Below are 57671 nucleotides of genomic sequence, written 5' to 3' on the forward strand. Positions count from 1 at the left end.
CTTGACGCGCAGGCCGCCGCGGTCGTAGCAGCCGGGCAGCAACGGGACGGGACGGTTTCATGACGGGCAAGCGCGCGCTGATCACGGGGGTTACGGGCCAGGACGGCGCGTATCTGGCGCAGCTGCTGCTGCAGAAGGGCTACACGGTCACCGGCATCGTGCGCCGCTCCAGCCATGCCGGGGTGTTCGACCACAGGTTGAAGTGGCTCGGCATCCTCGACGATGTCGAGCTGGTCGACGGCAACCTGCTGGACCAGTCCGCCCTGCTGCGCATCGTCCAGACCGCCAAGCCGGACGAGATCTACAACCTCGCCGCCCAGTCCTTCGTCACCTCCTCCTGGCAGCAGCCGCTGCTCACCGGCCAGGTGACGGGCCTCGGCGCCGTGCACATGCTCGAATGCCTGCGCTCGGTCGCCCCCCAGGCCCGGTACTACCAGGCCTCGACCTCCGAGATGTTCGGCCTGATCCAGGACGCGCAGCAGAGCGAGACGACGCCGTTCTACCCGCGCTCGCCCTACGGCGTGGCCAAGCTCTACGCGCACTGGATGACGATCAACTACCGGGAGAGCTTCGGGCTGCACGCCTCGAACGGCATCCTGTTCAACCACGAGAGCCCGCTGCGGGGCGTCGAGTTCGTCACCCGCAAGGTCACGGACGCGGTGGCGCGGATCAAGCTCGGCAAGCAGAAGGAGCTGCGGCTGGGCAATATCGACGCCAAGCGCGACTGGGGCCACGCCCGGGACTACGTCCAGGCGATGTGGCTGATGCTGCAGCAGGACAAGCCGGACGATTACGTGATCGCCACCGGCCGCACGACGACGGTGCGGGACATGTGCGTGATCGCGTTCAAGCATGTCGGGCTGAACATCGACGACCACCTGGTGATCGACCCGGCCTTCTTCCGGCCGGCGGAGGTGGAGGTGCTGCTCGGCAACCCGGCCAAGGCCAAGGCGACCTTCGGCTGGGAGGCGCAGACCAGCCTCGAGTCGCTGATCACCGAGATGGTCGACGCCGACATCAAGCGCCTCAGCGCCAACGCCTGAGCCGCCCTGCACCGGCCGGTCTCGTCACCGGCCGGATTTCGGCTCATACCGCGCGCGTCATTCGCGAGAGAGGCGCGCCGTGAAAACCTATCAGCTCTACATCGACGGCCAGGACGTCGATCCGGTCGAGGGTTCGTGGTTCGAGTCCATCGACCCCTACCGGGGCGAGCCCTGGGCCAGGATCCCGCGCGCCTCCAAGGCCGATGTCGACAAGGCGGTCGCCGCCGCAAAGCGCGCCATGTGGGACGGCCCCTGGGCCACCATGACCGCCTCGGCCCGCGGCAAGGTTCTGCGCCGGATCGGCGACCTCGTGGAACGCGAGGCGAAGGCCCTCGCAGAGGTCGAGGTCCGCGACAACGGCAAGTTGTTCGCCGAGATGTACGGCCAGACCCGCTACCAGCCGGAATGGTGGTGGTACTATGCCGGTCTCGCCGACAAGGTCGAGGGCGCCCAGGTGCCGATCGACAAGCCGGAGACCTTCGCGTTCACCCGGCACGAGCCGGTGGGCGTGGTCGGGGCGCTCACCGCCTGGAACTCGCCGCTGCTGTTCGTGGCCTGGAAATGCGCCCCCGCGCTCGCGGCCGGCTGTGCCGTGGTGGTCAAGCCGTCGGAATTCGCCTCCGCCAGCACCCTGGAATTCGCCCGTCTGACCAAGGAAGCCGGGCTCCCGGACGGGATGTTCAACGTCATCACCGGCTACGGCGGCGAGGCGGGCAGCGCCATCGTCGAGCACCCGGACGTCGCCAAGATCACCTTCACGGGCTCGGATGTCACCGGCGCGAAGGTCTACGAGGCGGCCGCGCGCCAGATCAAGCGCGTGTCGCTCGAGCTCGGCGGCAAGTCGCCCAACATCGTGTTCGCCGATGCCGACCTGAAGGCGGCCGCCGCGGGCGCGATCTCGGGCATCTTCGCGGCGACCGGCCAGACCTGCATCGCCGGGTCCCGCCTGCTCGTGCAGAACAGCATCCGCGAGGAATTCGTCGCCCGGTTGATCGAGCTGGCCCGCACGGCCAAGCTCGGTGACCCGATGCAGGCGGACACCAATATCGGGCCGATCACCACGCCGCCGCAATACACCAAGGTGCTGGACTACATCGCGCTCGCCAAGAGCGAGGGCGCGCGCTGCGTGCTCGGCGGCAATCCCGCCTCCGGTCCCGGCGTGATCGGCGGCCAGTTCGTCGAGCCGACGATCTTCACCGGGGTCACCAACGACATGCGCATCGCGCAGGAGGAGGTGTTCGGCCCGGTCCTGTCGATCATCGGGTTCGAGGACGAGGCCGAGGCGCTCAAGCTCGGCAACGACGTGATCTACGGGCTCGCGGCCGGCGTCTGGACCCAGGATATCGGCCGGGCTCTGCGCATGTCGAAGGGCCTGCGCGCCGGCACGGTCTGGGTGAACACCTACCGGGCCGTCAGCTACATGATGCCGTTCGGCGGCATGAAGCGGTCCGGCATCGGCCGCGAGAGCGGCATCGAGTCGATCCGCGAGTATCTGGAGACCAAGAGCGTCTGGATCTCCACCAGCCGCGACACGCCCGAGAACCCGTTCGTGATGCGGTAGGGCTCTTAAGCCGCTTCGGCGGCGGCAATCTCGGCGCAGCGGTTTTTGGTCCCTGCGCCGGGGAAGCGCCTATTTCGAGAAATGCGTGGTCGACATCCGGTCGGTGACGAGTTCGAACGGCACCCAGTCGTATTGCTGCACCGGCTCCCGCCGGATCAGCTTGAGGGCGTCGTCCACCGCCCGGCGGGCCTGCAGGCCGGCATCCTGATAGACGGTCACGGCCATGCGCTTGCGCTGCATCGCCGCCAGGCCGTCGGGGGTCGCATCGATGCCGCCGATGAGGATCCGATCGGGCGGGATCCCGGCAGCCTCGATCGCGTCGGCGGCCCCGATGGCCATCTCGTCGTTGCTGGCGACGATCGCGTCGAGCGCGTTGCCCTTCGCCAGCCATCCGGCGACGAGCGTCGCAGCCATCCGCCGATCCCAATCCGCCGCCCCCTCTTCGACGATGCGCAGTCCTGGGAACTCGGCGGCCACTTCCTTGGCGCCCTGCGCGCGCAGGGCGGTTCCCGAATGCGTCGGGGGGCCCTTGATGATCGCGACGCGGCCCTTGCCGTCCAGCATCTGCGCGAGCTTCCGCATCTGCAGCCGGCCGGCGACGAGATCGTTGGACAGGACGAACGCGACACGGCCGGCAAACCAATCCTCGCGGGGGGCCATATTGGCGTAGACGAGGGGGATGTCGGCTTCCTGCGCGAGCCGCGTGATCGTCGCGTTCGAGGCCGTATCGACCGGCAGGACCAACAGGGCGTCGACCTTCGCGGCGATGAAACTCCGGACCTGCTCGACCTGCCGCTCGCCCGCTCCCTGCGGGGCATAGGCGAAGGTCACCGAAAGGTCGGGTTTCGTCTTGGCGTAAGTCTCGATACCGTCGCGGAGCAATGCGGTGAACCCGCTCGGCTCGATCATCGTGACGCCGATCGTGGTCGCCGAGGCCGGCATTGTGAGGCTCGCGAGCACCACGGCCCACACCGCAGGCTTCGGCCCCCTGACCCCAACGGAAGCCCGACAGAGGCCGCGGAGATCGATGCGCGAGCGGAGCGCCCGGGCGAGCGTTCGGGCCAGGGCCCGCATGCGGAGCGTTCGGATCATGGCGCTTGCACATCCTTGGACTGCGCGAGGCCTCGGCGACCGGTCCGGTCCAGAGATACGCGCAGGATCAACACGTCTGAGCTGGGTTCGCCGGCGCCGAACGTCGGAACGGTCCGCGTCGGGGACGATGTCGGAGCGGGTGGGTTGCCTGTTCCCGCATCGCGCGCGCGCCGCATCAGGCCGCCCGGATGCTGCTCAGGAACCGCTGGACTTCGTCGCCCAGCCGCTCGGCGTCGCGCGACAGGGCGCTGGCCGAGGTGAGCATCCGGTCCGCGGCCGCGCCGGTATGCTCCGCCGTTCCGGCGACCGTGGTGATGTTCGCCGTCACCTCGCCGGTGCCGTTGGCGGCCTGCGAGATGTTGAGGACGATCTCCTGGGTGGCAGCGCCCTGTTCCTCCACGGCCGCGGCGATCGAGGCGGCGGCCCCGCTCATGTCCTGCACCCGGGCCGCGATCCCCTCGATCGCCGCGACGGCGTCGGACGTCGATGCCTTGATCACCGAGACATGGCTGGCGATGTCGTCGGTCGCGCGCTTCGCCTCGCCCGCCAGCTGCTTGACCTCGGCGGCCACCACCGCGAAGCCACGGCCGGCATCGCCGGCCCGCGCGGCCTCGATGGCGGCATTGAGGGCCAGCAGGTTGGTCTGCGCCGCGATCTTCGCGATCAGCCGGACGACGTCACCGATCCGGTCCGCCGCCCCGCTGAGCACCTGCACGAACGCGATGGTCTGGGCGGCTTCCGCGGCGGCGCCAGTGGCCATCGCGGCGGAGCGTTCGGCCTGTCGCCCGACCTCCTGGACCGAGGCGCCGAGCTCGTCGGCGGCGGCGGCGATCATCCGCACGTTCGACTCGGCCTGCTCAGCCGCCGCCGCGACCGTCGTCGACTGGGTCGCCGTCTGACCGGCGACCTCGCTCATCTGGTGCGCCGTTCCCTGGAGCTGCGTCACGGCCGAGGCGACGGTGCCGACGATCCCGCCGACGGTCTCCTCGAAGCGCTCGGCCATGTCGCGCAGGACGACCTTGCGCTGCTGCTCCGCCTCCTGGCGAACCCGGGCCGCCTCCTCTTCCAGGGATTTGGCATGCAGCATGTTCTCCTTGAACACCTGCACCGCCCCGGCGATGGCGCCGATCTCGTCGCCCCGCTCGCCCCCGGGGATCACTACGGCAAGGTCGTTCTCGGCGAGACGCGCCATCACCCGCGTGATCATCGCGATCGGCGCGGCCACCCGGCGAACGATGAACCAGCTGATCCCCAGCGTGAGAATGGCCGCGATGGCCAAGGCCGCGATCACCGCCAGCCGCGAGGAGGCGCCGACCGCATCGGCGGCCGCCGTCTGCTCGAAGGCTCGCGCCTGCCGGTGGACCAGGACCGTATCCACCGCCTGGGTGAAGGCGACGGCGTCGGTCTGGAACGGCACGGCGAACACCGTATCGGCCAGTTCCCGCTCGCCGGCCCGATCCAGAGCGGTCGCCTCGGCCTCCACCGCCAGAAAGTGCTGCCAGGCCTCGCGCAGCCGGTGCGCCAGTTGCTGCTCATCGGTTCCGGCGACGGTCGGCGCATAGGCACTCCAGGCGGCGGAGAAGGCCTCCTGGGCTCGGACGGCATCGGCGAGATAGCGGCGGCGCTCATCGTCGGAGTGCGCGTTGTGTGCCAGCACGTCCAGGGCCCGCAATTCCTGGCTCAGTTCCTTCATCCGCCCGAGGATCGTGACGGCCTTGATCTCCCCGGCAATCGTTCGGCTGACCTCGTTCATCATACCGATGCGAAAAACAGAAAACAATCCTATTGCCGCGGATACAACAAACAGCGCGACCGAAGATCCGATGATGATGGAACGCAGGTTTAAAGACGAGGTTTTTCGCGGCTGTGAAGAATCGGCGTCCATATGCCATATCCGAGAATACTGATATTATTTTCCTATCATACTCTCACAAACAAATCAATAACTTAACGCTACGTATTTGATGTTATCTAGATTAAATACTCGGATGATCCGAAAGCTTGCTGTCTGTATCGATTAAAATATACAGGCCGTCAGAGCATTCGAAGTCCCGTCCGACACAGAACATCGACTTCCATCGATGACTCCAATAGACGGTCGTCCGTCGATCCGGCTCGACGGGGTCAAGTCCCGCCCCCGACGCGGCTCAGGCCTGGACATTCATCTCGGATTGCTGGCGCCGGATCAGGTGGTCCGAACGGGAATCACCGAGCCGCGATACCGGTCGCGCATGAACCGGGCCACCTCGGCGGAGGTCAGCAGGTCGGCGAGGCGCAGGATCCGCTCGTCCTTCGCCAGGGCTTGCGTGGTCACCAGGACATTCGCGTAGGGATTGCCCTCGGCGCGCTCCAGGGCGAGCGCGTCACGAGCCGGGACGAGCCCGGTTTCGAGGGCGTAATTGCCGTTGATGACGGCCAGGCTGACGTCGTCGAGGGAACGCGGGAGCTGCGCCGCGGCGACTTCGACGAAGCGGAGGCTCTTCGGATTCTCGGCGACCTCCCCTGCGGTCGCGAAGGCCCCGTCGCCACCGGGGCGGAGCCGGATCAGCCCGCTTTCCTGCAAGAGCTTCAGGCCGCGGCTGAAATTCGTGACGTTGTTCGGCAGCGCGACGCTCGCCCCCTGCGGCACCGCGGCGAGCGTCGTCACGCGCCGGGAATAGATCCCCAGGGGTTCGATATGCACCGCAGCCACCACGGCGAAGGTCACGCCGAGCTGGGCCTCCTCCGCATGCAGGAACGGCGCGTGCTGGAAGAAATTCGCGTCGGCATCCCCGTCCCTCAGGAGGGCGTTCGGGCGGATATCCCCGCTGGTCTCGATGAGCTTCAGCGGAAAGCCCGGCGCGAGCGTCCGCGTCACGAATTCGAGGATCTCCGAATGCGGCACCGAGGACGCGACCACCCGCAAGGGGGCGGCCGCTCGTGCGCGATGCGCCGTCAGGATCAAAGCCCCGGTGAGGACGGTGCGGCGGGTCGGTGAGGGCATCGGCATCTCGCGAGCCTGCATGTGACGGGGAGGGGAGGGCCGATCGGTCTGCGAGGGCCGCGCCGCTCACGGACGATCGGCTGCGGCGGCCATCAACGGACAGCCGCGCTGGCGATGGTCGCCGGCGGATCGCCCAGCAGGATCGCCCGCAGGGACCCTGCCGCGCCGGGCCGTGATTGCGCGAGGGCACGGCGGAGCGCCGCGATCGGCTTCGCGCAGGCGGGTTGCGCCGCGCGATGAACCAGCGACGCGGCGCGGCTCGGCATATCGTCGCCAGGGCTCACGACCTGCATGTCGGACGAACGCCGCGCGAGGAGCGACGCCAGGCCGGGGGCGCCGGCCCGAACGCGCCTGAGGGCCTCGTCGAGCGCGACGAGGTCGCCCTGCGCCAGGGCATAACAAATCTCGGCCTCCGCCATATTGGCGAGGACGAGGCGCCCGAGGGCACGGATGCTGGCGTCATCGACAGCGCGCAACCGCTGCCGCAGGGCCGCCGATGCCCGCTCGCGCAGACCCGCAAGGGCCTGCGCCTCCGTACGGCCGGCCAGATACCCGTGGCGATACCAGATGGCGATCGCATCGACCGCCCCGGGATCCAGACCGGACAGGATCGGGAGATTGCGGAGCATTTCCGCCCGGGCCGCTTGCGGACTGGGATCGGCGTCGAGGGTCGAGTCGGGGAACCGGTCGCTTCCGACCATCTCGGTCACGACGCCCGCCTCGCGCAGCCGGGACGGCTCCGGGATCCAGATATCCGCCGGCGCCACCGACAGGGTCCGGGCCACGAAATCCGAGGCCAGGCCCGCCGCGAGATACGCCGCGCGCTCGGCGGCTGGGTCGACCGTCTCGATCCGGCCATCCGGTCCCAATTCGTAGGGGGCGTGAAATCCGAGTTGCGCCCCCGTCGCCAGGTAGCGCGCCCGGCCGCGGACGAACACAAGCGTGCAGGCCGAGGCGCAGGCATCGGGCACGTAGGTCGCGAGCCGCCGTTCCGCGACCAGCGCTCCGAGCGCCACAGCCTCATCGACCAGGCCGCCATCGCTGGTCAGATGGATGCGCTCCACGCCCGGATTCGCGGCCAGCAGCGCCGCCACCCGCGCCGCGACGCCCTCGATCAGGTCGCCGGCCAACCGGATATCCCGCGCCCCCGGGCCGAGCGCCACGCGCGCTGCCACTTCGGGCGATCCGTCATCGAGCCGTTCGGCTTGGACGGCGCGCGCCGGCACGGCGGCGGACACCGCCCCGTCTTCCAGCGGCGCGATCGCAGCGAAACAGGCGGCGCCCATCAAGGCGACGCGCAGAAGCGCCTTCGCCGGGTGAGCCCACCCGGACGTCAGCATCGTGTTCATGGCGGATACTCCAGCCCGGGTCGTCGCGCGTGGGACCGGTCGCGGGGACGCTCTGGAGCGGTCGCTGCGCTGTCGGGCGTTCGAAGGCGGGGAGCCGGCAGAGCCTATTGCAGGTAGGCGACGAACATCTCGGCGACCGCTCGCGCCGCGTAATCCGACGGCGTCTCGCCGCGCCAGACCGGGAACGCGTCGACGATCTCTCGGCCATCGAGGATCTGGGCGACCTCGTCGGCCATCAGCCCTTCGTCGAGGGCATTCGCCAGGGCGGCGCGCCCATGCGCGTGATAGGGCGGCAGATCGCCGGGCCGGGCGGGCTGATCCGCGGATCCGAAGATGAAGAGCCCCCGAGGGGCCGTGTTGTTACGGAACGTCGTGGAATTCAGGGTGCCGTGCGTGCGCATCGTCAGTCGTCTCCAAAATCAGGTTGCGTGTCGGTCTCTCGAACCGACAACACCGCGCCTGAGACGACTGTGCAGCCAGGGTTTTCCGTCCGTCGATACTCACACGAATCTCCATCCGGCGGGTCTATCGTCCGCTTCCGGGACAAGAGAAGATTAGTATGTGGGGGCGGAAATGTGCTTCTAATTAAGACGCACGCGGCAGACGAACCTTTCGTCTACTCGGGTCTCCGGAGTAGAGACCCGTTTTAAGCCGCAAACGTTCTCATCGCTCTGGTATGAGCAAAACATCCGGGCGAAGCATAGAATATGCTCCGAACCGCTTGCGTGAGTGCGGTCGTCTTTATCGCAACGCTATTGAAATTAGCACTACTTTGGCAGATTGATGTCAGGGCGGCAGATCGAGTGCAGCGTCACAGTGTGGACATCGGCGCGGTGATGGCCGGCTGAGGTAGTTGAGGATGGCCTGCCGGATCGCCGGCATCGAGGGCTGAGGCGGTGGGCAGCCGATTCTTTTTTTTCCGCCCTGTTGCTGCCAGGCGCCGGGATTGCAGAAAGGCGTAGGCCATCATCGTCATCAGCGCGTGCCGATTCAGCCCGGTCCAGGATCGGCCCTCGAAGTGGTCGAGGCCGAGTTCCCCCTTCATCTGCTGGTGGGCCTGCTCGCAGATCCAGCGCGCCTTGATCGTTGCGGCGAGCTGCTTGAGGGTCGCGTCGGCGGGCAGGTTCGAGAGGTAGTACTTGCGCTCGCCCGAGCCGCGCTCCTCGCGCACCAGCCAGACCTCGTCGCCGGGCAGGTGCTGGTTGCCTTGCGTGCCGATCCGCTGGGTCGGGCCATCGGCCATCCGGACGCGCAGCGCGCAGAAGCGAGCCCGCAGCCGACCTTTGGTGCCGCGCCGCCAAGTCACCGATCGGCCGCTCATGTCCGTCAGGATCGTCTCCGCTGCGACCGAGACTTGATCCGGGACGTGACGCTTGCGCGGTCGCCCACGCCCCGCGACGGGGAAGATCATCGTCACGTCGGCCGGGTAGACCTTGCTGCGTCCCGAGATCCCGACGGCCCAGCTCAGGCCACGCGCGCTCAGGGCCTGCCGGAACGGGGCGGACCCATACCCGGCATCGGCCAGCACGCAGCCGAAGCGCACGCCACCCTCCCGGACCCGGTCGATCTCCGCGACCGCGATCTCCAGCTTGGTACGGGCCGCGCGCAGGCCCTCGGGTACGCCGGCCGATACCATCCGATCCGGGTCGCCCGTCCAGCTCTCGGGCAGGAACAGCGCCAAGCCGACCGCTACGGGCACTTCGCCACGCGCCAGCGTGAGCGACACCAGCGTCTGGCAGTTGGCGGTCTTACCCAGCGTCGTCGCGTATTGCGGTACGACCCCAACCGAGCGGTTACCCTTCTTCGGCAAGGCGGTGTCGTCGACGACCAGGATCGCATCCGCACCTCCGACGAGGCGATGGGCCTCGCCGAGAAGCGCCCGTTGAAGCGGGGCTTTATCCCAGATCCCGGCCGCGATGAAGTGGTGCAGCCGATCGTAGGGCACCCCCTCGGCCCGCGCCGCCATCGGCTGGATGCTTTTGCGATCACCCAGGCCGATCAGCCCCGCCACGTACAGCGGGCACATCGCTCGGCGCGCCGGATGCGACAGACCCGCGAGGAACGGCTGTAGCCACCGCTCCAGATCCTCACGCCATCCGCCAGCACCGGACATCGTGATCCCCCATGACCATCGCCATGGCACGCGAATCCGCGAGGATCCCACCTCGTTCCCTCAGTCTGCCAAAGTAGTGTTAGGCGACAACCACAGATAATTATGAAGTTTGCCAAATAAATAAATGAATGAATAACTTTTGTATTGCAACATATAAGTATTCGTGCGAGACGAATAAACTGTGACGCCACATCAAAAAACCAAGTCGAATCAGTGTTTTGTATCCTTGACGGCCAAAATGGTCAGCAGCAGCTACTTGGATCGCCTCACAAAATGCGCGCGGCATTGTAGCGTGGCCAGGGCGGCGTTGTAAGAACTGGGGTTTTCGGAGGCTCATATACCAATAAGTTCAGCGCCTGCATCGTCTGCCACATGATGGGTCCAAGAAAGTTATAAACAATCATGGCTCAATTACATTGACACCCGACCATTCATATTCCACATAAATGCAGCAAGCAGTAGCCATCGAATTTCACGATCTCATTTTTGAAAATTTTCTGGTCAAGGGCACAAATATCAGCCTCATAACCATATCAGACAAGCCAGTTTCCACAACTCGGGCGCTGGCGCTGCGCGGCGTGTAATGCGCAAGCAGTCCCAAGCGAGTTCAAATGTCCCATACCACCTTGCGATTCAGAATGGCCAGACACAAGATACAAAAATACTTCCAAAAACTTACCAACTTGGGCTGTAGACAGAAATATAAGACGATTGATTTGCACCCCATGCCGGATCAACCATTTGGGCAAGCGCTTTACGCGCAAGATCGACGCGTTGCGGCCGATCATCGGCAGGAAATTCCGGGCGGCTAAGCATGGCAAGACAAGCCGAGATACAGACCCTGGGCTGACTTGTGTTGAAGGCGTTCACTGCAATTTTATCCTGCATACCGTAATTATACATCCAGGGCTGAAGAAAAAGCCCGTCCGCCGGAAACGTTAGTTTAACCCCAGCAGCAGCATAATGGTATCCTTCGACAAAGCGCCCCTTGCTCTGACAATACCGACTGGCGTGGTAGCGCGCTTCGACACGCCTCGGATTCAGGTCAATGGCCGCGTCAAAAGTAGCAATTACTTTATCGAAAGTCTCGTCGAGTGACTCCATCAACAAGGCGGCACTTAGGTAACTGATATAAATTTCCTCATCCCAAAACCCAAGCTTGGTGCGCTTTAGATAGGCATCGAGGGCCTTCCGTTTCTCCGAACAATCTCGATAGCTTTGAGCGAGATAAAACGTGTAGCGGGAAATCAGGAAAGGATCCTTTTCTTCCTTGATGGCTCGCTCTAGAATTTCAGCATCCCGCACATAGGTTGCATCGTCGCGACGACGTGCGCCATCATGGCCTCGCCTCATAGCAAGTGGTAGCGGTGCAGTCCAAGCCAGCTCCCTGCAGTCCGCAAATTCATGCAGAACGCCCCGGTAGCACCACGGCATCGCGTTCTTGAATAATTGCGTGCGCGGATATCGTGTCGTTATGTCATGTATCTGAACGCTATACCCAGGCGCATCGAGATTTGGCATTACGAAGCCTGCCGGGATGAGTAGCTCGTCGTCCGCATCGATGACGAGCGTATAGTCGCCATGCGGCCGGGCAAGATCCAGGGCCTCGGTGCGGTTGTAGGCGAAATCGACCCAGGGGCGCTCCACCAGGGTGCCCGGAATATCGGCCATGGCGGCCCGGATGATGTCCTGCGTTCCGTCGGTCGAGCCGGTGTCGACGATGATCCAATGATCAATAACCGGCTTCACAGAATCGAGGCAGCGTCGAATAACCGGCGCCTCGTTCTTTACGATCATCGACAAGCATATCTTTTGACCGGACGGAGTCATCTTCGAAACATTTCCTGACGCAAGGACAAGCAGGGCCCGGTGACGTGATTCAAGCTTGTACCGTGGAGCCGGGACTTTCGCAAAGCGCGCGAACGTCGATGGACTGAGAATGTTCCGCTTTACGCTGGGCGCTGTGCCGAGATTTGAGGCTATTGTCTCCGCAATCCATGCATCAAGACGCGATAATGCATTATTTTAACCGAAATAAATTAAATTATACCGGGGCATGACGCCTGACGTGCGATGAATTGAAGGCCCGGAAATGTCGAAACAGTCGATCGGCACAGCAGTCCGGTCTGGCCTGCCCGGCAATCGCGCTCATTCGACGATGTGCTTCAGGAAGCGGCTCGCGGGCGGGGCTGGACGTCCCGGCAGCGCTCGCCGAAACGCCGGCCGGCTCCGCTGTAATGGTGACGGCGTTCCGTAGAGAGTTAGATCCAGCCGTTCCGCGTGGGTTCAGGGTGATCGTGAACCGCCGATTCAACCGGATCTTTTCCGGGGAACATGCCGTCCGTGCCGCGGCGACGCCTCGCCGCCACCCGTCGAATCGCCGGCGCTTCGGATCCATCCCTCCCGAAACGCCGGCGCTTGCTGGACCGGTCATCTCACCCCACGGCGCGTGAGGCTTCCCGGACCTGTCGGGTCGCGCGATCGACCTGCTCGGTGGCCCGGGCGATCGTGTCCATGCCGGCCGCGATGCTGGAAACGCCGTGCGAGGCCGTCTGCATGCTGCCGGACATCTCGCGGGTCACCGCCGACTGCTCCTCGACCGCGGCCGCGATGGTCGAGGACACCTCGTTCAGCGTCCGGATCGTGCCCTGGATCGTATCGATCGCGCCCACAGCCTCCCGCGTGGCCGATTGGGTCGCGGCGATCTGGCCGCGGATCTGGTCCGTAGCCCGGCCCGTCTGCTCGGCGAGGGCCTTGACCTCCGAGGCGACCACCGCGAAGCCGCGGCCGGCCTCTCCGGCGCGGGCGGCTTCGATGGTCGCGTTGAGCGCCAGCAGGTTGGTCTGCGCCGCGATGCCGGCGATCAGGCCGACCACGTCGCCGATCTGGGTGGCTTGATCGCTCAGGCCGGCCACGATGCTGCCGGTGTGCTGCGCCTGGGTCACCGCTTGCCCGGCAATCGAGGCCGCGTGGCTCACCTGGCGGCTGATCTCGTTCACCGAGATCGAGAGCTGCTCCGCACCCGAGGCGACCGCCTGGATGTCGTCGGACACCCGACCGACGGTATCGGCGGCCGTCCCGGTCTGCCGCGTCACATCCGTGACGGCCTGCCCGATCGCGTCGAGATCCGTGTCGATCGCTTCCCGGGCCTCGGCCCTGCGCTGGCGTTCGCGGACCTGCGCGGTGATGTCGGTTGCGAACTTGACCACCTTGATGGGCCGACCATTGCCGTCGCTGATCGGGTTGTAGGTCGCCTGGATCCAGATTTCCCGCCCGCCTTTCCCGATCCGCCGATACTCGGCGGACTGGAATTCGCCGCGTGCCAGCGCCGCCCAGAACGCGCGATAGGCCTCGCTGGACCGCTCCGCATCCGTGACGAACACGCCATGGTGGCGGCCGACGATCTCGTCCGCGCTGTAGCCGACCGCGTCGAGGAAGTTCTGGTTGGCGCTCAGGATCGTCCCATCGAGCGCGAAGGCGATCACCGCCTGCGAGCGGTGAAGGGCGGCAATCTGACCGTCGAGGTCGAGGGCGCGCAACTTCTGCGCCGTTATGTCGGTGGCGATCTTGACGATCGTGGTCGGCTTCCCGGCCCGGTCGAGAACCGGGACATAGGACGCCTGGATCCAGACTTCCCGTCCGTCCTTGCCGATGCGCTTGTACTCCGCATTCTGGAAGGTCCCGGCCCGCAGCTTGTCCCAGAATTGCCGGTAGGCGTCGCTCTCGCGCTCGACCGGGTCGACGAACAGGCTGTGGGGGCGCCCCCGGATCTCGCCGAGCGTGTAGCCCATGACCGCCAGGAAATTCGCGTTGGCGTCCAGGATCGTGCCGTCCAGGGCGAACTCGATCGTGGCCAACGACCGATCCAAGGCCGCCCATTTGTCCCGTTGGCTCCGTCCACCCGTCAGGTGATCGAACATCGTTTCCTCCAGATGCGCAGGCCCGTCGCACGGCACAGACCGGCATCGCCATGCGGGATGCCGGCGGCTGGCCCGCCCCAGCATCGGCAGTCTTGGGATGCCAGTAACCGAGGCGCCTTGATCGCAGGTTAAATCGCCGAACCCGTCATAAACTATGACAAATCCGATTCCGTTCGAGCATTTCCAAGAAAAAAATCGCAACCGCACGCAGCGGTTGCAGGCTCGAACTTTGACTTTTGTCTCAACCCGGCAGCCGATGGATGCCTCGGTGGGGCGGAACGACTACCAAGACACCGGATTTTCTAACGTGTGATGGTTTATGCCATGCTCTGGCTGCACGCGATCCGCTGTTGTGGCGGCGTGCCATACGAATGGCGTGGTTGGCCCGGACGGGACGCCGCTCATGCGTGCGCGACGATTGCAGCCCCGCCCGACCGGTGATGCCGCACCATGCGCCGCTGCACAGGGGACTGCGAAGGCTTGCAACGTGTCCGTGCAGGGGCGCTGGCAGGCCGCGCACGGCATCTCAGCACGCGTCACGGGAATGTGAGGCGGACGGCTCCGAATCCCGCACCTGTGGGGTCGGCTCAGCCATCCCGGCGGCTGCGTCGGCGCGGAACCTTAGGCTCCGCGATCTCGGAGGCGCAGCACCGATACAGCCCGCGTTGCAGTCGGACCGGTCTCGTGCGGCCAAGCGATGCTCGTCCGCATCTGCCCCTACGAACCCAGGCACGCGTCGCGCGATAGCGCCGACCCCGCCGGAGCCATACCCGACCGCTTGTCAGGCGGCTCGGCCGATCGTCGCCTCGATCCGGCCATGGGGCTCGTCGGTGGGCAGGAACACCGTACCGGGATTCCCCAGCCCGAAGGGTTTCAGGTCGATCGGCACGTAGTGCTTGTTCGGCATGACGAAGGCGATCTCGGCCACCTCGGGGACGGTCGCGAGCGCGGCCTCACCCATCCGGTACATGCTGTCCTGAACGCCCCGGCTGTAAGTCGTGCCGAAGACTGTGAGCAACGTCGCGAGAATCCGAGCATTGGCGGCCTCATAATCCGCCGGGGCGGCCGACCAGGTCCAGGTCGCGTCCATGCTGGTGGCGGCGATGCGATCGGTGGCGTCCGGGAGCGTCCGGTAGCCGTCCGCGACGAAGCCGGCCCAACCCGATTGGGTGGTCTTCATGAAGGTGTAGCCACGGATCCCGGATCTCAGGATCGATCCGGACCGGGTGGCCTCGAGACCCACATAGCCGGACCCATTGCCGTCCCGGGTGAAGGTGTGGCCGTGCGGAGCACCGTCCACGGCGTGGCGCTGCCAGCGGGTCTCCTCGGCCTCGATCGTCACGGTCTCCACCTGCGGATAGGTCTCGAGCAGCACTTGCGCCACCGCTACTGCAAAGCCTTCCGCGTCGAGGGAGAGGTTTCTGGCGGCCGTCACGTTGACGATGTTCTTCACGCTGTCGGTGGCGATGCAGGCGCGGTTGTCGCCCTCGGTCCAGGCCGCGTCGAAACGCCCGGTCAGGAGCACGGAGAGCGTCAGCTCCCGCGGGACGTGGTGGTCGCCCGAGCGGGTCAGCCGCATCACCCGGACCCGGTCCTTGCCGTATCGCGATGCCGTCAGAGCCATCATGATCCCCGAGTGGACGCCCCGAGCGGGGCCGTGCGGAGCGGGAGCTTAGGGTGGGAGCGGGCGCTTCTCCAATGCGGGGCGGCGCATCGGCAGACATATTGCTAGCCTGACCGGCATCCTGCCGGGAGGATTCCAGGGAGCGGCCGTGGACCTCAACACGATCGAGACCGTCATCCGGCCCCGCGCCCGGGCCGACCTGCCGGACTGGCGCGCCGGCGATGCCTGCCTGGCCGGCGGAACCTGGCTGTTCTCGGAGCCGCAGCCCGAGATGCGGCGTCTCATCGACCTGACGGCGCTCGGCTGGCCGTCCCACACCGTCGCGGCCGAAGGTTTGACCCTGGCCGCGACCTGTACCATCGCCCAGCTCGATCGCTTGGAGCTCCCGCCGGACTGGATCGCCGCCTCGCTGTTCGGGCAATGCTGTCGGGCCCTGCTCGGATCGTTCAAGATCTGGAACGTCGCCACCGTGGGCGGCAACCTGTGCATGGCCCTGCCGGCCGGGCCGATGATTGCTCTGGCCGCGGCCCTGGAGGCGACCTGCACGATCTGGGCGCCGGACGGGACCGAGCGGCACCTGCAGGCGACGGATTTCGTGGTCGGGCCGCAGCGGAATGCGCTCCGCCCGGGGGAGATCTTGCGCAGCCTGTTCCTGCCCGCGGCCGCTCTGGCCCGCCGTGCCGCGTTTCGGCGCATCAGCCTGAGCCCGAACGGCCGGTCCGGCGCGCTTCTGATCGGCACGCGCGGCCCAGGCGGCGCCTTCGCGCTCACCGTCACCGCCTCGACCCGACGGCCCCTGCGCCTCGCCTTCGCCACTCTTCCGGATCCGGACACCCTCCGTCAGGCGCTCGCCGACGCGATTCCGGACGACCTCTGGTACGACGACGTGCACGGAACGCCGGACTGGCGCTGCCACATGACCGTGCACCTCGCGCAGGAGATCCGCGCGGCGCTGGCCGACGAGGTTTCGGCATGAGGCTCACGATCAACGGCCACGCCCATGCCGGCGCGCCGCGCCCCGGACAATGCCTGCGCACCTACCTGCGCGAGGCCGGCTGGTTCGGGGTGAAGAAGGGGTGCGACGCCGGCGATTGCGGTGCCTGCACGGTCCATCTCGATGGCGAGCCCGTCCATAGCTGCCTGCTCCCGGCGTTCCGGGCCGAGGGACGCAGCATCACCACCATCGAAGGCCTGGCCGGGCCCTGCCGGCCGGAGGATCCCGTCCCCGACGCCGTGCACCCGATGCAGGCGGCCTTTCTGGCGGCGCAGGGTTTCCAGTGCGGGTTCTGCACGCCGGGCATGATCATGACCGCCGCCACCCTCGATCAGGGCCAGAAGCGGGATCTCGGCGCCGCCCTGAAGGGCAATCTCTGCCGCTGCACCGGATACCGCGCCATCCGGGACGCCATCGCCGGGATCGCGCATCGCGACACGGCCATGAGCGGCGATCCGGTCGGCCGGAGCCTGCCCGCCCCGGCCGCCCCCGAGGTGGTGACCGGGCGCGCCCGCTTCACCCTCGACGCGCCGCTGGCCGACGCGCTCCATCTCAAGGTCCTGCGCTCCCCCCATGCCCATGCCCGGATCGTGGCGATCGACACCGCGGAGGCGGTCGCCATCCCGGGCGTCGTCGCGGTCCTGACCCATGCGGATTCACCGCAGCGCCGGTTCTCCACCGGCCGCCACCAGGACCCGCGCGACGACGCGGCCGACACGATGGTGCTGGATCCCGTCCTGCGCTTCGTCGGCCAGCGGGTCGCCGCGGTGGTGGCCGAATCCGTGGCGGCCGCGGAGGCCGGATGCCGGGCGCTGCGGGTCACCTACGCGCTGCGTCCCGCGCTCCGCGACCCGGACCTGGCGCTGAATCCGGACGCACCGAAGGTCCACGATCCGGTGGACCGGCCGGGCCACGATGCGCCGCCTCTGATGCGCCACCCGAACCTTGCGGCCGAAGTCCATGGCGCGATCGGCAATGTCGCGGCGGGCTTCGCCGAGGCCGACGTGGTGTACGAAGAAACCTTTCGCGCGCAGCGGGTCCAGCACGGTGCCCTCGAAACCCATGGCTGCGTCGGCTGGCGCGATCCGGACGGACGCCTCACGCTTCGGACCAGCAGCCAGGTGCCGTTCCTGACGCGCGACGCCCTGTGCAACCTGTTCGGCCTGTCGCGGGATTCCGTGCGGGTGGTCTGCGGCCGGGTCGGGGGCGGGTTCGGCGGCAAGCAGGAGATGCTGACCGAGGATCTGGTGGCGCTGGCGGTCCTGCGCACGGGCCGGCCGGTGCTCTGGGAGCTGACCCGCCAGGAGCAGTTCACCGCCACCACCACCCGCCATCCGATGCGGGTCGCCGTGAAGGTCGGCGCGCGCCGCGACGGCCGCCTGACCGCGATCAGCCTCGACGTGCTCTCGGATACGGGGGCCTACGGCAACCATGCCGGCGGCGTGATCCACCATGGCTGCAACGAGGTGCTGGCCGTCTATGCCTGCGCGAACAAGCGGGTCGACGGCTACGCGGTCTACACCAACACGGTGCCGGCCGGCGCCTTCCGGGGCTACGGCCTCAGCCAGACGATCTTCGCGCTGGAATCGGCCCTGGACGAGGTTGCCCGCGCGCTGGCGATCGACCCGTTCGAGCTGCGCCGGATCAACGCCGTGCGGCCGGGCGATCCGATGGTGTCGAACAGCCTCGAGCCGCACGATGTCGTCTACGGCAGCTACGGCCTCGACCAGTGCCTCGACCGCGTCCAGCAAGCCCTGCAGGCCGATCCCGGACCGGAGCCGGAAACCGGCTGGCGCGCGGGCACCGGCATGGCGATGGCCATGATCGACACGATCCCGCCGCGCGGCCACCACGCCGACGCGCAGGTCAGCCTGGAGGCGGATGGTGGCGTCACCCTGCGCGTCGGCACCGCCGAGTTCGGAAACGGCACCGCCACGGTGCACCGCCAGATCGCCGCCTCGGCGCTCGGCATCGCGGCCGACCGCGTCCGCGTCGCGGGCGCCGACACCGATGCGGTCGGCCACGATACCGGCGCCTATGGCAGCACCGGGACCGTCGTTGCCGGCCTCGCGGTGCTGCGCGCGGCCGAGGCGCTGGCGATGCTGATCCGTCGGCGCGCCGCCGCGCTGACCGGTGCCGAGCCGGATGCGTGCCGGCTCACCGGCGGCGCGGTGGAGACACCGGGCGGCCCGCTGGCACTCGCAGAACTCGGCCCGCTCGCCGCGGGCGGCCGGGCGGATGGCAGCCCCCGCTCGGTGGCATTCAACGTCCAGGCCTTCCGGGTTGCGGTCCATCCGGTGAGCGGGGCGGTCCGCATCCTCCGCAGCATCCACGCCGCGGATGCCGGCACGGTGATCAACCCGATGCAGTGCCGCGGCCAGGTCGAGGGCGGGGTCGCGCAGGCGATCGGCGCCGCGCTCTACGAGGATTTTGCGATCGACGCCGCCGGCCGGGTCGTCACGCAGGCGCTGCGCGACTATCACATCCCGGCCTGCGCCGATGTGCCGGACACCGAGGTGCTGTTCGCGCACACCCATGACAGCGTCGGGCCGCTCGGGGCGAAGTCGATGAGCGAGTCGCCGTACAATCCGGTGGCGGCGGCACTCGGCAACGCGATCCGGGACGCTACCGGGGCCCGGCTCACCGCCACGCCGTTCGCGCCCGACAGGATCTTCCGCGCCGTGATGGCCGGCGTGAGCGGGGACGGGTGATGGACATCAAGCGCGACGCTGCGATCCCGGGGCCGGATCGGGCAGGCTTCCTGGAACGTCGGTTCCGGCTCGCCGAGCACGGCACCACCGTGCGCACGGAGCTGCTCGCCGGCCTCACCACCTTCCTGACGATGGCCTACATCGTCTTCATCAACCCGAGCATCCTGGCCGATGCCGGCATGCCCAAGGGCGCAGTGTTCGTGGCGACCTGCCTGGTCGCGGCGCTCGGCTCCCTGGTGATGGCGCTCTACGCCAACTACCCGATCGCCCTGGCCCCCGGGATGGGTCTCAACGCCTATTTCGCCTACGTGGTGGTGCTCGGCATGGGCTTCACCTGGCAGGCGGCGCTCGGGGCGGTGTTCATCTCCGGCCTGTGCTTCCTGGCCGTCACCCTCACGGGCCTGCGCGCGATCATCGTCGAGGGCATCCCGCGCTCGATGCGGATCGCGCTCACGGTTGGGATCGGCCTGTTCCTGGCCGTGATCGCGCTCAAGAACGCCGGCATCATCGCGGCCAGCCCCGCGACCTTCGTGACGCTCGGCGACCTGCACAAGCCGGGGACGGTTCTGGCGGTAATCGGATTCCTGATGGTCGCCGCGCTCTCCGCCCGAAAGGTGAAGGCGGCGCTCCTCAGCAGCATCCTGACCGTGACGGTCCTGAGCTTCTTCTGGGCCGGCAACGCCTTCCAGGGCTTCGTCTCCCTGCCGCCCGCGATCACCCCGACCCTGTTCGCCCTCGACCTCTCCGGCGCGCTCTCGGGCGGCCTGCTCCACGTCGTGCTGGTGCTGTTCTTGGTCGAGCTGTTCGACGCCACCGGCACGCTGATGGGGGTTGCGAGCCGGGCAGGCCTGCTCACCGACGGCCGGATGCAGCGGCTCGACCGGGCGCTGATGGCCGATTCCGCCGCGATCTTCGTGGGCTCGCTGCTCGGCACGTCGAGCACCACCGCGTATCTGGAGAGCGCCTCCGGGGTCGCGGAGGGCGGCCGCACCGGCCTCACCGCCGCCACCGTCGCGGTGCTGTTCCTGGGCTGCCTGTTCTTCGCGCCGCTCGCGGGCGCCGTCCCGCCCTACGCGACCGCGCCGGCCCTGTTCTACGTCGCCTGCCTGATGCTGCGCGAGCTCGTCGACCTCGCCTGGGACGACCCCACCGAGGTGATCCCGGCCTGCGTGACGGCCCTGCTGATGCCGTTCACCTACTCGATCGCCACCGGCGTCGCGTTCGGCTTCATCACCTACGCGGCGCTGAAGCTGCTGACCGGCCGGGCGCGCGAGGTGAAGCCGGTCGTCTGGGTGATCGCTGCCCTGTTCCTGTTCAAGTTCGTCGAGACCGGCAGCGGGCATTGACGGCGTGGAGGGCTCCTATGCAGCTCATGACAAGGACCGCCGAGCCATCATCGAAGGCTTTTGCTCAAATCCTAAAATAATTCCCCGGTTCGTGGCCCAGAGGCATCGCATCGACCGCTATCTCGGAGCGCGGAACCGTCCGTGAGTCAGCCAGGGCTCGGCGTCTTACAGGCATTGACCGAGCGCGCTCGACCATGGTGCGGCCGCGTCTGAGGGCGACGATGCCGTGACGCATCTGACGCGGTTTCTCGGCGCGGTGAAGCGCTCCTGATGCGGGAAGCCTAAGACCGCAATCCCGAATCCGAGGCTTGAGATCCCCCCGCTCGACAGCCGCGATCGCGACCCGTCCGACTTTGCCAGCTCCTCAACGCCGGTGGCGCGCGTAGAGCCTTGCGGCGAAAGTCCGCGCTCGGACGTTGGGGCGGACAGCTGCGGCCAACGGTTTGGCGATCGAAGCCATCGTGAGCGAGCCCGATGATGCGTCCAGCGCGGGTCCGGACCCGGCCCCTCCGCTTCCGTCGTAGCGTCGTGCGTGATCTGCGGAACCGGATCCGGTTCGCCCTCGTCGGCCTGCTGGTCCTCATCGGGCTGCACGTGGCCGCGATGATCGCCTTCGAGGGGCTGAGCCTCGGCGAGGCGGTGTGGCTGACGTTCACCACCATCACCACCACCGGCTACGGCGATCTCTCCGCCAAGACCCCCACCGGGCGGGCCGCCACCATTGTCCTGATCTACCTGTCCGGAATCTTCCTGCTGACCCAGGCCGGCGGTGCCTTCTTCGAATTCCGGATCCTGCGGCGTGAGCGCAAGCGTCGAGGCGAGTGGAGGTGGGACATGCGCGACCACATCGTCTTCGTGAACGCCCCGGCCGACGAGCCCGGCGACTATCTGCGCCGCCTCCTCGACCAGTTGCACCGGTCGCATGCCAACTTCGCCGGCGTGCCGTCCCTGATCCTCACCGAGGCTTTTCCGGACGGCCTGCCGCCCGATCTCGAGGACGATCCGCTCATCGTCCAGCTCAAGGGGCGCTTCGACGATCCCGCTGCGCTGGAAGCGGCCGGTGTCGACCATGCGCGGGTGCTGGTCATCCTGGCCGAGCAGGAGGGCGAGCGGTTATCCGACAGCCGAACCTTCGACATCATCCATCGCCTGCGCGAGCGGGGCATCAAGGTGCGCATCGTCGCCGAGTGCGTCGATGACCTGAACCGTGCGCGCCTGAAGCGGGCCGGGGCGTCGGCGATCGTCAGGCCCCTGCGCGGTTACCCGGAGATGATCGTCCGGGCGATCGTGGCACCCGGCACCGAATGGATCATCGAGCGCCTGTTCTCAAGCGAGGGTGACGAGTGCCTTCGCTTCGACGTCACGGTCGCCGATATCGTCTGGGCGGATGTCGTCTCCGCCATCCTCGCCGGAAACTTCGGCACCCCGGTCGGCTACGCCGATGAGGAGGGCCTGCCCCACAGCAATCCGCCGCCCCACAGCGTCGTGACGGCTCAGGCGCTGTTCGTGCTCGTGGGCGAGACGCAGCGATCGACCGACGCCGCGCTTCAGGGGCTGCTCGACACGCTTGCCAGCCGCCGGAAGGCCTGAGCGCGACGAGCGGGCGCAGGAAAAAGCCCGCCCGATGGCAGATCCATCGGGCGGGCATTCAGCCGCGAACAGAGGTGTCACCGGCAGGCGTGAAGCCGCCGCCACCGTTCCAGGCAGCGGTGACGGCGGCAAGCCACGACCGGACCGATCCAGCCGTCGACGCGGCCCGGCGCGTTACCCTACTTGCTGCTTCCCCCGCCGCCGCCGCCCTGAGGCGCGGCGCGCTCAGGCTGGTTCGCGTTCCCGGCCGCGGACGAGCTGTTGGACCGCGTATCCGCCGGCTGTCCCGTCGGCGACGCCGTCACGGCACCATCGCTGCCGGTGGTGCTGTTTTGCGGGGTGACCACGCCCGAGGCGCCCGGATTTGCCGGCGTGGGAGCCGTGGTGGGCGCCTGTGCAGAGGCCTGCCCGGCGAGCAGAAGGCTGGAAACGGCGGCTACCGTGAGAACGCGAATGAGCATGGGGACCTCAGCGTGATCTGGAGGGTAAGGGACGCATGGACGAGTGCCTTTGCTAGTGCCGGGCCCTTCGCCGTTGGACCCAGGTCATCGCGGGGCGTCGCATAGGGTGGCGCCGCATCCGAACGTCGGTGCGCATGGCGGACGGTGACGAGGCGCCCGCCCCCGGTCCGGCGGGAACAGCGGCAGCGGGAAGGCTCAAGCCGGCCAGGCCGGCACCGGCGAGCGCGGCGAGAATGAACAGACGCATGGCGGTCCTCCTGGCCTCGGCGCAGCAGGACGGCGTCGGCTTATGGGGAAGCCCCGACACGCGGTTCCGGTTCAATGAGCTTCCGTTGCCGCGGCCATCGTCCATCCCCAGGCACAAAGCATCACGTCGCTGCGGCGTGCGCAGCCGCGCGAATGCCCCCGGTCCGACGAGCGAGCCGCGTGATCGGCCGGCCCTGATCGCACGCATCGTCAGGCATCGGGGACCAGGGCCCAACTCGCGCGTTGGCCGCCTCATACAGTCCCGCCTGGAGCGTCCGATGCTCGTCCGATCCGCACTCCTTCTGACAGCCTTGACGTCGGGCGCTCACGCGGCCGCGTTCGACGACGTGAAGGGATATCTGGCGTCCTGCCTCCGGTTCGAGATGAACGGCGCCGATGCGCAACGGGGGGCGACGCCGGCATCCCGGGTGCGCTTCGCGCTGGAGCGGTGCGGGCCCGAATTCGATCGCCTCGAGCGGGCGGACGGACGGCGCCTCCGCAGCGATGGCGGGATCAGCCCCTCGACCAAGGCTGTGATCGAGAGCGTCATGGGCCTGAGCGGGAACGGCTTCTCCGCCGTCCGGTACTGACGATCCGGCCGCTCCGACGGTGGCCGGTGGGTTCGATCCGGCCACCGCAGATGGGGCCTCTCGGCCGTTCACTCCGGCTGCTGCGTTTCCGCCGGCGCCTTCTCGTCGGCCGGCACGTGTGTGCCGCCGTGCTCGATCGTCCGCTTCGCCTCATCGTTGCGCGGCGCGCCGATATCACCGGGCTCCGACGCCCCGAGCGAGCGCGGGCCCTGTGAGGTCCCACGGACCGGTGCGTCCTCGTAGCCGCGCTCGCCCGGTGGCGTCTCGGCGGGGTCGGTTTCGGAGCGCTTCGGGTCGATCATGGTGGCGTCCCCCTTCGTGTCGGTCTTCGGGCAGCGGGCAAGCGGCCCGGCTCACGTCGGCTGCACCTCGGTGTCCTCGACGGCGGGATCGTCCTCTTCCGGCACGGTCGGCTTGGGGGGCGGCTCGATCTCGTCGAGGCGGGACGGATCCTCGATCAATGCGCCCGGATCCTCGCCCGGCATCGGGGTGTCAGCCTGAATCATGATGTGCGCCTCCGTGGTATCAGCGCTACGCTCCGTGAGCCCGGGCGTTCCCGTTCGATGCAGCTGTTCCCACTCTGTCGAGCGACGAGGCCTCGGGGGCATGACCGGTGCTGCGCTGGCGCGCCCCGGGTTCGCGCGCTCCTATGAGGGGCCAACGGTGTCGGCGGCAAACGCCTGCCGGGATCCGAGAGGCTTCGGATGGCCGGTCGTGCTGTCGCGCGCCGTTTGTCGCTCCATCTCGGCGTTCAGCTCAGCGCCGAGCAGGACGATGACCACCGACAGCCAAATCCAGGTCATGAGCCCAACGCCGGCGCCCAGCGAGCCGTAGATCCGGTTGTAGCTGTCGAAGCTGGCGACGTACCAGGAAAACAGGGCTGAGGCGCAGACCCAGCCGAGCGCTGCGACGAAGCTGCCCCAGCTGACCCAACGCCACTTGGCCTCCCGCCGGCTCGGCCCATACCGATAGACCAGCGACAGGCCGAGACTCACGAGGATGAGGAGGGCCGGCCAGCGCAGGATCCGCAGGAAGGTGTCTGTCCGCGCGCCCAGGCCGATCTGGTTCAGCAGGAGGGGCAGGCCGACCAACATGCCGGTGGCGGCGACGACAATGAGGATCCCGCTGAGCGTGAACAGGAAGGTCGTCGCGTAGAGGTGCACCAGGGTCCGCTTCTCACGCTCCCTGTAGATCACGTTGAGCGCGTCGAAGAGCGCGCCCACGCCTGAATTCGCGCTCCAGAACGCGATCACAAGGCTGACCACCGACGCGGCGCTGAGCGTTCCGGTGCTTTGCTTGGTTATGCGCAGGAGCTGGTCGGCCAGGAGTTCGAGCACCCCGTTGGGGAGAACGCCCGTGAGCAGGCTCAGATGTTGGCTCAGGACGCTCGGGTCCGAGAAGAGGCTGTAGAGCGAAACGATCGTCGCGAGACCCGGGAAGGTCGACAGCAGGGTGAAGAAGGCGACGCCCCCGGCCGTGGAGAGGACACGGTCCCGGGGCACGGCCCAGAAGACGCGGTAGAGAATATCGCGCCACCCCGGAACCGGGATCTGCGTGGGTCGATCCGCCATGCGGCCGTGGCCCGGTTCGCGCGCCCGAGCGTGAGCCGCCTGGATCGCCGCGTCGTCAGGCGTGCGCGTGCTGACCGAGCGCCAGTCCTCACCGTCTGTCTCGTCTGGAGTCATGAGGCCCGCCGCGCAGGATAGCGCGGATCCTGTAAGCCGATTGCCGGTCTGTCCAGTGCGGCCGCGGGCCCGCTGCCTGTCCGGGCATCGCGCCGGTGAGCTCCGTTTCCCGAGCGGCATCGACCACGACACGCCATGCGGCACGCCCGGATGAAATCGTTCCGCAATGCAGCGTGTTCGATCGCACCGCACAGGACGGGCCGATCAGGCATCGTCATTGCAGATGGTTTCGACGGGCCTCGCTGAGGCCCCCGCACGAGGAATGGAGCGCACGCTATGGTCTTGAAGGGCTTCTCCTACGCGATGATCGGCGCCTTCGCGGGCGGCCTGGCGATGACGGTGGCCGGTTCGGCCGGGGTGCTGTTCGGCATTTGAGCCGCCGGCCCCTGGCGGGCGACCGATCGAAAACTGACGGATCTGCGGCGGGGTGCGAGCCCCGCCGTTTTCGTGTGCGGGCCTGGGCCTAAGACTATGGGCGCCAGGCGGGCAGATCCGTCCAGGCCTCGCGGACGTATTCGAGACGCTGCGCGGCGCGGGCGGGGTCGATCTGTGCGATCTGCTCCAGGACATCACGCATGGCCTCGGATCCACCCAGCGCGGCAGCCGCCTCGCCCTGGCGACGCATCGCGGAGCGGTGGGCTCGCATGGCGGGTCCAGCCTTCGGTCCGGCTTCGATTGCCTCGAGCGTCCTGATCAGGGCGGCCACGATGGGGGCAGCCTCGCGCCAGGAGGGTGCCGGCGACGGGTCGAGCTCGGGCGCAGAGCTCGGGGCCGGCGCCGCGAAGTTGGTGGTCAGCGGGCGCTTCATGAAAAGGCTCCTCAGACGCTGGAAGAGGGACTGATAAGCGCTCTCAGGCGCTGGCACAGGGGGGCGCGCGTATGGCCCGGAGGCTTTGACCGCGCAGGTCCGGCGCGGGGAAGGTCTCACGCCCCATCCTGCCGGGTCCAGGCGCTCCGCCCGGCGCGCGCACGACGCCGGCCGGGCCTGTGGGGATCGGCGAGGATCCTGTCCGGCCCAGGCGCGCCGAAAAGGCTGCCGCCCTCCTGTTCCGGGTCGAGCCGCCTGACGGCCGGGACCGTCCACTCCGTCCGCCCACCGCTGATCGCCATCCCGTCCGGCCAGGAGACCATCTGCGAAGCGGGTGCCGAAGCCCTCCGGATGGCCCGAAACGGCATCCGCCTCAGGCGTGTTCCGGAACACGTCGGCCCGGAAAGCCTGGGCCTACATCGGATTCACACCGCGACGGCAGTCGCGAACCCGATGGAGACGACGATGACCTGGACGAACCGCATCACCATAGCCGCGGCCCTGATCGGCGGCGCTGTCGCGCTGATGACCTACGCGCAGGCGCTGGGCCTGCCCGCTCACTTCGCCTGAGTGGGATGGAAAAGCTCCGACCCGGTTCGAGCAAGGCGTCGGCGGGCCTCGAACGCGGCCATCGCCTTGTCGGCGACGGCACCGCCGGCCGTCCGTCGCCTGTCCCATCGCACCCGCAGGGCCCGATCCGGCGTGAGGGCGCGAAGGGCGCGGCGGGATCGCGGCGCCCCGAGATCGGGCCTGGTGGCGTATCAAGCGATAGCCTGAACGAGCCTGAACGAGCGAAACAACGCCCCTGTGACGACCTAAAGTATAGTACTACAAATGCCATCCTGTTCGGAACAATACATATATTCGATGCCTAACTTGTGGCGTGTATTAGAGTTCATTAACCGCCACTGGCCATAGACCTCTGTCGTAGCTCTGCTGTGAGGTGCGGACGGCCATATCGCGCGTTAAGGCGCCGGGCCGGGCGCGACGCGCCATGGCACGCTCACGCATGCGCGGCCTCGGCGCAGCTCGCGGTAGGATCTTATGGCACTTCGCATCGGCACGCGCATACAAGCCATGACGCTGACCGCCCTGGGCGGCATGGCGGTCCTGATCGGGCTGTCGACCTGGGATATGTCCCAAACGGTCACGGATGCCCGCGAGCTGAAGACCCGCGACCTCGTCGAGACCGCGCAGGGGGTTCTCACCTATTTCGAGGGCGAGGAGCGCGCCGGCCGGATGAGCCGCGATGCGGCGCAGCACGCAGCCGTGGCGGCGGTTCAAGGCCTGCACTACGCCGGAAGCGAGTACTTCTGGATCCAGGACATGCAACCGCGCATGGTATCGCATCCGAAGACCGAGCTGATCGGCAAAGACATCGGCGGGATCGTCGACCCGGCCGGCAAGCACGTGTTCCTGGATGTCGTCGAGCTGGTGAAGCAATCGGGCGCGGGCTTCGTCCCATACCTGTGGCCCAAGCCGGGCCTCGACCAGCCGGTTGCGAAGATCTCCTACGTCAGGGGCTTCGCGCCCTGGGGGTGGATCATCGGCTCCGGCATCTATGCGGACGACACGGCTGCCCAGATGCGCCCGACCCTGATGCGTCTGCTCGGCGGGGCGGCTATCGTCGCGGCCCTGATCGGCATCCTGGCCACGCTCATCGGCCGCAGCGTCGTGCGGCCGTTGCGGGCCATGACGGAGTTCATGACCGGTCTCGCCGCCGGGGATCTCAGCCGCAAGGTGCTGGGCGCCGAGCGCCGCGACGAGATCGGCACGATGGCGGCGGCCGCGCAGGTGTTCAAGGACAACCTGATCCGCACCCAGGCGCTGGAAGCCGAGACGGCCCAGGCGCGTCTGGCCGCCGAGGCACAGCGCAAGGCCGGCATGCGCCAGATGGCCGATGGCTTCGAGGCGGCCGTCGGCAGCATCATCGGCCTGGTATCCGCGTCGGCCGCGAAACTGCAGAGCACCGCTCAAACGATGACCGCGACCGCGACCGAGACCGCCAGCCAGTCGATGACGGTGGCGGCGGCCGCGGAGGAGGCGTCCTCGAACGTGAACACCGTGGCAGCCGCCGCCGAGGAGCTGGGCTCGTCCGTGCAGGAGATCGGCCGGCAGGTCAGCGGCTCGGCCGAATTGGCGCGGCTCGCCGTCAGCGAAGCGGATCAGACCGGCGCGCTGGTTCAGGAGCTGAGCACAGCGGTCGGCCGGATCGGCGATGTCGTCGGGCTGATCTCGTCGATCGCCGGCCAGACCAACCTGCTGGCGCTCAACGCCACGATCGAGGCGGCCCGCGCCGGCACCGCCGGGAAGGGCTTCGCGGTGGTCGCCTCAGAGGTGAAGGCGCTGGCCGAGCAGACCGCGAAAGCGACCAACGACATATCCGGCCAGATCGCGCGGATCCAGGCCTCGACCGGCGGCGCCGTGACGGCGATCGGCTCGATCACGGCGCGCATCCAGGAGATCAGCGGCGTGGCGACCTCGATCGCCGCGGCGGTCGAGCAGCAGGGTGCGGCCACCCAGGAGATCGTGCGCAATGTCGGCCAGGCAGCGGCGGGCACCGGCGAGGTGACCAGCAACATTTCCGGCGTCGCCAGGGCGGCCGAGGAGACCAGCGCGGCAGCGAGCCAGGTGCTGGGGTCGGCCTCGGAGCTCTCGCGGCAATCTGAGCACCTCGCGGCCGAGGTCGGGGGCTTCCTCGCCACCGTGCGCGCTGCCTGAGACGGTCGGGTTTTCCCGGGCCGCACCGGCCCGGGTCACCGCGGGGCGGCCCCTCCACCGAGTGAAGAGGTAGCCCGCTCGGCCTTGATCGGCCGGCCTCCGCCTCAACGGCCCGCGGCCGCCTATTCGTGGGGCTCGGTCGGCTCGACGCTTTGGCTCAATTGGCCGCCCTGGGGTGTCCCCATCGGGCTGTGCTTGTCGCCACCGGTGGGACCCGATCCGTCGTTAGTCCCGGCGTTGTAACGGCTGGTCTCACGGCGCTGGTTCCGGGGCGGATCCTTATGCTTTGTGAGCGGCCGCCATGGAGCTGCTGGCGCGCCCAGACGGAGGAGCTGCGGAGAGCGCGTCAGCCATATGGCCATCACCACCCACGGGACGACGAAAACCACGAAAGCAGTCAAACCCATGGCGCAAATCCAGATTTTCGCTAATGGATCTTGGAGAAACGCGCCGAAAACTGTTTTTGATCCTTCATGAAATCTGTATCCGTGCCGGGCGCGGTTGCCGACGGCGCACGCTGTCCGGCCGAAGGCCATGGACGAGCTGCTCGGCGGCCGAACGCGAAAGAGGGCTGCAGCAGCGCGTCCGTTTCACAAGGCCCTGGATAAACAGGGCCACGGTGCAACTCTGGGTGTTGAATGGCAGCAGCCACACTCGTAACACCCCAGCGAGGGTTCGTAGGCCCTCGTGAGAGTGGGCGCTTCTCATGGATGAGGTCGAGGAGCGGCGGCACGTCGTACTGCGCAACCTCGCCGTGCATGCCGGCGCGGCGCGAGGCCGGCTGCGTCTGTCCTTGGACGCCGCCGCGCGCCTGGCCTGCCTCGCGCCGGAGGTCATTGCGGCGATCGAGAACGGCAGCGGCTGCGCGTCCTCCCTCACGGTCGCGACACATCTCGCCCTGTTCCTCGGGCTGACCGAGCTCGGCCTGCCGCGCCCTCGGCCCGCCGGGATGGAGTAGCCTGTCGTCAAAAAACGCGGCGGGGGAAACTTCGGCCAGGCCGCTCACGTACCGGTCGCCCATGAGCGACATACACGACAAGCCGACCTCTCTGGATGCCGCGTTGGCGACGCAGATTCATGCTGCTCGCCTACGCGGCGCCTACTCGGTCGAGACGTTGGCCGCGCTCGCTCGGGTCGATGCCGAGCTGATCACCGCGCTGGAGAATGGCGCGCAGATCGCCGACGTCGGGGCCCGGGACCGGATCATGGACGTTCTCGGTCTACGTCCGGATGGCCATCGCTACCCTGCCAGGTCGGTCGATCCCAATCTGCGCTCCCAGGGTTGAGCCTGCGGCCCGGGCTGCCTGTCTGCCGCGAGGTTTTGGTCCCGCCCCGCGTCGCGCTCGCCCTGAAACACTTCGATGCGGGCGTCTCGTTCCCTGGCGTCGATCACGGTTTCAACGAGGCTGTCCCGGATAACAGCCGGCTGCTCGCTTAGCTCGCCATGCTGGGTCGCCAGGGCGAGGGGCCGAACGGCCCCTGACGCGACGGCCTCAGCTTCACCAGCGAGACGCCGGGAACCGGCCCATGATCGCCTGCCGGACCGTACCGGTCCGCCGCAAGAACTGCGATATTGCAAAGTTCTCGACCACGCTTGGGAATAAGCGGGCTTTCAACAACCCATCATCGCCCGGCCAGAGACTAGGCCGTGTTCAGACGAATTCCGACAGCATCAGTTCCAGCTGAACATCGGCCAAGTAGTTCATGAGCCGATCAGCCATGCCGGGGCTCGCGCACTCGACCGAGACCGGGATGGGGAGGTCGGCCCGTGGAACGCCGGCGATCACGGATTCGGCCTTGAGCGCAGCCTCACGCGCGGAAGACGCGGCGACGAGGCGTGCGCCCTGAGGAGTCTCGATCAGGATTGCGATGCTGGCCATGGCGCCTTCAACGAATGCATCGTCAGGATCGTTTCGTCCTTTCCACATCTTCTTCGGCCATCGTATTGCACCGCCGCTTGAGGCCACGGCATAGCGCGAGCCACCGTCCGCCTCGCTCGATGCCCGCCGGCGGTACCGCTACGAAAAACCGGTGCCGCGACATGATCGTGCGGTCGGACAGTTGCGCATGAGCGGTCGGCCGAGCGGCATCGTTTTGGTCAATGCGAAGGGGGCTGTGTGGCATGGCGCATGAGGGGCGACGTCCTCAATCTCGCATGGGCTTGGCCGTGGCGGTGGCCTTGGGGGTCGCGCTGGCCGGCGCCGGCACGATCGGATGGCGCTGGTACAGCTACGTGACGGCCGGCGCGTCGCCCTACGATGAGGTCGGGATCGAGGTGAACCGGCGCTTGCCCGAGCCCCTTCGGGCATGGGGCTGCGCACGGATCAAGGAGCGGTTCCCCCGCGCCGTGCCGCCCTACGGATGCCAGCCGGGCCAAATCTGATTGGCTTGGCCCACTTCATCAGCGCGAGCGTGCCGCGCCCGGCGAGCCATTGAAAGGCCCGGGTCGATCGAGCCAGCGCGGCGCACGTTAACCCTTCGGCAGCGGGAAGGCTGACGCACCTGTGGGGTTCGGCCGCTCCCGGTCCGCGGACCGCAGCGGCGACGGAGGCGCGGGGCAATTGCGGGGTCCGCCGATCATCCCCCTTCGCTAAGCTTGAAAACACTCACGCCTGCGCGTCGCTCGGCGGCCTTGTTCTGGTCCTGTCGGCGCAGCCGCACCACGCGCGAGATCCCGATCCGGCCGTGCGGAGAGGGCTGCCGGTCAACCCATCGCCGACAGCCAGGTCTGAGACAAACGCCCGATCCAGGGGCCGGACCGACGCGATCCGGTCCCCCCGCGCAACCCGGATGCAAACCGGTCCACGCGCCTGCCCCAAAAGCCGGATGGATAAAATGCCCGCCCGGTTCGTTAGCGCGTGGACGAACGTCTCCGGTCAGGGCCCAACATGCGCAAACTCACTCTCCTCCTCGGTTTCATCGCCGTCGCGTCGCCCGCTCTCGCGGCGCCGACCGCGACGCGCGGTAACGAGGATCTGCAAACCTATTGTGCGGGCGACGCCATCACGTTCTGTGCCGGCATCGACCCGAACAGCCCGCAAATGGACGCCTGCTTCAAGAAGAACATGAGCCAGATGTCCCCGAACTGCCGCCGCGCGATCGACGCCTACAAGAGCGGGGGCGGGAAGTAAAAATACGTCCTGCAGTCTCAATGACTTACGATAGCGGAGATCCTTTGTGTTCAGCCACGTAATGGTCGGCAGCAACGACATAGCCCGGTCGAAGGCGTTCTATGACGCGCTCTTCGCGGCGACGGGCGGCGCCCCTGGCGTCGAGGACGCGCGAGGACGCCTGGTCTACGCGCATCGGGGCGGACGCTTGCTCATCGGCAAGCCGATCGATGGAAAGGCTGCGGTCGGCGCGAACGGCGGCACCATCGGGTTCACCATGGACAGCCCGGAGGAGGCCAAGGCCTGGCACGATGCCGGCGTTGCCAATGGCGGGATCTCCATCGAAGACCCGCCGGGCGAGCGCAGCGGCGCGTCGGGTCCGATCTACCTCGCTTACCTTCGCGACCCTGACGGCAACAAGCTCTGTGCCCTGCATCGGATCGCCGGCTGACATCCGACCGTCTGGACGGGTGCCGACTTCCCCCGCCGACCCGGGATTGGTCCGGGCGGCGGGACCGACGCGATGAGGAGGCTGCCCAGCCGGATGGACCGCGTGTCACGTGGCGGTTTGTCTCATCGGCCGGGCGGGAAACGAAGGTCGAGCCGCTCGGTTCGCGGGATGGCACCCAAGCGACGTTGGACGCCTCGGTGCACCGCTCACGACCCGGAGCTATCCAGGATGCACCGTCGCGAAATCCTCACCACGATGCTGGGCGCTACCGCTGCCCTCGCGATCACCCGCACCGCCATCGCCCAGGTCACCCCAGCCGGCGCGATCCCGTCGGGCGTCTATCTTCAGATGGCCACGACCGGCGGGATGTTCCTGGAGAATACCGCCCGCGACGCGCACGAGAAGACCAGAAACCCGGCGGTCAAGAAGTTCTCCCGCGCCGAGGTGATCGAGCAGGTCAACCTCTCCCGCAAGCTCGGGGCCTATACGGGCGGCGTCGCCCCGTCCGCGGCCGCTCCCGCCGGCCCGGGCGGCCTGATCGGCGGCCTCGTCGCGGCCCCGGTCGCCGTGGCAGGAGCTGCGGTCGGCACGGCCGTCGGCGTGGCGGGTGGCGTCACCGGTGGCCTGCTCGGAGTTGCACCGCCGCCCGGCGGGATGACGACGGACACGCAGAAGGCGCAGATTCTCGCCCAGCTCAGCGCGATGCAGCCGGGCCCGCAATACGATGCTACGTTCGTGGCGCAGGCGCTGCAGGGCCATCAGGAGGCGATCACCATCCACGGGTCCTACGCCCAGTCCGGCGAGGATTCGGGCCTGCGCCGCATCGCCCGAGGGGCGCTGCCGTTGATCAACCTCCACATCGCGCAGCTGTCGCAGATGCAGGCCAGGATGGGCGGTCAGCCGGGCTGACGGACCAGAGATCCGGGTCCGGTCCCGCCTTTTGATCGCAGGCCTCCGGCCACCGGCTCGGCTGTTAAAAGGGGCGGGCCCGGTCCATGAGCCTCTCGGCGTCGTCCCGACGAAGGGCGGAAGCCGAGAGCGCCGGCAGGCGCCGGAACCACGCGAGGAGCCCCCGGATGCGCTCGAAGACGGCGGGAATCCTGTCCAGAAGGCAGGGATACGCGTCCGGTCGACCGCCGGACCCGTCAGCCGGTCCCGAGCCTCAGCCGCTACCGACTGCAGTCATCCGGCCGTGGGGCAGAGCGGGGACATGCGATCCTGCGCAGCGCTCTTGCGCCGGATGACGCGGATCAGCCGTTGCGGCGCCCGTCCCTCGCAGCGTCGCGACGCTGATCCTGCATCGCCCGGCACTGCACAAACTCGGGCGTTCCGGGCTCGGCGCCGTAGCCCCGGCAGATCGATTCGTCCTTCGCCGCGATATCCGCGTCGCTCATGAAGAGTTCGCCGCGTCCCGGGCGGTTGGCCGAGTTGCAGGCGGACAGGACGGCGGACACCGCCAGAAGAAGGACGACGCGTTTCATGATGCTCCTCACGTCGGATGAGCACCATGCCACCGCGCCGTTGTCGATGACGCGGCCGCAACACACGCAGTCAGCTTGGCCCAAGCAGCACCGGCTGCCCTGTCAACGCGAAATCCGGTCAAGAAAGACTTAAAGGCCATTTGGTCCCTCGGCTCAGCAAACCGATCCGAATGCTCCTGAGTCGGGGTCGTGACCTGAAGTCCGGCCGTGGTGCTGCGGGGCATGACCGACCGCAAACGTCACACCGCGAGGTCGGCACGGCGAGCGGGCGCGTTCAACGGGCCGGCGGCGGTGTTCCGGTCTGCGGATGCGACTGTGGCAAGCCGAGCTGCAGCTTCGGCCCAGCTTCGCGCGCCGGTTGAGAGAGGGGCCGGAATAAGCCGTTATCGAGAACGTCAACCTCTGGCTGCGCCAAGCTTCGCCTCGCCATCAACCTCGCTTGGCCTATGAGGAAATTCATGCGTTCAACCGTTTTCGGCGCCGTCGTCGCGTTCCTGATCCCGGTCTCAGCACTGGCCCAGGAGGCCGGTGATGCGGCGGCCGGCGAGAAGGCGTTCGCCCCTTGCAAGGCGTGCCACAACTTCCAGAAGAATGGTGTTGGCCCGGACTTGAAGGGCGTCGTCGGGCGCAAGGCCGGCACCCACGAAGGCTACAATTTCTCCGCCGCCCTCAAGAATTCTGGCATCACCTGGGACGAGGCCAACCTCCACGAATGGCTGAAGAACCCGAAGGCGAAGGTGCCGGGCAACAAAATGATCTTCCAGGGCATCGCGGACGACAAGAAGATCAACGACGTGATCGCCTACCTCAAGACGCAGTCCTAAACGGGCCGCGTTCCTGAGAGCTGCGAGCACATGAACCGGTTCCGACAGCATTGATCTTAGACCCGCCCGGCATCGCTGGCGCGGGTCTTCGTTGCGCATCGGGCAATCGAACGACGATATTAGACCGACGTTTTGAGGATCGAATTGTCTTGCTGCAACCCGTTTTGCGGGTCGAAGACGGTCGCCGGCGCAGCGGACTCGGCGTCGATTTCCTCGGTCCCCGCCGGCCCCGCCAGGCGGGGCGTTTCGTGACTTGGTCCGCCTCGACCGACAAGCTCAGGAATAGGAGGCGGCGGCGGAGACGATGCGGATACCATGCTTCTGCCGCGGGTTATCCAGGATCGACTGAACTGGAGATCCGCCGTGAAGAAGCTCCTCCTTGGTGCGTGCGCCCTAGCCCTGTCATCCTTCGTTGTGACGCAGACGACCACTCCCGCCGACGCGCGCTCACGTCACATGAAATCGGCCAAACGGACCGGCATCCCGATCACGAACAACACCGGCGGACGCGGTTCATCTGGTTCTGCTGCGGGTGGTAATGCCGGCCAGCCCTCCCGTGGGTCGCGCTCGATCGGCGGCAGCGGCGGTGGTGCCGGCAACGGCGGCGGCGGCTGATCTCGATACGGCGAGGCGCTGACCGCGAGCCGCCGGGACGGGCCGGCCCAGGAGGGGCCTGCCGATCCGGAAGTTCGTCGCGGCATGCGGCTGAAGCCCCGCCGCCTCGGCCGTCAGGCCGGCAGGATATGGAGCATCCCGCCGATCGCGCCGAACAGGCCCATGCCGATCAGCCCCGCGGCGATGTAGATCCGCATGCGGCTTCGATCCGCGGACAGGCGGCGGGTTTCTTCGAGGTAGTCAGACCAATCGACCACGGAGCCCCGTCGGGTTGCACCAGTTGAAGGGCGCGTCCCCTATGCCCCTGCCATGACGGTGCGGTGACCTCGGCAGTTCATCGCGCCAGATGCTGATCGCGTTGGGCATCCTTGCGCCGGTCCTTCCTCCGGCGGGTGACCGGGATCGGCGTCCCGCCCTCTCCGGCGGCACCCTCGGTCGGCGTGACATCACGGAGGCGCTGCGCTGGGCCTGCATTGCCGTCCACGGCCTGCGTCAGGGCATAGAAGGCCGCCCGCGCGATGTCCGTCTCGGATGCCTCGGGGTGCTTCTCGCGGACGGACGCGAGCAATTCCTTTCGTTTGATCCCCGGCGCAACCAGCCCGCGACGCCATCATCATTCCTTCCGTCGCGGGACGATGGCCCAGCTTGCCTGCATCGCAGGCCTCAATTCGCAGCCCCTGCCGAGAGGAGCGACACGGCCTGCTCGAAGCATGAAGGCGTCGTCTCATCCATATTACAATTGCATGACACGGCCACACCTTGGGCTTATCGGCCCTCGCGCCTTGTTCGCTCGAGGATCAACCCATATTCAGCCGACGTTCCTTCCCGAGACCGGAACCAACTCAGGGCGCGCCTTGCGGATAGGCGCGCCTTTTTCGTCCCGCCACCAGCAGGCGCTTGCTCCGTCGATCCCCGGGCTCGCCCAACCCCATTGCAGCTCGCAGCTCTTGAGCGGCCGGCACCCGGAGTTACGCCTCCCGCGGCCTGCACGCGCATCTGCCGTCCTCGACGAAGCCAAGACCGAGCACGCGAGCCACCCGCAGGACGGCGGATTGCGCGCCGCACCGCACCCGGCGGGCAGCCCGGAGGGCGCTGAGCGTGAGACCGCCACTCCGGGGCAGCGGTCGGGCAGATTACGGTGCGCCCAGGAGGGCCGCCTGGCGATACGCGCGGGGCGCCAACCCGTGGCGCTCCTTGAACCGGCGGGAGAAATGGGCCTGGTTGGCGAAGCCGCATCCATAGGCCAGGGTGCCGATCGGCACATGTACGAAGCCGCGATCGGATAAGCGATTGGCTGCGGCCGCGAGCCTGCGGTCCCAGATCCAATCCGAGATGTGCTGGCCGCGCTCGTGAAACAGCTCCTGCAAACGGCGCAGCGAAACGCCCATTGCGACGGCGAGTTGCGGGGGATCGAGGCTCGGGTCGCCCAGATGCGCCTCGACATAGGCCTTGGCGCGCTGGACGACGAGCGTGCCGTGGACGGGCCGGGGCGCCTCGTGGGCGAGCCGCTCGGCCAGGCAGGCCACGATCAGATCGATACCGATCTCCGACATACGGATGGCTGTATCCGGGGCGAGCTGACGACGGATCTTGATCAGATCGAGGAAGAACGTCCGCGCCAGGGACAGCGCCCCGACATCCGCCCCGACGGTCATGCTCGTAAACAGCCGAGCCGACCCGAGCACGCTTTCGAGCCGCTCGCGGGGAAGCTCCAGATACAGCGACTGATGGCCGGCGCTGGTTGTGAGAACACCCGGTCGGTGGTCGAGCACGACGAGATCGCCGGCGCGCTGCACCGAGGACCGATCATCCTGAAGGCTCGTCAGGACACCGGCGAGCTGGAAGGTCACGATCAGGGTCCCATCCTGACCTCTACGCTGAATCATGTCGCGCGATGTATTTGCGCGCACGGCGCCTTGCGTAAGGCGGGTCAGATCAAGGGACCCCACAGTCGCAGTCTCGATCGTGGCCTGGAACGGCACATCATCGAGCCGCTCCAACTCGATCGGTAGGCTGCGGTCAGATAGCGTTTCGCGCCAGATCTTGAAACTGTTCTCCCTATGCATTCCTTCCGTCGAAAACAGTGTCTGCATCGTTCTTGTCTGGCACGGCATCAGCAGATCGGGGTTTTAAAAACCCCGTTGCGATGACGGCGTCAAGTATCCGCACCGAATCCCCAGGGCTTCCGCGCGGGACCGAGGGCGACGACTGACGACAAAAATGACCGATGCCCGAGGCAGGTGGGTTCCGCTCGGTGTTCATTGCGCGACGTATGAGCTGCAGGATTGAAGCCTTGTCGCAGCGGCACGAGGTCTTCCGCTTCGCCGGGGCCTGGACCGTGCCGGGGCAGACGGCGAACACAACGGGATCGCACTGTCGGCTCGCGGTGCAACGGCGCGCAACGGGCGCGATCGGACCGAGCAGGCCAGCGTCCGCCCGATTCCGCGTGGGGTTTCGGACCGGCCTGCCCCTGTCTTGCCCTACGCTCAGGCGTGTTTTCGCCCGATCGGGTCCAGCGCTACGGTTTGGGCTTCTGGCTCGGCGGAGCCGCCTGGTCGGTCTGCGGCTCCATCTTGGAGGAATCCGCCTTGGTGGGCGTGTTGTTCTCGGCCTTCTTGTCATCGCAGCCGGTCACGCCGATGGCGAGCAGGGCGATGAGGGCGAGGGGCTTGAGGGCGTTCATGGCGGTCTCCAACACGGTCCCGTGACGGGCGCAGAGAACGCCGGGTGGATCCGGACCGTTCCGGATGCGCTGCTCCGTGCGTAAGCCAGTCAGTGAAGCCGCGCCGCCGCGCTCAAGCCGATGCCGCGTGGCGCAAGGCCCAAGGCGATCCGCCGGCGCTCGGTCGGGCGGCAATGGTCGTCCCGGAACGCAAAGACGACCATGCCGGTGCGTTCGCAGATCACGCTCACGGATGTCGCACCGTTCCGGGTGTGCTGGCGAGGGTACTGCGCCAGGGCATGTGCGGTCGCGGCTTCGAGGCTGCGCGGCCAAAGCTTGGCGGCGACAACCCGGTGATCCTTCAAGAACTCAATCCTGTAGGCCACTGGCGTCCTCCATTTTTGATCACCATAGACCCATCGTCAGGCCGCGACATGCAGTCGAACCGCATATCTTCGCACCGACACATGCAGCCGGCACACCCCGCGCGCGCGGGGTTCGGATGGGCGACGCCGCCTGTTTCGCCGACAGCGGACCAATATTCAGATGATATCCCGCAATAATACTTGAATAATTTAGACGGATGGGCGCGTCTCAATATCTACGGCAGATTGTCGGTCATCGGACGCATATGAGTTCAAGCAGGGCCCGCGAACCCTCATCTCCCGAAGCAATACTTAGCGGTGGTCAACCGGGGCCGGTCGTCGCTCGTGACCGCGCCGGCAACACCGAAGCAGCTTGTCGCCACGAGACTATGCGGACTGAGATGGAGACCGAGGCGGCAGCACGCCACTCGATCGGCTGCCCGGCCAGACGCGGTCCGGGCTTATTCCGGATTGGCCATCGCGTCGGCCAAGTCGCAGGCCATCCTGGCGAGCGGTCAGAATGTGGATCTGGAGGCCCCAGGCCATCGCTCCAGGTCGCCGTCGGCCGGGGGCTCACCAAGCTGGCCGTCAGGCTGCGAGGCCTCTCAGGATCACGCCGACCGCGACGAACGCCCCTGCCGAGTAGGCGACCGTGAAGGCGAGGTCGAACATGATCTGCGGTCGCTCTTTACGAAGGCACGGCCGGCCGGGGCCGGTGCTCCGCCACAGGGACGGAACCAGACCGACAACCCAGAGCTGAACAATTAGTTTCTTGCACGCCTCTGGATTTAAGCCCCCGACGCAACCGCAGGACGATAAGAGCTCCAGGAGCGTCGTGCCGGTGTCGTGAATATCGGCCCGTCGCCCATAGCGATGGCGTGACCGCGGGAGCGAGCGAACCAAGCCCGCTTCATCCAGAGCTCGCCGACGGATCGAGTGCCCGCCCGTGCCGGCCCAGGCTTGGCTGCTCCCGATCGCGCGGCGGGCGATGCGGCGCCCGCGATGGCCGCGCTGTCGCGTGAGGCTTGGCCGCAGACCTTCATGAAGGACCGGTTCCGCCCCCCCTCGACGCGCCGCAATCGGCTTTGTCAGCCGTTCTCAGTACCCATATTCTCCACGCGCGGGACGCTGGGGCGCACCATATCCAGGGCCGCGCGGCTGGACGCGAGAGCCGTAATCGATCTCGCGTTGCGCCCGTCGATTGGCCAAGGCGCGCCCTGCCAGACACCCGGCAACGGCCCCGACGACGCCACGCTCGGCCAGGTAATGACCCGCGAGCCCGCCGATAATGGCACCCTTGATACAGCCCTTCGCCTCGGCCGAGCCAATGCCGACCAGTGTGATGAGCGCGACCGCTGCCGCTTTAGCTATGACCCGCACGATACCTCTCCTAACCTGTGCCGGACCAACAGCGCCGTTTGAAAGACGTTCCTCGGACGCGGAGCCGTTCCGTACCTCAGGCAGGGCTCAACGCTAGCCAGGCTGAGGCCGTGCTCAAGTCGGGCAGTCGGATGGGCGGAACGCAGCCGGGCTCAAATCCGCGCGGAGGGTTTGCGGCCATCAGCTCAAAATAGCTGTTGAAAAGCCAGCGATGCGCCTGCTGATATAAGGTGAACCAGGGCGCCGAATTGTCCCGTATAAACCGCGAGAGACCACCGGTTCCGACCACTTAGCCGAGGCCAGTGAACACCTTGTACAGGGCATACGCGCATTGGCCTGCGGCGACTGCCAACGCGTCAGGTGAAAAAGGCGTGCGTCCTATCGTCATCAGAACCGTTGGGCGGATACGGTTTGCGAACATGGTTCGTCACAGACTATCGGAGCATAAGTCTCACGCACGTCGATAACAAAATTGACGTTCCCGCTCCTGTGCGCTCCCGTTCCAACAGAGTTGGAGCGGGACCTATGAGCGGCAAGACGCAAAGTCCCGACACGTCGCGAGGCCTGGACCGCGACCTGCCCTTCGCATGGCCATCGACTGGACGGTGCCGTCTCGCTCGCGGCCACGGCCGGCTGAGCGAATATGCGATCTCAGCGCGCCGCACATTCGACGGGAACGGCGAAGACGTATCCGACGCCGCGCTCGGTCAGGATCACGGCGGGTTGGCTCGGTTCCGTCTCGATCTTCCGGCGTAGCCGCAGGATCTGCACGTCGATGCTGCGATCAAAGACGTCCTCGTGGATATGGGTTGCCTGCAGGAGGTACTCGCGGCTGAGCGGGCGCTGCGGCGCGTCGAGAAAGGCCGCGAGCAAGGCGTATTCCCCCTTGCTGAGGTCGACATCGACGCCGGCGGGATTGGTCAGGCGCCGCCGTCGCCGGTTGAGGACCCAACCCTCGAATCGTCGGCACGGCGCGTCGCGCGAACGATGCCGGGCGTGTCCCGCGGCGCGGCGGTGCACGACGCGCACACGGGCCAGGAATTCGCGCAGGCCGTAAGGTTTGACGAGGTAATCATCCGCGCCGAGCTCGAGACCGAGCACACGATCGAGCTCGTCACGGCGGTGCGCCGTCGTGAGGATGACGGGGATGTCGCTCCGCGCCCGCAATTCGCGCAACAGCTCCAGCCCGTTCTCCGATCCCGGCCGCAGGTTGAGCACCACGAGGTCGAACTCCGTGGGGTCGGCCAGCAGCGCTTGGGCCTGCAGCCGGGTCGCCGCCGGCATGACGGACACGCCATGCTCAGAGAAGTAGTCCGAGACGGTCCGCTGCACGTCCGCGTCATCGTCGAGCAGCAGGATGCGGATACCGGGTGCGGGCACGGCGCGTGCTCCTGTCGGCTCATGGGTGCGGAGACGTCTTCGGGAAGGGCGCGCTGCCGCTTGGGTCGGCCCCACGCCCTTCGGGGGACGGAAGCGCTTCGTCTTCCGTCCACCGGCTCGTCGAACCGCCCGGCGGTCCGTCAAGGTCGGTTCAGCGGCAGGCGCGGACGTAGCTTCCCCAGGCGGGGCTGAAGACCAGGCGACAGCCGCCGTAATAGGAGCTCCGGTAATAGCCGCCCGCGGGATACCCCCAGCCATAGCCGCCGAAGCGGTGATGGAAGCCGCCATGGAAGCCACCGTGATGGAAACCACCATGGTGCCCGAAACCGCCATAGCCGAACCCGCCGTGCCCGAAACCGCGGGCCTCGGCGCCTCCGGCCCCGCCGGCCAGGGCTGCCAGCGCAAGGCCGGCTAGAATCACAGTCTTGGTTGAAGTCTTCGTCATGGTGGATCTCCCTGTTGCAGTACAGGCACCATGCACCGGACGAAACCGGAGAACTGTGATCCGCATCACAGTTCCGGATCGAGGCCTCCGGTGAGAGCGGAAAGCCGGCCGGCACCCCCGGACATCGGCCATCCCGGTGCCGGGGCTACGAATGGGTCTCGCGCCGGTGCCGCAGCCACACCTCGAGGGTCTGGGTCCGCCCGCGGATCGACGTCGTCCGCCGCTCGAAGGTCCCCTGGGACAAGGCGAGGCCGGCCGCCTCCGTCAGCTCGGCGCTGAGCGCCAACCGGGCATTGGCCTGCGCGGCGACGGCGAGCAGGCGGCTCGCGACGTTGACCGTGTCGCCCGTGGCCGTGATGTGCTGGTTGGTGTCGCTGCCGAGCCGGGAGAGGATCACCGGCCCGTAATGCGCCCCGATGCGCACATCGAGGGCCGGTCCGGCCTCCGACAGAGCCGGATTGCGCGCGATCCAGAGCCGCGTGCGCGATATCAGGTCTTCGGCCGCTTCGACGGCGTTCGATGCCTGATCGGGATCCGGGTCGAGCGCGCCGAACAGGATCATGGCGCCGTCGCCCATGAAATTGACCACGAGGCCCCCGTGCCCCGTCACGGTCTCGTCGACGAGATCGTGGAACGCCTTGAGCATCCCGCGGGTGCGGACCGGGCCCAGATGCTCGCTGCGGCGGGTGAAGCCGGTGAGATCAACGAACAGAACCGGGATGTCCCGCGCGACCGGCTCCGCCAGGTAGGCCGGATCCAGGGCGAGCCGGTCGGCCAAGGCGGCGGGCTGGAGCCGCCGCAGGACCTCCTCGGACCGCGCCACCCGCGCACTCTGGCGACGCTCCAGCGTCTGGCGGCCGGCCGCACAGAGCAGGGTCGGAAGCCCGGCGGCGGCGAGCGGCAGGGCAGCACTCAGCCAGAGGCCGTGAGCGAACGCGAAGGCGCCCGCGATCAGCCACCCTGCGGTCAGGAGGAGCACGAGCATCATGCCCGGGCCCGGCGGCAGGAGCGCGATGAGCAGCGCGGCGCCGACGGACAGGACAAGGGCCGCCGCTGCATCGAGCCGGCGCACAGCCGCATCGCGGACGAGACCGTGCCCGGTCGTGAGATGGGCGATGCCGGTCGCGAGGAGTTCGACGCCGGGCATGACGGGGTCGAACGCCGTGACGAAGGTGTCGCCGCCTCCGAGTGCCGTGGCACCGATCACCACGATGCGATCGGCCAAGGCTGCGGCCGGCGCCGTGCCGTCGAGGAGGGACGCCGCGCTCACCGTGGCGATGGTGCGGCGCGGACCGTAGGGGCGCAGCGGAAGGTGATAGCCGAGGTCCAGGGGAATCGCGGCGGTCCCGATCTGGACGCGGCCCTTGGTCAGGACCGGATCGCTGCGGGCCGCCAGGGCCGCGGCACGCAGGACGAAGGCCGCCGACGCGCCCTCGCTCGTCCGCACGATCAGCGGAAGGTGGCGTGGAACGCCCGCAGCATCCTCGGTCACGTTGACGAGGCCCGAGGCAACCCTCTCGCCGATCTCCGGCGTCGGCCGGTGTACGGCGGTGGCGACCGGGATACCGTCCTCGCTCGCGCTGCCGTCGAAGACCGCCGCCGAAGCCAGGACGGCGCTCGTCTTGCCGAGAGCCGCGGCGAGCGCGCGATCCGCTTCCGGCTGGCGGCCCGCATCGAGGAAGAGCACGTCCACGGCGATCACCCGCGGGTTTGCGTCCGCGATCGTCTCGATGAGCCGCGCCATCGTGGCACGCGAAACCGGGAAGCCTCCTTCGCGCCGGACGGTTTCGTCATCGATCGCGACCACCGCGAGGTCGGCGGGTGGCGTGCGCGGACCCGCAAGGCGCAGGCGCAGGTCGGTGAGCGCCGATTCGACGCGATCGAGCGGCGTCGCGCGACCAGCAAGGTGCAAATGGCCGAGCCAGGCCCCCCATCCCAGCGCGCCAAGGAACGCGGCGCATACGAACCAGCGCTTGGTTCGGCGGAAACCTTGATCGGTCCTCGGGACGGGATTTCGGTCGGCGGCGCTCAACGCCCGAAACGCTCGAGCAAGCTCCTGACGCGCTCCTGCGGCCAGCGCCGCACCTCCAGGGCGTCGCGGCCGTCATCGACATCCACGCCCTCGCCCGGCCCCAGCGTGACGGAGATCTGGGGGGCGTCGCGCCGGGCCACGTCGACATGGCCCTGCTCGACGAAAACGGAGGTGCGCGCGCGGGTCACGTCGACGGCGTAGACCGTGCCCCGCACCGAGGCGATCGCATGCGGGGTGAGGATCTGAAAGCCTTCGCGGCGGACGCGGCGGCTCGCCGGGATGGTGACGAAGACCGCGTGGCCGCCGATCTCGGCCCCTTCGAGGTGCCCGTCGCCGTCCCGATCCACCGGCCGCAGGGTGCCCGCCGTCTCGGTTTCGAGCACCAAACCGTCGGCGCACCGCAGAACCCGCAGCGGTGGGTCGAAGCGCGTCGTCTCCGTACAGCGCGTCTGGGCGCCGACGGGGCCCGCGACGACGGTGAGGACGGCCACCACCGCAAGACGCGCTCCGGTTCTCATTCCATCAAACTCCCTGGCCAAGTCATGTCTGCGCCCGGTCCCCGAGCGCGACGAGACGCTGCGCAACCCGCACCGTGACACGCGAGCGGCCCAGATCGATGATGCCCGCCCCCCGCCAATCCTGAAGGATCCGGTTGACGCTCTCCCGGGCCGCGCCGACGAAGGCTGCCAGTTCCTGCTGCGTCACCGGGATCTCGGCACCGTAATCCTGCGACAGCATGATCAGACGCCGCGCCAGGCGCGCGTCGAGCGGCAGCAACGTCGCCTCCTCCATGCGGTCGCTCATCCAGCGCAGACGCTGGCACAGCAGGCCGATGATCTGCGCCGCCAGGGTCGCGTCGCGGGCCAGCAGCTTGAGGAAGTCCCGCCGCTCGACGACGAAGAGATCGGTCGGCTCGAGGGCCACCGCCTCCGCGGTCCGCAGATGGCCGTCCAGGAACGCGATCTCGCCGAAGACGTCGCCCGACCCCAGCAGGTTGAGCGTGACGGCACGCCCGGCGTCGGTGCCGGCCCCAATGCGAATTTGGCCGCGGCGTACCGCGTAGAGCGCGTCGCCCGGGTCGCCCTTCTGAAACAGGATCTCGTGCCGCGCGAGACTGCGCGTCGTGCAGAGGCCGGCGATGGTCTCGATGGCGTCCGAACCGAGTCCGGCGAAGAAGGCATTCGCTGTGAGCAGCCGGATGAGCGTGTGCGACGTGCTCACGACTTCGTCTCTCTGGCCCGCGAAGGCCGGCTTATGCGCGCTTCCTGGACCGGTCGGCAAGGCTTCCAATTCGCTTCTCTGGGCAGGAACCCGCACCAATACGCCGGGTGCCCCTATCATGGAGCGGCCAATACCCGACATCTCGGAGTCCGGGCGGCAGCATCTGCGTAGCGCGCCGACGACGCAAGGGCGCGCTCGGAGCGGCGCAGGCACAGGCGCGATCCGAACCTTCGACGCCGCGGACGTTCCCCGAACCACGGTTTCGGGAGCGGCGCGCCCCGTGCGACGGCGAGCCAGCACGGGGTCGCATGGAAGCCGGAGCTACGCCTGCGTCTGAGAAAATGATGACGGCCTCGTTCGGGGACGGGGATGCCCCTTCAGGATGGAAGTCGGCTCAGAAAGCCGAGCACGGCCTTGAAGTAGTTCGCTTGGTCGTCCCACATGGCGAGGTGACTGCCGGTGTCGCTCAGGAACAGCTCGGCATTCGGAATGAGCCGCGCCTCGCGGCGGGCACTCTCCGGATCCATCTCGTCGTACCGCGCGCCGATCACGAGCGTCGGCGTCGCGATCCGGTGCAGATCCGCCCACCGGTCCCACGCTTTCAGCTCACCCGTCGGCGTGAACTCGTTCGGTCCCTGCAACTGCCCGTAGATGTCCGTGTTGAGGCCGGAAAGGCTGCGCTGGACGGGGCTCGGCCACGGGTCGAGCCGGCAGATGTAGCGGCTGTAGAGTTCGCGCTGCACGAGGTCGGCGTACGCCTCGCTGTCGCCCAGCCCAGCCGCCTCCAACGCCGTAAGACGCATCCGCACGTCCTCCGGAAGCGTATCGCGCAGGTGACGCCAGTAGGCGCCGTAATCGGCGAAGCTGGCGCTCATATTGGACAGCACGAAGCCGCCCAGCCGCTCCGGGTGACGCAACGCGTATTCGATCCCCAGGATCGCACCCCAGCTGTGCCCGATCAGCACGAACCGTTCGAGGCCGAGCCCGGCACGCACGGTTTCCAGCTCGTCGAGGTATCGCGGCAGCGTCCACAGGCTCCGGTCATCCGGACGATCGGAGGCGCCGGTGCCGAGCTGGTCGTAGAAGTACAGCGCATAGCCCGCTTGCGGCAGGAAGCTGGCGAAGCACTGCATGTAGTCATGCGACAATCCCGGGCCGCCGTTGACGAGCAGAACCTTCTTTTCTCCGGAGCCGAGGCGCTGCGTCCAGACCTTGTTCCCGTTCGGGAGCACGATCCATGTCACAGCACCCGGATCATCGGTCGATACGGGCGCAGCCGATGCCGCCCTCGACCGCAGCATTGCACCCGCGCCGACGGCCGCTGACCCGAGTAATACGTGTCGCCTGTCCGGCTGCATCATGCTGTGACCCGATCGCAATGCCATAAAGCGTCGTCATCTGCCTGGACCCGATCCTCGAGAACAAGGTCGCCGAGTGTCCGCGAGGAACAGCGTGTCATCCTGAGTGCTGATGCCTCGACCGGCCGCGATGCATACCCACCGATCACCTTCGCGATTTCGAACCGACGCGGGCCTTCACGCTGATTTCCTTGAGCATTCCTGAACTGTAACATGACGGACGAGCATCAGATGCATGCATTACGTGACTGCTACAGAAACAGAAATTCTGGTTACAGCTGTCATCTATCGGGCAGATCCTGGGCCGGGGGAGGCCTCATGTCTAAGAGCACCCAGCAGGACCGCTCGATCTGATTGAGTGTGATGAAGTTGGCAGCAAGGCTGGTGACGGCCTGGTCGATGTCGGCGCGTCGCTCTTAGCGGTCTGGCAAGCGGCGGAAGCAATTGAACTAGGCGTGCGCTCCACCACCCACCGGTGACGGCCCAGGCTCGCGCTGCTGTCGATACCGCGGCGCGCGATGCGCGGCACAATCCCACGCGCCCGGCACTCGTGTCGGCGCGGTCGGGCGCCGTAGGCCTTGTCGGCGCGCAGCTTGTCGTACCGCCGTCGCGGCTGGCGCCGCCGACCGTTGCGCACGGGTGGGATGGCATCGAGGGCGGGGGCCATCATCGCGCTGTCGTGCTGGTTGGCCCGACTCAGGTGGACGCCGATGGTTCGACAGGCTCACCATGAGTGGCGCGCCACGGGCATCGGTGACGAGGTGGCGCTTCGTGCCCGCCTTGACCCGGCCGGTCGGGTTCGGACCGGTGGCAGAGCCCCTTTTTGGGCCGGACGGAGGCGCTGTCCAAGTTTGCCCCGCCGTCAGTCGATCTTAACCACCCCGTTCAGGCGCTCAAGGAGAACCGGATGCAGGTGGGCCCACACGTCGACCGCCTGCGAGTCGCGCAGACACCGCCAGCACCTCATCCCGCGGCCGCAGCCCATCTCCGCCGGTAGCACCTCCCATGGGATGCTTGAGCGCAGCGCGAACAGAATGCCGGTCAACGCGCGGCTCGGCTCTCGATCGGCCGACGGCCGCCTCTTGGACGTGGGCGCAGCGGCGGCAGAAGCGGCGCAATCTCGGTCCAGAGATCATCGGGCAGAAGCGGACAGCGGACGAGCCATCGCGACCAACGCCTGCTCAGACGATCCGTGCCCGTTCTGTTGGGCGCTCTGAGGCGACTTGGTGAATTCAGTTTACTTGTGCCGTGCCATTGACATGGGCCGACGGTCCCGCTCGGCACCAGTCACGATTTGTTCGAGACGGAGAATTGGCGGCCCATGAAGGGCCGCCATCCTTGTTGTCGAGGATCTCAGGATCCCTCCGGACAGTCAGAGGTCACGCCGAGTTTGAGCAAGCCGCAATTCAAGTTTTGGACATTATTCCGAACACTTACGGGCGAACTGTCCCGCTTGCGTCACTGAGTTTGCGGCGCGACGATTACGAGCACCCCGTCGTGGACCCGCAGGTATCGCATTTCAGGCAGGTGCCGTTGCGGACCAGCGTGAAGTTCGCGCATTCCGGGCAGGCCTCGCCGACATAGCCCTTCATCTTTGCCTCGGCGCGGCGGTCGGCGACGGTGCGCTCCGCCTTGGCGAAGGGGAGGGTGTCGGCGATGGTCTCCGCCTGAGCGGCGACCGCGGGCTCCGCCTTCAGCGCGGAGGTGCCGTGGATCGCGTGGACCGTCCCGCCGGCCGGGGCCGTCTGCCCGGTGCTCGCGGCTCCGACGCCGACCGCGCCGCCCGCCGGGCCGCCCTGGATCAGGGTGAGCCGGTCGGCCGAGCCGCGCAGCAGGCCGCGCGACACGATCGAGGAGGCCGGGGCGGGCTTGGGGCCCTCGCGGGTCGTGTCGGCCGTCTCGCCGCCGCCGATCACCGTGCCACCGATCTCGGCGGGGCTGACATGGGCCAGGTCGGCGCGGCCGAGATACGACACCGCCAGCTCGCGGAACACGTAGTCGAGGAGCGAGGTCGCGTTCTTGATCGCGTCGTTGCCCTGCACGAAGCCGGCCGGCTCGAATCGGGTGAAGGTGAAGGCCTCGACATATTCCTCGAGCGGCACGCCGTACTGGAGGCCGAGCGAGATCGCGATGGCGAAGTTGTTCATCAGGCTCCGGAAGGTCGCGCCCTCCTTGTGCATGTCGATGAAGATCTCGCCGAGGCGGCCGTCGTCGTACTCGCCGGTGCGCAGATAGACTTTGTGGCCGCCCACCACCGCCTTCTGCGTGTAGCCCTTGCGTCGGGCCGGCAGCTTCTCGCGGGAGCGGATATGCTCGACCCGCTCGATCACCCGCTCGACGATCTTCTCGGCGACCTGGGCGGCGCGGGCGGCGGCCGGAGCCTGCAGCACCGCCTCCAGGGCGTCCTCGGCCTCGTCGTCCTCATCGGCGATCAGGGCGGCGTTGAGTGGCTGCGACAGCTTCGAGCCGTCGCGGTAGAGGGCGTTGGCCTTCAGCGCCAGGGTCCAGGACAGGCGGTAGGCCGCCTTGCAATCCTCGACGGTCGCGTCGTTGGGCATGTTGATCGTCTTGGAGATCGCCCCCGAGATGAACGGCTGGGCCGCCGCCATCATGCGGATGTGGCTCTCCACCGAGAGGTAGCGCTTGCCGATCCGGCCGCACGGGTTGGCGCAGTCGAAGACCGGGTAATGCTCGGGCTTGAGGCCCGGCGCGCCCTCCAGCGTCATCGCCCCGCAGATATGGGTGTTGGCGACCTCGATGTCCTTCTTCGAGAAGCCGAGGAACGGCAGCAGCTCGAAGGTCGGGTCCGAGAGCTTCTCCACCGGGACCTTGAGGGTCTGGGTCAGGAAGTCGTCGCCGAGCGTCCAGCGGTTGAAGACGAACTTGATGTCGAAGGCCGACTTCAGGCCCTTCTCTACCGCGGCGATCTTGTCGTCGGGAAAACCCTTGGCGCGCAGGGTGGTCGGATTGATCGCAGGCGCCTGGCCCATCGAGCCGTGGCCGACCGCGTAGGCCTCGATCTCGGCGATCTCGGATTCCCGGTAGCCCAGCGCCCGCAGCGCGTCGGGCGCGGCCTGGTTGATGATCTTGAAGTAGCCGCCGCCGGCGAGCTTCTTGAACTTCACCAGGGCGAAGTCGGGCTCGATGCCGGTCGTGTCGCAATCCATCACGAGGCCGATCGTCCCGGTGGGCGCGATGACGGTCGTCTGGGCGTTGCGGTAGCCGTGGGTCTCGCCGAGCTGGAGCGCCCGGTCCCAGGCCGCGCGGGCATGGGCGCCGAGATTGTCCTGCGGGATGTTGGCGTGGTCCAGCGGCACCGGGGCGATGCTCAGGAACTCGTAGCCTTCGGCCTCGCCATGGGCGGCGCGGCGGTGATTGCGGATCACCTTCAGCATCGCGTCGGCATTGTCGTCATAGGCCGGGAACGGCCCGAGCTCGGCCGCCATCTCGGCCGAGGTGGCATAGGCCACGCCGGTCATGATCGCGGTGAGGGCGCCGGCGAGGGCGCGGCCCTCATGCGAGTCATAGGGGAGGCCCATGGTCATCAGCAGGCCGCCGATATTGGCGTAGCCGAGGCCCAGCGTCCGGTAGCGGTAGGACAGCTCCGCGATCTCCTTCGACGGGAACTGCGCCATCATCACGGAGATCTCGAGCACCACCGTCCAGAGGCGGTTCAGATGCTCGAACGCCTCGACGTCGAAGCGCTTGGTCTGCCGGTCGTACATCGTCAGCAGGTTGGCCGAGGCCAGGTTGCAGGCGGTGTCGTCCAGGAACATGTACTCGGAGCACGGGTTCGAGGCCCGGATCCGGCCACCCGACGGGCAGGTGTGCCAGTCGTTCATCGTGGTGTTGAAATGCAGGCCCGGATCGGCCGAGGCCCAGGCGGCCTCGCCGATCTTCTCCCACAGGTCCCGCGCCTTCAGGGTCTTGGCGGTCTTGCCGGTGGTGCGCTGGGTGAGGTGCCAGTCGGCGTCGGCGTCGACCGCGCGCAGGAAGTCGTCGGTCAGCGAGACCGAGTTGTTGGAATTCTGGCCGGCGACCGTGAGGTAGGCCTCGGAATCCCAGTCGGTGTCGTAGACGGGGAAGTCGATCTTGGTGAAGCCCTGGCGGGCGAACTGGACGACGCGCTTGATGTAGGCGTCCGGCACGGAGGCCTTGCGGGCGGCCTTGATCTCGCGCTTCAGCGCCGGGTTGCGCTCGGGATCGAAGCAGGCGTCACCCTCGGCCTCGCACTGGGTGCAGGCCTTCATGACCAGGCCGAGATGCTTGGAGACGACCTTGGAGCCGGTCACCAGGGCGGCGACCTTCTGCTCCTCCTTTACCTTCCAGTCGATGAACGCCTCGATATCCGGGTGGTCGATATCGACGATCACCATCTTGGCCGCGCGGCGGGTGGTGCCGCCGGACTTGATCGCGCCGGCCGCCCGGTCGCCGATCTTCAGGAAGCTCATCAGGCCGGACGACTTGCCACCGCCGCCAAGCTTCTCGTTCTCGCCGCGCAGCGCCGAGAAATTGGAACCGGTGCCGGAGCCGTACTTGAACAGGCGCGCCTCGCGGACCCACAGGTCCATGATGCCGCCCTCGTTGACGAGGTCGTCCTGGACGCCCTGGATGAAGCAGGCATGCGGCTGCGGATGCTCGTAGCTCGAGGCCGAGCGGGTCAGCTCACCGGTGCGGTAATCGCAGTAGAAATGGCCCTGGCTCGGGCCGTCGATCCCGTAGGCCCAGTGCAGGCCGGTGTTGAACCATTGCGGCGAGTTCGGCGCCACCATCTGCTTGGCGAGCATGTAGCGCAGCTCGTCGAAGAAGGCCGAGGCGTCCTCCTCGGAGGAGAAGTAGCGGCCCTTCCAGCCCCAGTAGGTCCAGCAGCCGGCGAGGCGGTCGAACACCTGCGTGGCCGAGGATTCCGAGCCGATCCGCTCCTCCTCGGGAAGTTCGGCCAGCGCGGCCTCGTCGGCGACCGAGCGCCAGAGGAAGGACGGGACGTCGTTCTCCTCGACCTTCTTGAGGCGGGCGGGCACGCCGGCCTTGCGGAAATACTTCTGGGCCAGCACGTCGCTGGCGACCTGGCTCCAGCTCTCGGGAACGTCGATGCCGTCGAGGCGGAACACCACCGAGCCGTCGGGATTGCGGATCTCGCTCAGGGCCTTGCGGAACGGAATGCCGGTGTAAGGCGACTGTCCGGCCGTGGTGTAGCGACGCTCGAACCGCATGAAACACACCTCTCCCGTCGGGACACGAGTGTCCCGGCCCCGCTGAACGCGGAGTCGATGCCCAATAAGGGGGTCGCGTTCACCCGCGCCCGGAAGCCGGGCGCGTGGCGAATCTGCGAAGATGATTCAGGGACGGTCGAACCTGCCGAAACGCACCACAGGGGCGGCGCGACCGATGCAGGGACATTACCGCCGCCATCGCTCTCACGTCAACAAGTGGTGTGCGGCCAGCCGGTTCCCCGCTAGATGTTGTGCTGGCAACCAAAAGCCTGTGGATATCCCGGCCACCCCGGATAAGTGCCCTTCCGACATTCGGGATTCGGATCGGAAAAATTTTCAATCCACACCCTTAAGTAGAGGCACCTCCGGGCGGCCCGCGAATACGCCGCAGTTGGCCGAACCGGGCGTTGCCGCGCAGCGACAGTTGGGCCGAAGCGCTGGACTCGCGGGCGCGCGCTCACCATAACGGCGCCACGAAGCGCCCGTGCGGCGCGGCTTGATACCGGGACCGGCGATGGCGCTGAAGGACACTTTGCTGCGCGTCTTCACGTGGTGGAACGGCCAGACCGTCTCGCTGGCGCTCCAGACCGCGCGCTCCGGCATCTACGTCGGCGAGGACGAGCTCGGGAACAAGTATTACAAGGCGGAAGGCGCGCTGATCGACCGCTCGGTCGGCTCGGAGCGCCGCTGGGTCATCTATAACGGCTACGCCGACGCCTCGAAGGTGCCGCCCGGCTGGCGCGCCTGGCTGTGCCACAACGTCGACCTCGCCCCGAGCGAGGAGGATTACACGCCGCGCCCCTGGCAGAAGCCGCATGTCGAGAACCAGACCGGGACGCCGAACGCGTACCGGCCGCAGGGTTCGCAGCTTTCCTGGGGCTCCCGCCCGGCCGCGACCGGCGATTACGTGTCCTGGACGCCGGGCAAGTAAGCCTCCTCGGCCGGCGGTGCCCGGACGCCCTTTTGCCGCCACCGTTCCGGTGTTCTGGTAGGCGATCCGATCCGACCGCCGCGCCCGTGACGGCGCGACCGGCCTCCCTCTAGCGTCGCGTTCCGGATCCGGGACGCGGTTCTGGGGTTCTTGTTTCGCATCGTCGTCCGAAGGCCGGCCACCGCCGTTCGGGACGATGCTTTAGGGGTCCGAGCCTTGAGCCGCACCAAAGCCCTCGCACGCCCCGTCCTGACGGCCGCCGCCCTGGCGCTCGGCCTCTGCGCTGGCCCGGCCGCCGCCGACAAGATCAAGAACCCGACCGCGGTCTTCTCCGGCCTCGACAAGATCACCGGCCGCATCGTGTCCTTCGAGGTCGCGGTGGACGAGACCGTGCAGTTCGGCTCGCTGCAGATGACCCCGCGGGTCTGCTATACCCGGCCGCCGACCGAGAGCGCCAAGACCACGGCGTTCCTCGAGGTCGACGAGGTCACCCTCGACAACAAGTATCGCCGCATCTTCACTGGCTGGATGTTCGCGTCGAGCCCGGGCCTGCACGCGATCGAGCATCCGATCTACGACGTCTGGCTGGTCGACTGCAAAGGCGGCAGCGACGTGATCGCCGAGGCGAAGGAGCAGGAGGACGTGCCGGCGGTGGCCGCCAAGCCGGAGCGGACGAAGCGCGCCGGCCGGGATTCGACCAAGACCGCACAGCAGCTCAATGCCGCCGGCCAGGTCGATGTCGAGGCGCCGCGCGGCGTGCCGGTGCAGCCGCGCCAGAAGCCCTCGCGCAAATTCTTCCCGTCGAACGAAGGCCCGGCTCCGGCCCCGCCGGCTCCGCCGCAGCCGCAGAACCTGTTCGACGCGATCTTCCGCTAGGTCTCGACGGCGCCGAGAGCCGCCAGCACCTGCGCGCCCGGCACGGAGCCGTTGCAGGGCCAGACGTTCCAATCCGCGCCCTGATCGAGGGCCGCCGCCAGCCGCCGCTTGTAGATGTGCCGCGGCAGTTCCTCGGCGCCGAACTGCGTGAGATGGTCGGTGACGAACTGCGTGTCGGCGAGCCGGTAGCCGCCCGCGCGCAGGCGGCCCATCAGGTGGACGAGGGCGACCTTCGAGGCGTCGCGCACCTCGTGGAACATGCTCTCGCCGAAGAAGGCCGCGCCCAGCGAGACGCCGTAGAGGCCGCCGACCAGGCGCCGCTCCGTCCCCGCATAGACCTCCACCGTGTGGACGTGGCCGAGGTCGAACAGCGCGCCGTAGAGCTCGCGGATGCGGCCGTTGATCCAGGTCTTCTCGCTGTCCCGGCGCGGCGCCGCGCAGCCAGTGATCACCCCGTGGAAATCGGTGTCGCAGCGGACCTCGAACTGGTCGGAGCGCACCGTCCGGGCGAGGCGGCGGGACACCCGGAACCCGTCGAGGGGGAGGACGCCGCGCGCCCGCGGCTCGACCCAGTACAGGGTCGGGTCGCTCGCATCCTCGGCCATCGGGAAGATGCCCGCCGCGTAGGCCTTGAGCAGGATCTCGGGGGTGATGTCCACGCGGGTCGGATCGTGCATGAGGCGAGTGTCGCGCGGGGCCGGTCCAAATGCCAGAGCCGGCACCGGCCGCGATCGCCGCAAGCCCAGTTTCGAAGTTGGATTGAAGACACGATCGCGGTCGGAATGCGGATGTCCCGAACACACCCCGCATCCTGAGGTGCGCGCGCAGCGAGCCTCGAAGGAGGCCTCCGCTGCGCTTCGTCGCCTCAGGATGAGGGCGAGGGTCGGAAGGGCCGGTCGCGAACGGGTTCCCGTCTATCGCTGGCCTCAGACCTTCATCCCGCCATCGTCCAAAAAGTGCTCGAGCCAGTGGATGTCGTAGAGGCCGTTCTGGACGTCCGGGTTGCGGACGAGGGTCCGGAACAGCGGCAGGGTGGTGTCGATGCCGTCGATCACGAACTCGTCGAGCGCCCGGCGCAGGCGCATCAGGCACTCGTTGCGGGTGCGCCCGTGGACGATCAGCTTGCCGATCAGCGAGTCGTAATGCGGCGGGATGCGGTAGCCCTGGAAAGCCGCCGAATCGACCCGGACGCCGAGGCCGCCGGGGGTGTGGTAATGGGTGATCTGGCCGGGGGAGGGCCGGAAGGTCTCCGGATGCTCGGCGTTGATCCGGCACTCGATGGCGTGACCCTCGACCTTGATGTCGGATTGCGACACCGAGAGCGGGCCGCCGGAGGCGACCTGGATCTGCTCGATCACGAGGTCGATGCCGGTGATCATCTCGGTCACCGGATGCTCGACCTGGATGCGGGTGTTCATCTCGATGAAGTAGAACCGCCCATCCTCGTACAGGAACTCGACGGTGCCGGCGCCGAGATAGCCCAGCTCCTTCATGGCGTTGGCGCAGATGCCGCCGATCTCGGCGCGCATCGACTCGTTGAGCGCCGGCGAGCCGCCTTCCTCCCAGACCTTCTGGTGGCGGCGCTGCAGGGAGCAGTCGCGCTCGGCCAGATGGACCGCGCCGCCGCGGCCGTCGCCGAGCACCTGCACCTCGATGTGCCGGGGCTTCTCGAGATACTTTTCCAGATAGACCGCGTCGTCGCCGAAGGCGGCCTTGGCCTCGGAGCGGGCCATGCCGATCGCCTGCTCCAGCTCGGCCTCGCTGCGGGCGACCTTCATGCCGCGACCTCCGCCGCCGGCCGCCGCCTTGACCAGGACGGGGTAGCCGATCTCGGCGGCCACGCGCTTGGCCTCGTCGGCATCCTCGACGCCGCCCTCCGAGCCGGGCACGCAGGGGATGCCGAGCTTCACGGCCGTGCGCTTGGCCTCGATCTTGTCGCCCATGGTGCGGATATGCTGCGCCTTGGGGCCGATGAAGCCGATCTGGTGATGCGCCAGAACCTCGGCGAACCGGGCGTTCTCCGACAGGAAGCCGTAGCCCGGATGCACCGCATCCGCCCCGGTGATCTCGCAGGCCGCGATGATCGACGGGATGTTGAGGTAGCTGTCCCGGGCCGAGGGCGGCCCAATGCAGACGCTCTCGTCGGCGAGCCGGACATGCATGGCGTCCGCGTCGGCGGTGGAATGGACCGCCACGGTGGCGATCCCGAGTTCCTTCGCCGCCCGCAGGATGCGCAGGGCGATCTCGCCGCGGTTCGCGATCAGGATCTTGTCGAACATCGAACCCTTAGAGCGTCCAGGCGATCCGACGGGACCGCGCAGGATGATCTATCCTCTTGTTGCGCGACGTTTTCCAGGCCCGAAGCGGCAGCCGGTCCGGCGGAAGACGCCCAAAACACCCTGCGCCGGGGCGATCACCGCCTCGGCGCGGGACGCGGACCGAAGCGCGCGGCAGATGCACCGCCCGGCACGTCGCGAAAAGCTCTGTCGCCGCATCCTCCTCGCCCGCGAGCCGGCCGGAGCCGGCCGCCGGGACGATGCGTCAGGAGATGACCAGCAGCGCCTCGCCGTACTCGACCGGCTGGCCGTCCTCGACGAAGATCGCCGTGACCGTGCCGGCGCGGGGCGCCACGATCTCGTTGAAGGTCTTCATCGCCTCAATGAGCAGCAGCTTGTCGCCGACCTCGACCTTCGAGCCGACCTCGGTGAACGCCTTGGCCTCGGGGGAGGGGCGCAGATAGGCGGTCCCGACCATCGGCGACGGCACGGAGCCGGGATGCGCGCGGGCCGGCTCGGCCGGCGCCAAGGCGCCGGTGGGCGGCGCCACCGGGGGCGGCGCGAGGGCGGCGACCGGGGCAGGGCCCGCGACCTGGACGTTCACGGGTTCGAGCCGCCGCACCACGCGGATGCGCAGGTCGCCCTTCTCGACCTCGATCTCGGACAGGCCGGTCTCGGTGACGAGGTTGGCGAGTTCGCGCACGAGCTCGGGGTCGATGGGATCGTTCTTGGGCATCCGGCCTTCTTCGTATCGCGCCGCGGCGGTCGGTTCATCCGGCATGCGCGCTGGCACTCGATCACAGCCTCATGGCTGGCGGCTCTTAGCGCATCGTTCCGGGGATCGGAACCGGCTCGATGCGCTAGAACTTTGGATTTGCATCGTCTTTTTCCGAAAGGCGGCACCCGCCTTTCGGGACGACGCTCTAGACGAAGGCGGCCCGGCGCGACAAGGCCGCGCCCTCCGCCATCCGCCGGTGCTTAGGTCCGGCCCGGCGCCTCAGCAGGAGGCGTGGCCGCATTGGCGCACATCCGCGATGGTCTTGCGGATCGGGTCGACGCCGACGGCGCCGGGAATCACCTCGTCGCCGATGATGAAGGCCGGCGTGCCCGAGAGGCCGAGCCGGTCGCCCAGGCCGCGATTCTCGCTGAGCGCGGCCTTCACCTCGGGGGAGGCCATGTCCTTCTGCAGCTTGGTCGTGTCGGCGCCGAGATCCTTGGCGACCTGGATCGCCCGGGCACCGTTCACCCGGCCCTTGGTCTCGAGCAGCTTCTGGTGGAATTCGAACAGCTTGTCGCCCTTGAGCTGCTGGCGCACCGCGATGGCGACCTGGCTGGCCTCGAGCGATTCCGGACCGAGCACCGGGAAATCCTTGATCACCACCCGCAGCTTCGGGTCGGTCTTGATCAGGGTCTGCACGTCGACCAGCGCCTTGCGGCAATAGCCGCAATTGTAGTCGAAGAACTCGACCAGCGTGACGTCGCCCGTGGGGTTGCCGGCGACCACGTCGTGCGGGCCGTTGATCAGGGCCTCACGGGCCTCCTTGAGGGCCGCCGTCTGGGCGAGGCGCTGCGTCTCCGCCTGCTGCTTCTCGGCCTCGGCCAGGGCCTCCTGCAGCACCTCCGGGTGCTTGATCAGGTAGTCCTTGACGATCGCCTCGATGCCGGCGCGCTGCGCGTCCGTGAACGGGGCCGCAGCAGCCGGAGCGGCGGATTGTGTGGCGTCCTGCGCCGAAGCCGGGACGGCGGCGAGACCGAGCGCCAGGGCCAGCGCGGGCAGGGAGCGGTTGAAGAGCATGGATCCTCGCTTGCGCGGCAAGCCGGCCCGCGCGTGGCGCGAGCGGTAGACGGTGGGTTAGGCGTTTTCGCGGCGCCGGGTCAAATCACGAGACTGGCGCGCAGATCCCGCCCGCCGCGCGCAATCCGGTCTGCCATGCTCAAGCTGTTCCGCGCCTTCTGGCTGCGCCCGCATCTGCTCTGCGCGATCCTGGTGGCGATCGCCGCCGCCCTGCTGGTGCCGGGCCTCGATCCCGGGATGCGGCTGCTGACCGGCTGGTGCGCCGGCGTGATCGTCCATGCCGGGCTGGTCGTGCGCCGGGCGACCGGGCAGAGCCGGGACGCCATGCGCCGCGAGGCCGCACGGCTCGACGACAGCGCCGGGGTGATCACGGTCTTCGCCCTGCTGGCGGCGGCGGCAAGCCTCGGCTCGGTGGCGGT

Annotated in this window: 51 protein-coding genes and 1 pseudogene (1 of these 52 running past the window's edge); 19 read left to right on the forward strand and 33 right to left on the reverse strand. The window is 67.8% G+C overall.

Annotated elements, in window-relative coordinates; genetic code table 11:
* Positions 1-59: 59 nt before the first annotated feature.
* Together gmd and BMZ47_RS11470 are read left to right on the forward strand one after the other, a co-directional pair.
* Complete coding sequence (gene gmd / locus BMZ47_RS11465) at positions 60-1043, forward strand: GDP-mannose 4,6-dehydratase (protein ID WP_091862109.1); 984 nt, start codon at positions 60-62, stop codon at positions 1041-1043.
* Positions 1044-1122: 79 nt separating this feature from the next.
* Positions 1123-2604 (forward strand): aldehyde dehydrogenase, encoded by a 1482-nt coding sequence (locus BMZ47_RS11470; RefSeq protein ID WP_091862112.1) that lies wholly within the window; start codon positions 1123-1125, stop codon positions 2602-2604.
* Between the two features lie 69 nt (positions 2605-2673).
* Here BMZ47_RS11470 and BMZ47_RS11475 read toward each other — a convergent pair whose 3' ends face one another.
* From BMZ47_RS11475 to pucL, 9 genes are all read right to left on the reverse strand, one after another.
* Complete coding sequence (locus BMZ47_RS11475; RefSeq protein WP_244536797.1) at positions 2674-3567, reverse strand: substrate-binding domain-containing protein; 894 nt, start codon at positions 3565-3567, stop codon at positions 2674-2676.
* A 304-nt stretch (positions 3568-3871) separates the two neighbouring features.
* Positions 3872-5581, reverse strand: a complete 1710-nt coding sequence (locus BMZ47_RS11480; protein ID WP_091862118.1) for a methyl-accepting chemotaxis protein — start codon at positions 5579-5581, stop codon at positions 3872-3874.
* A gap of 300 nt (positions 5582-5881) precedes the next feature.
* Positions 5882-6679 carry a MetQ/NlpA family ABC transporter substrate-binding protein gene (locus tag BMZ47_RS11485; protein WP_167369034.1) on the reverse strand — a complete coding sequence of 266 codons (798 nt, stop codon included), beginning with the start codon at positions 6677-6679 and terminating at the stop codon, positions 5882-5884.
* Positions 6680-6771: 92 nt separating this feature from the next.
* Positions 6772-8028, reverse strand: a complete 1257-nt coding sequence (locus BMZ47_RS11490; RefSeq protein WP_091862122.1) for a hypothetical protein — start codon at positions 8026-8028, stop codon at positions 6772-6774.
* Between the two features lie 104 nt (positions 8029-8132).
* Complete coding sequence (locus BMZ47_RS11495) at positions 8133-8429, reverse strand: hypothetical protein (RefSeq protein ID WP_091862125.1); 297 nt, start codon at positions 8427-8429, stop codon at positions 8133-8135.
* Between the two features lie 410 nt (positions 8430-8839).
* A complete protein-coding gene (locus BMZ47_RS11500) occupies positions 8840-10141 on the reverse strand; it encodes an IS701 family transposase (protein WP_091862128.1) in 1302 nt (433 codons plus the stop codon).
* Positions 10142-10816: 675 nt separating this feature from the next.
* A complete protein-coding gene (locus BMZ47_RS11505; protein ID WP_244536798.1) occupies positions 10817-11938 on the reverse strand; it encodes a glycosyltransferase in 1122 nt (373 codons plus the stop codon).
* Positions 11939-12576: 638 nt separating this feature from the next.
* Positions 12577-14061, reverse strand: coding sequence for a methyl-accepting chemotaxis protein (locus BMZ47_RS11510; RefSeq protein WP_091862134.1), 1485 nt, complete (start codon positions 14059-14061; stop codon positions 12577-12579).
* 781 nt (positions 14062-14842) lie between these two features.
* A complete protein-coding gene (pucL, locus tag BMZ47_RS11515) occupies positions 14843-15685 on the reverse strand; it encodes a factor-independent urate hydroxylase (protein WP_091862137.1) in 843 nt (280 codons plus the stop codon).
* A 148-nt stretch (positions 15686-15833) separates the two neighbouring features.
* Between pucL and BMZ47_RS11520 the strand changes: the two genes are divergently transcribed.
* From BMZ47_RS11520 to BMZ47_RS28945, 5 genes are all read left to right on the forward strand, one after another.
* A complete protein-coding gene (locus BMZ47_RS11520) occupies positions 15834-16661 on the forward strand; it encodes an FAD binding domain-containing protein (protein WP_091862140.1) in 828 nt (275 codons plus the stop codon).
* Positions 16658-19390, forward strand: a complete 2733-nt coding sequence (locus tag BMZ47_RS11525; protein WP_091862143.1) for a molybdopterin-dependent oxidoreductase — start codon at positions 16658-16660, stop codon at positions 19388-19390. The genes BMZ47_RS11520 and BMZ47_RS11525 overlap by 4 nt, the downstream gene beginning before the upstream one ends.
* Positions 19390-20736, forward strand: a complete 1347-nt coding sequence (locus BMZ47_RS11530) for an NCS2 family permease (RefSeq protein ID WP_091862146.1) — start codon at positions 19390-19392, stop codon at positions 20734-20736. Before BMZ47_RS11525 ends, BMZ47_RS11530 begins: the two co-directional genes overlap by 1 nt.
* Positions 20737-21264: 528 nt before the next feature.
* Complete coding sequence (locus tag BMZ47_RS11535) at positions 21265-22326, forward strand: ion channel (RefSeq protein ID WP_230366379.1); 1062 nt, start codon at positions 21265-21267, stop codon at positions 22324-22326.
* Positions 22327-23032: 706 nt separating this feature from the next.
* Entirely contained in the window at positions 23033-23623 is a 591-nt protein-coding gene (locus BMZ47_RS28945) for a hypothetical protein (protein ID WP_244536799.1), read from the forward strand.
* 68 nt (positions 23624-23691) lie between these two features.
* Here the strand turns inward: BMZ47_RS28945 and BMZ47_RS11550 are convergent, their stop codons facing one another.
* From BMZ47_RS11550 to BMZ47_RS11560, 4 genes are all read right to left on the reverse strand, one after another.
* Positions 23692-23925 carry a hypothetical protein gene (locus BMZ47_RS11550; protein WP_091862157.1) on the reverse strand — a complete coding sequence of 78 codons (234 nt, stop codon included), beginning with the start codon at positions 23923-23925 and terminating at the stop codon, positions 23692-23694.
* 51 nt (positions 23926-23976) lie between these two features.
* Positions 23977-24129 carry a hypothetical protein gene (locus BMZ47_RS28540; protein WP_007563507.1) on the reverse strand — a complete coding sequence of 51 codons (153 nt, stop codon included), beginning with the start codon at positions 24127-24129 and terminating at the stop codon, positions 23977-23979.
* A 141-nt stretch (positions 24130-24270) separates the two neighbouring features.
* On the reverse strand, positions 24271-25308 hold the full coding sequence (locus tag BMZ47_RS11555) for a YihY/virulence factor BrkB family protein (protein ID WP_091862160.1): 1038 nt from the start codon (positions 25306-25308) through the stop codon (positions 24271-24273).
* Positions 25309-25777: 469 nt separating this feature from the next.
* Positions 25778-26116: a hypothetical protein gene (locus BMZ47_RS11560; protein WP_007563513.1), complete on the reverse strand. Its 339-nt coding sequence runs from the start codon at positions 26114-26116 to the stop codon at positions 25778-25780.
* Between the two features lie 1044 nt (positions 26117-27160).
* On the opposite strand from BMZ47_RS11560, the gene BMZ47_RS11570 reads away from it, so the two are divergent.
* From BMZ47_RS11570 to BMZ47_RS11585, 3 genes are all read left to right on the forward strand, one after another.
* Positions 27161-28837, forward strand: a complete 1677-nt coding sequence (locus tag BMZ47_RS11570) for a methyl-accepting chemotaxis protein (protein WP_091862167.1) — start codon at positions 27161-27163, stop codon at positions 28835-28837.
* Between the two features lie 706 nt (positions 28838-29543).
* The gene (locus tag BMZ47_RS11580; protein WP_007563520.1) at positions 29544-29795 is read left to right on the forward strand and encodes a hypothetical protein; all 252 of its coding nucleotides are present in this window, start codon (positions 29544-29546) and stop codon (positions 29793-29795) included.
* A gap of 103 nt (positions 29796-29898) precedes the next feature.
* Entirely contained in the window at positions 29899-30123 is a 225-nt protein-coding gene (locus BMZ47_RS11585; RefSeq protein WP_208601041.1) for a helix-turn-helix domain-containing protein, read from the forward strand.
* Between the two features lie 366 nt (positions 30124-30489).
* On the opposite strand, the gene BMZ47_RS11590 is transcribed toward BMZ47_RS11585, so the two are convergent.
* Positions 30490-30717, reverse strand: coding sequence for a hypothetical protein (locus tag BMZ47_RS11590; protein WP_091862174.1), 228 nt, complete (start codon positions 30715-30717; stop codon positions 30490-30492).
* A 275-nt stretch (positions 30718-30992) separates the two neighbouring features.
* On the opposite strand from BMZ47_RS11590, the gene BMZ47_RS11595 reads away from it, so the two are divergent.
* The 4 genes from BMZ47_RS11595 (at position 30993) to BMZ47_RS11610 (ending at position 33307) form a co-directional block, all read left to right on the forward strand.
* Positions 30993-31220 (forward strand): hypothetical protein, encoded by a 228-nt coding sequence (locus tag BMZ47_RS11595; protein WP_007563526.1) that lies wholly within the window; start codon positions 30993-30995, stop codon positions 31218-31220.
* A 505-nt stretch (positions 31221-31725) separates the two neighbouring features.
* Positions 31726-31968, forward strand: a complete 243-nt coding sequence (locus BMZ47_RS11600) for a hypothetical protein (protein WP_007563528.1) — start codon at positions 31726-31728, stop codon at positions 31966-31968.
* A 46-nt stretch (positions 31969-32014) separates the two neighbouring features.
* Entirely contained in the window at positions 32015-32398 is a 384-nt protein-coding gene (locus tag BMZ47_RS11605; RefSeq protein WP_091862177.1) for a VOC family protein, read from the forward strand.
* Positions 32399-32626: 228 nt separating this feature from the next.
* A complete protein-coding gene (locus BMZ47_RS11610; RefSeq protein ID WP_091862180.1) occupies positions 32627-33307 on the forward strand; it encodes a DUF4142 domain-containing protein in 681 nt (226 codons plus the stop codon).
* A 341-nt stretch (positions 33308-33648) separates the two neighbouring features.
* Here the strand turns inward: BMZ47_RS11610 and BMZ47_RS11615 are convergent, their stop codons facing one another.
* Positions 33649-33879, reverse strand: a complete 231-nt coding sequence (locus BMZ47_RS11615; protein WP_091862183.1) for a hypothetical protein — start codon at positions 33877-33879, stop codon at positions 33649-33651.
* Positions 33880-34337: 458 nt separating this feature from the next.
* Between BMZ47_RS11615 and BMZ47_RS11620 the strand changes: the two genes are divergently transcribed.
* On the forward strand, positions 34338-34703 hold the full coding sequence (locus BMZ47_RS11620) for a c-type cytochrome (RefSeq protein ID WP_091862185.1): 366 nt from the start codon (positions 34338-34340) through the stop codon (positions 34701-34703).
* Between the two features lie 363 nt (positions 34704-35066).
* Positions 35067-35318: a hypothetical protein gene (locus BMZ47_RS11625; protein WP_081496991.1), complete on the forward strand. Its 252-nt coding sequence runs from the start codon at positions 35067-35069 to the stop codon at positions 35316-35318.
* 113 nt (positions 35319-35431) lie between these two features.
* On the opposite strand, the gene BMZ47_RS28545 is transcribed toward BMZ47_RS11625, so the two are convergent.
* The 14 genes and pseudogenes from BMZ47_RS28545 to BMZ47_RS11685 all read right to left on the reverse strand — a co-directional run bounded on the left by BMZ47_RS28545 (position 35432) and on the right by BMZ47_RS11685 (position 51374).
* On the reverse strand, positions 35432-35575 hold the full coding sequence (locus BMZ47_RS28545) for a hypothetical protein (RefSeq protein ID WP_167369035.1): 144 nt from the start codon (positions 35573-35575) through the stop codon (positions 35432-35434).
* 77 nt (positions 35576-35652) lie between these two features.
* A complete protein-coding gene (locus BMZ47_RS11630; RefSeq protein WP_244536800.1) occupies positions 35653-35886 on the reverse strand; it encodes a hypothetical protein in 234 nt (77 codons plus the stop codon).
* Between the two features lie 565 nt (positions 35887-36451).
* Positions 36452-37411: a helix-turn-helix domain-containing protein gene (locus BMZ47_RS11635; RefSeq protein WP_091862192.1), complete on the reverse strand. Its 960-nt coding sequence runs from the start codon at positions 37409-37411 to the stop codon at positions 36452-36454.
* 425 nt (positions 37412-37836) lie between these two features.
* Positions 37837-38001: a hypothetical protein gene (locus tag BMZ47_RS28550; RefSeq protein WP_163006132.1), complete on the reverse strand. Its 165-nt coding sequence runs from the start codon at positions 37999-38001 to the stop codon at positions 37837-37839.
* Positions 38002-38090: 89 nt separating this feature from the next.
* Complete coding sequence (locus tag BMZ47_RS11640; RefSeq protein ID WP_091862195.1) at positions 38091-38366, reverse strand: hypothetical protein; 276 nt, start codon at positions 38364-38366, stop codon at positions 38091-38093.
* A 1077-nt stretch (positions 38367-39443) separates the two neighbouring features.
* The gene (locus BMZ47_RS28950; protein ID WP_091862198.1) at positions 39444-39725 is read right to left on the reverse strand and encodes a hypothetical protein; all 282 of its coding nucleotides are present in this window, start codon (positions 39723-39725) and stop codon (positions 39444-39446) included.
* A gap of 651 nt (positions 39726-40376) precedes the next feature.
* Positions 40377-41105: a winged helix-turn-helix domain-containing protein gene (locus BMZ47_RS11650; protein WP_091862201.1), complete on the reverse strand. Its 729-nt coding sequence runs from the start codon at positions 41103-41105 to the stop codon at positions 40377-40379.
* A 151-nt stretch (positions 41106-41256) separates the two neighbouring features.
* Positions 41257-41550, reverse strand: a complete 294-nt coding sequence (locus tag BMZ47_RS11655) for a hypothetical protein (protein ID WP_091862204.1) — start codon at positions 41548-41550, stop codon at positions 41257-41259.
* Between the two features lie 145 nt (positions 41551-41695).
* Positions 41696-43462, reverse strand: coding sequence for a CHASE2 domain-containing protein (locus BMZ47_RS11660; protein WP_091862207.1), 1767 nt, complete (start codon positions 43460-43462; stop codon positions 41696-41698).
* Positions 43463-43578: 116 nt separating this feature from the next.
* Positions 43579-44073 carry a FecR domain-containing protein gene (locus tag BMZ47_RS11665; protein WP_244536801.1) on the reverse strand — a complete coding sequence of 165 codons (495 nt, stop codon included), beginning with the start codon at positions 44071-44073 and terminating at the stop codon, positions 43579-43581.
* Between the two features lie 49 nt (positions 44074-44122).
* On the reverse strand, positions 44123-44803 hold the full coding sequence (locus tag BMZ47_RS11670) for a Crp/Fnr family transcriptional regulator (RefSeq protein ID WP_050733737.1): 681 nt from the start codon (positions 44801-44803) through the stop codon (positions 44123-44125).
* A 377-nt stretch (positions 44804-45180) separates the two neighbouring features.
* Positions 45181-46047 carry a proline iminopeptidase-family hydrolase gene (locus BMZ47_RS11675; protein ID WP_244536802.1) on the reverse strand — a complete coding sequence of 289 codons (867 nt, stop codon included), beginning with the start codon at positions 46045-46047 and terminating at the stop codon, positions 45181-45183.
* 395 nt (positions 46048-46442) lie between these two features.
* A pseudogene (locus tag BMZ47_RS11680) lies at positions 46443-47346 on the reverse strand (IS5 family transposase).
* 296 nt (positions 47347-47642) lie between these two features.
* Positions 47643-51374 (reverse strand): vitamin B12-dependent ribonucleotide reductase, encoded by a 3732-nt coding sequence (locus tag BMZ47_RS11685; protein ID WP_091862210.1) that lies wholly within the window; start codon positions 51372-51374, stop codon positions 47643-47645.
* 514 nt (positions 51375-51888) lie between these two features.
* On the opposite strand from BMZ47_RS11685, the gene BMZ47_RS11690 reads away from it, so the two are divergent.
* Both BMZ47_RS11690 and BMZ47_RS11695 read left to right on the forward strand, forming a co-directional pair.
* Complete coding sequence (locus tag BMZ47_RS11690) at positions 51889-52305, forward strand: NADH:ubiquinone oxidoreductase subunit NDUFA12 (protein WP_091862213.1); 417 nt, start codon at positions 51889-51891, stop codon at positions 52303-52305.
* 216 nt (positions 52306-52521) lie between these two features.
* The gene (locus tag BMZ47_RS11695; protein WP_007559730.1) at positions 52522-53181 is read left to right on the forward strand and encodes a DUF2155 domain-containing protein; all 660 of its coding nucleotides are present in this window, start codon (positions 52522-52524) and stop codon (positions 53179-53181) included.
* Here BMZ47_RS11695 and aat read toward each other — a convergent pair.
* The 4 genes from aat to BMZ47_RS11715 all read right to left on the reverse strand — a co-directional run bounded on the left by aat (position 53178) and on the right by BMZ47_RS11715 (position 57252).
* A complete protein-coding gene (gene aat, locus BMZ47_RS11700; RefSeq protein WP_091862217.1) occupies positions 53178-53858 on the reverse strand; it encodes a leucyl/phenylalanyl-tRNA--protein transferase in 681 nt (226 codons plus the stop codon). The genes BMZ47_RS11695 and aat overlap by 4 nt on opposite strands.
* A gap of 249 nt (positions 53859-54107) precedes the next feature.
* A complete protein-coding gene (gene accC, locus BMZ47_RS11705) occupies positions 54108-55460 on the reverse strand; it encodes an acetyl-CoA carboxylase biotin carboxylase subunit (protein ID WP_007559733.1) in 1353 nt (450 codons plus the stop codon).
* Positions 55461-55722: 262 nt separating this feature from the next.
* Complete coding sequence (gene accB / locus BMZ47_RS11710) at positions 55723-56193, reverse strand: acetyl-CoA carboxylase biotin carboxyl carrier protein (RefSeq protein WP_091862219.1); 471 nt, start codon at positions 56191-56193, stop codon at positions 55723-55725.
* A 261-nt stretch (positions 56194-56454) separates the two neighbouring features.
* Complete coding sequence (locus tag BMZ47_RS11715) at positions 56455-57252, reverse strand: DsbA family protein (RefSeq protein ID WP_007559748.1); 798 nt, start codon at positions 57250-57252, stop codon at positions 56455-56457.
* A 135-nt stretch (positions 57253-57387) separates the two neighbouring features.
* Here BMZ47_RS11715 and BMZ47_RS11720 point away from each other — a divergent pair, with 135 nt between their 5' ends.
* Positions 57388-57671 carry the 5' portion of a DUF1345 domain-containing protein gene (locus BMZ47_RS11720; protein ID WP_007559750.1) on the forward strand. 376 nt of this gene lie beyond the right edge of the window, so only the first 284 of its 660 coding nucleotides appear in the window; its start codon is at positions 57388-57390; the stop codon falls past the right edge of the window.

The organism is Methylobacterium brachiatum, assembly GCF_900113845.1.
GTDB classification, from domain to species: domain Bacteria; phylum Pseudomonadota; class Alphaproteobacteria; order Rhizobiales; family Beijerinckiaceae; genus Methylobacterium; species Methylobacterium brachiatum.

Excerpts from the sequence above, each read along its gene's own strand:
- BMZ47_RS11500 (WP_091862128.1), bottom strand. The coding sequence starts at position 10,141 with ATGTCCGGTGCTGGCGGATGGCGTGAGGATCTGGAGCGGTGGCTACAG.
- aat (WP_091862217.1), bottom strand. The coding sequence starts at position 53,858 with ATGCACGATCCGACCCGCGTGGACATCACCCCCGAGATCCTGCTCAAG.
- BMZ47_RS11620 (WP_091862185.1), top strand. The coding sequence starts at position 34,338 with ATGCGTTCAACCGTTTTCGGCGCCGTCGTCGCGTTCCTGATCCCGGTC.
- BMZ47_RS11550 (WP_091862157.1), bottom strand. The coding sequence starts at position 23,925 with ATGATCGACCCGAAGCGCTCCGAAACCGACCCCGCCGAGACGCCACCG.
- BMZ47_RS11655 (WP_091862204.1), bottom strand. The coding sequence starts at position 41,550 with ATGACGAAGACTTCAACCAAGACTGTGATTCTAGCCGGCCTTGCGCTG.
- BMZ47_RS11590 (WP_091862174.1), bottom strand. The coding sequence starts at position 30,717 with ATGGCCAGCATCGCAATCCTGATCGAGACTCCTCAGGGCGCACGCCTC.
- BMZ47_RS11505 (WP_244536798.1), bottom strand. The coding sequence starts at position 11,938 with ATGATCGTAAAGAACGAGGCGCCGGTTATTCGACGCTGCCTCGATTCT.
- BMZ47_RS11685 (WP_091862210.1), bottom strand. The coding sequence starts at position 51,374 with ATGCGGTTCGAGCGTCGCTACACCACGGCCGGACAGTCGCCTTACACC.
- accB (WP_091862219.1), bottom strand. The coding sequence starts at position 56,193 with ATGCCCAAGAACGATCCCATCGACCCCGAGCTCGTGCGCGAACTCGCC.
- BMZ47_RS11570 (WP_091862167.1), top strand. The coding sequence starts at position 27,161 with ATGGCACTTCGCATCGGCACGCGCATACAAGCCATGACGCTGACCGCC.
- BMZ47_RS11485 (WP_167369034.1), bottom strand. The coding sequence starts at position 6,679 with ATGCCCTCACCGACCCGCCGCACCGTCCTCACCGGGGCTTTGATCCTG.
- BMZ47_RS11555 (WP_091862160.1), bottom strand. The coding sequence starts at position 25,308 with ATGACTCCAGACGAGACAGACGGTGAGGACTGGCGCTCGGTCAGCACG.
- BMZ47_RS11480 (WP_091862118.1), bottom strand. The coding sequence starts at position 5,581 with ATGGACGCCGATTCTTCACAGCCGCGAAAAACCTCGTCTTTAAACCTG.
- BMZ47_RS28550 (WP_163006132.1), bottom strand. The coding sequence starts at position 38,001 with ATGAACGCCCTCAAGCCCCTCGCCCTCATCGCCCTGCTCGCCATCGGC.
- BMZ47_RS11690 (WP_091862213.1), top strand. The coding sequence starts at position 51,889 with ATGGCGCTGAAGGACACTTTGCTGCGCGTCTTCACGTGGTGGAACGGC.
- BMZ47_RS11600 (WP_007563528.1), top strand. The coding sequence starts at position 31,726 with ATGCGCAAACTCACTCTCCTCCTCGGTTTCATCGCCGTCGCGTCGCCC.
- accC (WP_007559733.1), bottom strand. The coding sequence starts at position 55,460 with ATGTTCGACAAGATCCTGATCGCGAACCGCGGCGAGATCGCCCTGCGC.
- BMZ47_RS11595 (WP_007563526.1), top strand. The coding sequence starts at position 30,993 with ATGGGCTTGGCCGTGGCGGTGGCCTTGGGGGTCGCGCTGGCCGGCGCC.
- BMZ47_RS11490 (WP_091862122.1), bottom strand. The coding sequence starts at position 8,028 with ATGAACACGATGCTGACGTCCGGGTGGGCTCACCCGGCGAAGGCGCTT.
- BMZ47_RS11525 (WP_091862143.1), top strand. The coding sequence starts at position 16,658 with ATGAGGCTCACGATCAACGGCCACGCCCATGCCGGCGCGCCGCGCCCC.
- BMZ47_RS11530 (WP_091862146.1), top strand. The coding sequence starts at position 19,390 with ATGGACATCAAGCGCGACGCTGCGATCCCGGGGCCGGATCGGGCAGGC.
- BMZ47_RS11580 (WP_007563520.1), top strand. The coding sequence starts at position 29,544 with ATGGATGAGGTCGAGGAGCGGCGGCACGTCGTACTGCGCAACCTCGCC.
- BMZ47_RS28945 (WP_244536799.1), top strand. The coding sequence starts at position 23,033 with ATGGCGGTCCTCCTGGCCTCGGCGCAGCAGGACGGCGTCGGCTTATGG.
- BMZ47_RS11615 (WP_091862183.1), bottom strand. The coding sequence starts at position 33,879 with ATGAAACGCGTCGTCCTTCTTCTGGCGGTGTCCGCCGTCCTGTCCGCC.
- BMZ47_RS11715 (WP_007559748.1), bottom strand. The coding sequence starts at position 57,252 with ATGCTCTTCAACCGCTCCCTGCCCGCGCTGGCCCTGGCGCTCGGTCTC.
- BMZ47_RS11510 (WP_091862134.1), bottom strand. The coding sequence starts at position 14,061 with ATGTTCGATCACCTGACGGGTGGACGGAGCCAACGGGACAAATGGGCG.
- BMZ47_RS11610 (WP_091862180.1), top strand. The coding sequence starts at position 32,627 with ATGCACCGTCGCGAAATCCTCACCACGATGCTGGGCGCTACCGCTGCC.
- BMZ47_RS28540 (WP_007563507.1), bottom strand. The coding sequence starts at position 24,129 with ATGATTCAGGCTGACACCCCGATGCCGGGCGAGGATCCGGGCGCATTG.
- BMZ47_RS11635 (WP_091862192.1), bottom strand. The coding sequence starts at position 37,411 with ATGCAGACACTGTTTTCGACGGAAGGAATGCATAGGGAGAACAGTTTC.
- BMZ47_RS11495 (WP_091862125.1), bottom strand. The coding sequence starts at position 8,429 with ATGCGCACGCACGGCACCCTGAATTCCACGACGTTCCGTAACAACACG.
- BMZ47_RS11560 (WP_007563513.1), bottom strand. The coding sequence starts at position 26,116 with ATGAAGCGCCCGCTGACCACCAACTTCGCGGCGCCGGCCCCGAGCTCT.
- gmd (WP_091862109.1), top strand. The coding sequence starts at position 60 with ATGACGGGCAAGCGCGCGCTGATCACGGGGGTTACGGGCCAGGACGGC.
- pucL (WP_091862137.1), bottom strand. The coding sequence starts at position 15,685 with ATGGCTCTGACGGCATCGCGATACGGCAAGGACCGGGTCCGGGTGATG.